Below are 57,671 nucleotides of genomic sequence, written 5' to 3'. Positions count from 1 at the left end.
TAGTGGATCGTTTGAGAAATTTCCTGTCCTCTTCCGATTAGACTCTCAACTTCTTTTTGAATTTTATCTGAACCAAGGCCAAGTGCAGTAAGAGCTTTGGCAGCAATCCCTTCGCCTTCACGTACAAGACCGAGAAGAATATGCTCAGTGCCGATATTATTATGGCCCAGTCGAACCGCTTCCTCTTGTGCTAATGCAAGAACTTTTTGAGCGCGCTCAGTAAATCTTCCAAACATCATACTTCATCATCCTCCATCCTTCTGACCATTTCTAGGTTTAATCTTTCTCTAATTAAGGAAGCTCTTCTTATATCCCGTTCATCCGGTCTTAATGCTCCGCCGGCATATTGCTGCAGAAAACCAGGCTGAGTTAAAATCATTAACTCGTTTAATATGTTTCTGGAAATGTCTTTAATAATATTTAAGTCTATTCCCAGCCTGACATCTGATAAACATTTGGCGGCTTCTTTTGACTCGATAATACGGCTGTATGTCAGAGTGCCGAGAGATCTGAACACACGGTCTTCAAGCGGTATCTGCGACGTTTTATATAAAGCTTCGCGTGCAGAACGCTCCTTGTCAATCAGCTGATGGACAACGCTCAGCAAATCCTCTACTATATCGTCTTCAGACTTCCCCAGTGTAATCTGATTTGAAATCTGAAAGATGTTACCTAATGCTTCGCTGCCTTCCCCGTAAATTCCTCTAACAACCAGACCTAATTGATTAATTGCCGGAATAATCCGGTTCATCTGCTGTGTCAGGACAAGTGCAGGCAAGTGCATCATAACTGATGCTCTAAGGCCAGTTCCGACATTTGTCGGACAGCTTGTTAAGTATCCTCTCTGCTCATCAAAGGCATAATCTACAGCATGTTCCATCCAATCATCCAAATCGCTTGCTGATTTTAAAGCTTCTTTCAGCTGAAGTCCCGGATATAAACATTGAATTCGAATATGATCCTCTTCATTCAGCATGATGCTGACCTCTTCATTCTCAGATAACAAACATCCTCCAAAAGAAGAATCTTCCGCTAAATTCGGACTGATCAAATGTTTTTCAACTAAAACCCTTTTTTGAATGGGCTGCAGATCATCCATCCTGAGCATTTCAAGCTTGCCGATCTCATTTACGCTTTTATCCGTAAATGTTTCTTCAAAAAGGTCTAAAATCTCCAGTGATTCTTCATTGGAGGCAATCGTTGGAAACTTGTATTTCTCAATATTTCTTGCAAGCCTGACCCTGCTGCTGAGAACAATGTCAGAATCAGGTCCTTCCTTGCTCATCCAGGCGCTCATTGCCTGATTGATAAATTGCTGAAGTGACATATCAGGATTCTCCTCCTCTGGAACTTTTTAATTTCAGTTCAAGCGAACGGATTTCATCTCGAGTCTCAGCAGCTTTTTCAAATTCTTCTTGCTGTATCAAATCTTTAAGATTCTGTTTTAATAAATCTATTCGTTTGCGGATGTGAATGCTACCGCCAATTCGTTCCGGAATTTTTCCCGCATGAACAGTGTTGCCGCTATGGACCCTTCTTAAAATAGGATTAATCTGATCATGAAAAGTCAGGTAGCACTCAGAACAGCCAAAACGGCCGACTTTTGTAAACTGCTGATAGGTCATCTGACATCTGCTGCACTGCAAAACTTCATTTTTCTTAAAAACATCCTGCTTTGTTTTTGAAATGGAAGGTTCCATATTTAACAATCCGGCCAATAAGTTATTAATTGAAAAACCAGTACTGTTATCTATAAACATCGAACTGTTATCCTGAGCACATTGTTCACAAATATGAATCTCTGTCTTTTCGCCGTTTACTACTTTTGTAAAATGAAAAGTTGCCGGCCTTTCATTGCATTCCTGGCAAATCAAGTCTGTTCACCTGCTTTCATCGGTATTTCAAGGAAGTCAGCATAGCTTTTATCATCCTTGCCCTTAACTCGTCTCTATGCGGCAAATCAATATATAAGACGGAACGGTCAATTACACTCATCATAATCTTCGCCTCGCGTCTAGAAATCACTTCTTCATTAACCAGCCTTAAAATAAGATCTTCAGCAGAGGTTTGCGAAATCCGTCTATCAATAATTCCCAATATCTGATCAATTAGATGGGCAGCGTCATTCGATTTCACCTTAATGATTCGAATATAGCCTCCTCCGCCTCTCTTACTTTCTACTATATACCCTCTTTCAATAGTAAAACGCGTATTAATCACATAATTTATTTGTGAGGGCACACATTGAAACTTATCTGCAATCTCGCTTCTTTTGATCTCAACGATTTCTTTGCCGCTCGTTGTGAGCACCTGCTTCAAATACTGTTCAATGACATCCGAGATATTCCGCACTCCGCCTCCCCCTAACTTGACTTTGACTATATTTGACTTTAACACTAATATAAAACGAACTTCACTTTTTTTCAACTTATAACCACTCATTTATCTATTTCCATTATTAACGGCACTGAAACGTTTTTAAACAGGAATAACCATTTTATTTACGCGATGCTAAAAGGTTTTTAGAATAAGAAGTTAAAAATTAGGAGGTTTAGTTATATATACGTTTTAAAAACATGATTCATGAAAGAGAATATCTTTTTAGCTATAAAAGCTGAAGTTGCCAAGGACAGGCAGAGAATGGCTATTTTCGATGTTATTCAGGTTGGGGATGTGAATAGGATTTGTCTTCCTCACATTGGTTTGATGCTCGTATAGTCGAAGGTGATTCTTGTGTGCAGCTCCCTAAAATAAGCGCTCCATACAAAAAAGAACAGCATCTCTGCTGTTCTCCTTTATGCGTGCCTGGCAACGTCCTACTCTCACAGGGGGAAACCCCCAACTACCATCGGCGCTAAAGAGCTTAACTTCCGTGTTCGGCATGGGAACGGGTGTGACCTCTTTGCCATCATCACCAGACAATATGCAATTGATTAGAAAGAATGTTATTCTTTCAAAACTAAATAACGTATGATAACAAGATTCACTTAAATGTTACACTTTATTAGACTGTGGTTAAGTCCTCGAACGATTAGTATCTGTCAGCTCCACACGTCACCGCGCTTCCACCTCAGACCTATCAACCTGATCATCTTTCAGGGTTCTTACTCACTTACGTGATGGGAAATCTCATCTTGAGGGGGGCTTCATGCTTAGATGCTTTCAGCACTTATCCCTTCCGCACATAGCTACCCAGCGATGCCTTTGGCAAGACAACTGGTACACCAGCGGTGCGTCCATCCCGGTCCTCTCGTACTAAGGACAGCTCCTCTCAAATTTCCTGCGCCCACGACGGATAGGGACCGAACTGTCTCACGACGTTCTGAACCCAGCTCGCGTACCGCTTTAATGGGCGAACAGCCCAACCCTTGGGACCGACTACAGCCCCAGGATGCGATGAGCCGACATCGAGGTGCCAAACCTCCCCGTCGATGTGGACTCTTGGGGGAGATAAGCCTGTTATCCCCGGGGTAGCTTTTATCCGTTGAGCGATGGCCCTTCCATGCGGAACCACCGGATCACTAAGCCCGACTTTCGTCCCTGCTCGACTTGTAGGTCTCGCAGTCAAGCTCCCTTGTGCCTTTACACTCTGCGAATGATTTCCAACCATTCTGAGGGAACCTTTGGGCGCCTCCGTTACATTTTAGGAGGCGACCGCCCCAGTCAAACTGCCCACCTGACACTGTCTCCCAGCCCGATCAGGGCTGTGGGTTAGAATTTCAATACAGCAAGGGTAGTATCCCACCAATGCCTCCACCGAAGCTGGCGCTCCGGTTTCCAAGGCTCCTACCTATCCTGTACAAGCTGTACCAAAATTCAATATCAGGCTACAGTAAAGCTCCACGGGGTCTTTCCGTCCTGTCGCGGGTAACCTGCATCTTCACAGGTACTATAATTTCACCGAGTCTCTCGTTGAGACAGTGCCCAGATCGTTACGCCTTTCGTGCGGGTCGGAACTTACCCGACAAGGAATTTCGCTACCTTAGGACCGTTATAGTTACGGCCGCCGTTTACTGGGGCTTCGGTTCAAAGCTTCGCTTGCGCTAACCTCTCCCCTTAACCTTCCAGCACCGGGCAGGCGTCAGCCCCTATACTTCGCCTTGCGGCTTCGCAGAGACCTGTGTTTTTGCTAAACAGTCGCCTGGGCCTATTCACTGCGGCTTTTCAGGGCTATGAACCCTAAAAAGCACCCCTTCTCCCGAAGTTACGGGGTCATTTTGCCGAGTTCCTTAACGAGAGTTCTCTCGCTCACCTTAGGATTCTCTCCTCGCCTACCTGTGTCGGTTTGCGGTACGGGCACCTCTCACCTCGCTAGAGGCTTTTCTTGGCAGTGTGGAATCAGGAACTTCGGTACTAAATTTCCCTCGCCATCACAGCTCAGCCTTCACGAGAAGCGGATTTGCCTACTTCTCAGCCTAACTGCTTGGACGCGCATATCCAACAGCGCGCTTGCCCTATCCTCCTGCGTCCCCCCATTGCTCAAATGGTGAGGAGGTGGTACAGGAATATCAACCTGTTGTCCATCGCCTACGCCTTTCGGCCTCGGCTTAGGTCCCGACTAACCCTGAGCGGACGAGCCTTCCTCAGGAAACCTTAGGCATTCGGTGGAGGGGATTCTCACCCCTCTTTCGCTACTCATACCGGCATTCTCACTTCTAAGCGCTCCACCAGTCCTTACGGTCTAGCTTCAACGCCCTTAGAACGCTCTCCTACCACTGTTCGTAAGAACAGTCCACAGCTTCGGTGATACGTTTAGCCCCGGTACATTTTCGGCGCAGAGTCACTCGACCAGTGAGCTATTACGCACTCTTTAAATGGTGGCTGCTTCTAAGCCAACATCCTGGTTGTCTAAGCAACTCCACATCCTTTTCCACTTAACGTATACTTTGGGACCTTAGCTGGTGGTCTGGGCTGTTTCCCTCTTGACTACGGATCTTATCACTCGCAGTCTGACTCCCAAGGAGCAAGTCTTTGGCATTCGGAGTTTGACTGAATTCGGTAACCCGATGAGGGCCCCTAGTCCAATCAGTGCTCTACCTCCAAGACTCTCATACTTGAGGCTAGCCCTAAAGCTATTTCGGAGAGAACCAGCTATCTCCAGGTTCGATTGGAATTTCTCCGCTACCCACACCTCATCCCCGCACTTTTCAACGTGCGTGGGTTCGGGCCTCCATTCAGTGTTACCTGAACTTCACCCTGGACATGGGTAGATCACCTGGTTTCGGGTCTACGACCACGTACTAAAACGCCCTATTCAGACTCGCTTTCGCTGCGGCTCCGTCTCATCAACTTAACCTTGCACGGGATCGTAACTCGCCGGTTCATTCTACAAAAGGCACGCCATCACCCATTAACGGGCTCTGACTACTTGTAAGCACACGGTTTCAGGATCTTTTCACTCCCCTTCCGGGGTGCTTTTCACCTTTCCCTCACGGTACTGGTTCACTATCGGTCACTAGGGAGTATTTAGCCTTGGGAGATGGTCCTCCCTGCTTCCGACGGGATTTCTCGTGTCCCGCCGTACTCAGGATCCACTCTGGAGGGAACGAAGTTTCGACTACAGGGTTTTTACCTTCTCTGACGGACCTTTCCAGGTCGCTTCATCTACCCCGTTCCTTTGTAACTCCGTATAGAGTGTCCTACAACCCCAAGAGGCAAGCCTCTTGGTTTGGGCTAATTCCGTTTCGCTCGCCGCTACTTGGGAAATCGCGTTTGCTTTCTCTTCCTCCGGGTACTTAGATGTTTCAGTTCCCCGGGTCTGCCTTCAATATCCTATGTATTCAGATAAAGATACTGTTCCATTACGAACAGTGGGTTTCCCCATTCGGAAATCTCTGGATCAAAGCTTACTTACAGCTCCCCAAAGCATATCGGTGTTAGTCCCGTCCTTCATCGGCTCCTAGTGCCAAGGCATCCACCGTGCGCCCTTCATAACTTAACCTAAATGGTCAGCCGCATCATTAGATGCGTTTCGCATTTCGTTGTTTGTTTAGACATAAATGTCTAGAAAATCACTAATTATGGTAAGCGTAAATCTCAGTGAATTACTTGTTATCAATTACGTTATCTAGTTTTCAAAGAACAACCGACAAATCAGAAGATTTGTCTTCTATCATATAGAGAGAATGATCTCTCAAAACTAAACAAAAACCAAAAGCGTCCTCATATATTCCTTAGAAAGGAGGTGATCCAGCCGCACCTTCCGATACGGCTACCTTGTTACGACTTCACCCCAATCATCTACCCCACCTTAGGCGGCTGGCTCCTTGCGGTTACCCCACCGACTTCGGGTGTTGCAAACTCTCGTGGTGTGACGGGCGGTGTGTACAAGGCCCGGGAACGTATTCACCGCGGCATGCTGATCCGCGATTACTAGCGATTCCAGCTTCATGCAGGCGAGTTGCAGCCTGCAATCCGAACTGAGAATGGTTTTATGGGATTGGCTAAACCTCGCGGTCTCGCAGCCCTTTGTACCATCCATTGTAGCACGTGTGTAGCCCAGGTCATAAGGGGCATGATGATTTGACGTCATCCCCACCTTCCTCCGGTTTGTCACCGGCAGTCACCTTAGAGTGCCCAACTGAATGCTGGCAACTAAGATCAAGGGTTGCGCTCGTTGCGGGACTTAACCCAACATCTCACGACACGAGCTGACGACAACCATGCACCACCTGTCACTTTGTCCCCCGAAGGGGAACCTTCTATCTCTAGAAGTGGCAAAGGATGTCAAGACCTGGTAAGGTTCTTCGCGTTGCTTCGAATTAAACCACATGCTCCACCGCTTGTGCGGGCCCCCGTCAATTCCTTTGAGTTTCAGTCTTGCGACCGTACTCCCCAGGCGGAGTGCTTAATGCGTTAGCTGCAGCACTAAAGGGCGGAAACCCTCTAACACTTAGCACTCATCGTTTACGGCGTGGACTACCAGGGTATCTAATCCTGTTCGCTCCCCACGCTTTCGCGCCTCAGCGTCAGTTACAGACCAGAGAGTCGCCTTCGCCACTGGTGTTCCTCCACATCTCTACGCATTTCACCGCTACACGTGGAATTCCACTCTCCTCTTCTGCACTCAAGTTTCCCAGTTTCCAATGACCCTCCCCGGTTGAGCCGGGGGCTTTCACATCAGACTTAAGAAACCGCCTGCGCGCGCTTTACGCCCAATAATTCCGGACAACGCTTGCCACCTACGTATTACCGCGGCTGCTGGCACGTAGTTAGCCGTGGCTTTCTGGTTAGGTACCGTCAAGGTGCGAGCAGTTACTCTCGCACTTGTTCTTCCCTAACAACAGAGTTTTACGATCCGAAAACCTTCATCACTCACGCGGCGTTGCTCCGTCAGACTTTCGTCCATTGCGGAAGATTCCCTACTGCTGCCTCCCGTAGGAGTCTGGGCCGTGTCTCAGTCCCAGTGTGGCCGATCACCCTCTCAGGTCGGCTACGCATCGTTGCCTTGGTGAGCCATTACCTCACCAACTAGCTAATGCGCCGCGGGCCCATCTGTAAGTGACAGCCGAAACCGTCTTTCCAACTTGAACCATGCGGTTCAAGATACTATCCGGTATTAGCTCCGGTTTCCCGGAGTTATCCCAGTCTTACAGGCAGGTTGCCCACGTGTTACTCACCCGTCCGCCGCTAACCTGCTGGAGCAAGCTCCAGCAAGTCCGCTCGACTTGCATGTATTAGGCACGCCGCCAGCGTTCGTCCTGAGCCAGGATCAAACTCTCCGAAGAAAATTTGTGACTCATTTTGTTGCTGACTTAAAAATTTAAAACGTTTGGTACGCTTTTGGTTTTGTTTAGTTTTCAAAGATCATTTGCTTCAAGAGCAACTTTTAAATCATATCATTGTTGAAATACTAAGTCAACAACTTTTTTAAAAGTAATTGGTGGAGCCTAGCGGGATCGAACCGCTGACCTCCTGCGTGCAAGGCAGGCGCTCTCCCAGCTGAGCTAAGGCCCCAATTAAAAACGGAAATGGTCGGGAAGACAGGATTCGAACCTGCGACCCCTTGGTCCCAAACCAAGTGCTCTACCAAGCTGAGCTACTTCCCGTATATGGCGCGCCCGATAGGAGTCGAACCCATAACCTTTTGATCCGTAGTCAAACGCTCTATCCAATTGAGCTACGGGCGCATATATAATATGAAATAAGTGGTGCCGAGGACCGGAATCGAACCGGTACGGTAGTCACCTACCGCAGGATTTTAAGTCCTGTGCGTCTGCCAGTTCCGCCACCCCGGCGCAAGTAAGAGCGGAAGACGGGATTCGAACCCGCGACCCCCACCTTGGCAAGGTGGTGTTCTACCACTGAACTACTTCCGCAAAATATGATGCGGGTGAAGGGACTCGAACCCCCACGTCAAAGACACTAGATCCTAAGTCTAGCGCGTCTGCCAATTCCGCCACACCCGCATATTAAGGAAAATGGTGTGCCATGAAGGACTCGAACCTTCGACCCTCTGATTAAAAGTCAGATGCTCTACCGACTGAGCTAATGGCACTTAGTTAAGAAAACACTCTTTAGTTTTGCAAGACACCCAAATCTCAGAAAGATTATTCAAGTAGTGGCTCGATTTGTGTGCTGAAGCATAAGCTTCGAAGATTACTCGATCGTGCTCTACCGACTGAGCTAATGGCACTTAGTTATTCAATGAAGCATACTTCGGTAAAACTGGTGCCGGCAAGAGGACTTGAACCCCCAACCTACTGATTACAAGTCAGTTGCTCTACCAATTGAGCTACACCGGCATTTTAATAGTATGAAGTACAACTTTGTTTATTCACTTGATAAAGTCGTCCTGATCTCAGGAAACCTAGTCAAGCAGCAGTAAGAAATAAATGGTGGAGGATGACGGGCTCGAACCGCCGACCCTCTGCTTGTAAGGCAGATGCTCTCCCAGCTGAGCTAATCCTCCACTACAGCACTTTCGTGCTTAAGTATAATGTATACTGCCTGGCAACGTCCTACTCTCACAGGGGGAAACCCCCAACTACCATCGGCGCTAAAGAGCTTAACTTCCGTGTTCGGCATGGGAACGGGTGTGACCTCTTTGCCATCATCACCAGACAATATGCAATTGATTAGAAAGAATGTTATTCTTTCAAAACTAAATAACGTATGATAACAAGATTCACTTAAATGTTACACTTTATTAGACTGTGGTTAAGTCCTCGAACGATTAGTATCTGTCAGCTCCACACGTCACCGCGCTTCCACCTCAGACCTATCAACCTGATCATCTTTCAGGGTTCTTACTCACTTACGTGATGGGAAATCTCATCTTGAGGGGGGCTTCATGCTTAGATGCTTTCAGCACTTATCCCTTCCGCACATAGCTACCCAGCGATGCCTTTGGCAAGACAACTGGTACACCAGCGGTGCGTCCATCCCGGTCCTCTCGTACTAAGGACAGCTCCTCTCAAATTTCCTGCGCCCACGACGGATAGGGACCGAACTGTCTCACGACGTTCTGAACCCAGCTCGCGTACCGCTTTAATGGGCGAACAGCCCAACCCTTGGGACCGACTACAGCCCCAGGATGCGATGAGCCGACATCGAGGTGCCAAACCTCCCCGTCGATGTGGACTCTTGGGGGAGATAAGCCTGTTATCCCCGGGGTAGCTTTTATCCGTTGAGCGATGGCCCTTCCATGCGGAACCACCGGATCACTAAGCCCGACTTTCGTCCCTGCTCGACTTGTAGGTCTCGCAGTCAAGCTCCCTTGTGCCTTTACACTCTGCGAATGATTTCCAACCATTCTGAGGGAACCTTTGGGCGCCTCCGTTACATTTTAGGAGGCGACCGCCCCAGTCAAACTGCCCACCTGACACTGTCTCCCAGCCCGATCAGGGCTGTGGGTTAGAATTTCAATACAGCAAGGGTAGTATCCCACCAATGCCTCCACCGAAGCTGGCGCTCCGGTTTCCAAGGCTCCTACCTATCCTGTACAAGCTGTACCAAAATTCAATATCAGGCTACAGTAAAGCTCCACGGGGTCTTTCCGTCCTGTCGCGGGTAACCTGCATCTTCACAGGTACTATAATTTCACCGAGTCTCTCGTTGAGACAGTGCCCAGATCGTTACGCCTTTCGTGCGGGTCGGAACTTACCCGACAAGGAATTTCGCTACCTTAGGACCGTTATAGTTACGGCCGCCGTTTACTGGGGCTTCGGTTCAAAGCTTCGCTTGCGCTAACCTCTCCCCTTAACCTTCCAGCACCGGGCAGGCGTCAGCCCCTATACTTCGCCTTGCGGCTTCGCAGAGACCTGTGTTTTTGCTAAACAGTCGCCTGGGCCTATTCACTGCGGCTTTTCAGGGCTATGAACCCTAAAAAGCACCCCTTCTCCCGAAGTTACGGGGTCATTTTGCCGAGTTCCTTAACGAGAGTTCTCTCGCTCACCTTAGGATTCTCTCCTCGCCTACCTGTGTCGGTTTGCGGTACGGGCACCTCTCACCTCGCTAGAGGCTTTTCTTGGCAGTGTGGAATCAGGAACTTCGGTACTAAATTTCCCTCGCCATCACAGCTCAGCCTTCACGAGAAGCGGATTTGCCTACTTCTCAGCCTAACTGCTTGGACGCGCATATCCAACAGCGCGCTTGCCCTATCCTCCTGCGTCCCCCCATTGCTCAAATGGTGAGGAGGTGGTACAGGAATATCAACCTGTTGTCCATCGCCTACGCCTTTCGGCCTCGGCTTAGGTCCCGACTAACCCTGAGCGGACGAGCCTTCCTCAGGAAACCTTAGGCATTCGGTGGAGGGGATTCTCACCCCTCTTTCGCTACTCATACCGGCATTCTCACTTCTAAGCGCTCCACCAGTCCTTACGGTCTAGCTTCAACGCCCTTAGAACGCTCTCCTACCACTGTTCGTAAGAACAGTCCACAGCTTCGGTGATACGTTTAGCCCCGGTACATTTTCGGCGCAGAGTCACTCGACCAGTGAGCTATTACGCACTCTTTAAATGGTGGCTGCTTCTAAGCCAACATCCTGGTTGTCTAAGCAACTCCACATCCTTTTCCACTTAACGTATACTTTGGGACCTTAGCTGGTGGTCTGGGCTGTTTCCCTCTTGACTACGGATCTCATCACTCGCAGTCTGACTCCCAAGGAGCAAGTCTTTGGCATTCGGAGTTTGACTGAATTCGGTAACCCGATGAGGGCCCCTAGTCCAATCAGTGCTCTACCTCCAAGACTCTCATACTTGAGGCTAGCCCTAAAGCTATTTCGGAGAGAACCAGCTATCTCCAGGTTCGATTGGAATTTCTCCGCTACCCACACCTCATCCCCGCACTTTTCAACGTGCGTGGGTTCGGGCCTCCATTCAGTGTTACCTGAACTTCACCCTGGACATGGGTAGATCACCTGGTTTCGGGTCTACGACCACGTACTAAAACGCCCTATTCAGACTCGCTTTCGCTGCGGCTCCGTCTCATCAACTTAACCTTGCACGGGATCGTAACTCGCCGGTTCATTCTACAAAAGGCACGCCATCACCCATTAACGGGCTCTGACTACTTGTAAGCACACGGTTTCAGGATCTTTTCACTCCCCTTCCGGGGTGCTTTTCACCTTTCCCTCACGGTACTGGTTCACTATCGGTCACTAGGGAGTATTTAGCCTTGGGAGATGGTCCTCCCTGCTTCCGACGGGATTTCTCGTGTCCCGCCGTACTCAGGATCCACTCTGGAGGGAACGAAGTTTCGACTACAGGGTTTTTACCTTCTCTGACGGACCTTTCCAGGTCGCTTCATCTACCCCGTTCCTTTGTAACTCCGTATAGAGTGTCCTACAACCCCAAGAGGCAAGCCTCTTGGTTTGGGCTAATTCCGTTTCGCTCGCCGCTACTTGGGAAATCGCGTTTGCTTTCTCTTCCTCCGGGTACTTAGATGTTTCAGTTCCCCGGGTCTGCCTTCAATATCCTATGTATTCAGATAAAGATACTGTTCCATTACGAACAGTGGGTTTCCCCATTCGGAAATCTCTGGATCAAAGCTTACTTACAGCTCCCCAAAGCATATCGGTGTTAGTCCCGTCCTTCATCGGCTCCTAGTGCCAAGGCATCCACCGTGCGCCCTTCATAACTTAACCTAAATGGTCAGCCGCATCATTAGATGCGTTTCGCATTTCGTTGTTTGTTTAGACATAAATGTCTAGAAAATCACTAATTATGGTAAGCGTAAATCTCAGTGAATTACTTGTTATCAATTACGTTATCTAGTTTTCAAAGAACAACCGACAAATCAGAAGATTTGTCTTCTATCATATAGAGAGAATGATCTCTCAAAACTAAACAAAAACCAAAAGCGTCCTCATATATTCCTTAGAAAGGAGGTGATCCAGCCGCACCTTCCGATACGGCTACCTTGTTACGACTTCACCCCAATCATCTACCCCACCTTAGGCGGCTGGCTCCTTGCGGTTACCCCACCGACTTCGGGTGTTGCAAACTCTCGTGGTGTGACGGGCGGTGTGTACAAGGCCCGGGAACGTATTCACCGCGGCATGCTGATCCGCGATTACTAGCGATTCCAGCTTCATGCAGGCGAGTTGCAGCCTGCAATCCGAACTGAGAATGGTTTTATGGGATTGGCTAAACCTCGCGGTCTCGCAGCCCTTTGTACCATCCATTGTAGCACGTGTGTAGCCCAGGTCATAAGGGGCATGATGATTTGACGTCATCCCCACCTTCCTCCGGTTTGTCACCGGCAGTCACCTTAGAGTGCCCAACTGAATGCTGGCAACTAAGATCAAGGGTTGCGCTCGTTGCGGGACTTAACCCAACATCTCACGACACGAGCTGACGACAACCATGCACCACCTGTCACTTTGTCCCCCGAAGGGGAACCTTCTATCTCTAGAAGTGGCAAAGGATGTCAAGACCTGGTAAGGTTCTTCGCGTTGCTTCGAATTAAACCACATGCTCCACCGCTTGTGCGGGCCCCCGTCAATTCCTTTGAGTTTCAGTCTTGCGACCGTACTCCCCAGGCGGAGTGCTTAATGCGTTAGCTGCAGCACTAAAGGGCGGAAACCCTCTAACACTTAGCACTCATCGTTTACGGCGTGGACTACCAGGGTATCTAATCCTGTTCGCTCCCCACGCTTTCGCGCCTCAGCGTCAGTTACAGACCAGAGAGTCGCCTTCGCCACTGGTGTTCCTCCACATCTCTACGCATTTCACCGCTACACGTGGAATTCCACTCTCCTCTTCTGCACTCAAGTTTCCCAGTTTCCAATGACCCTCCCCGGTTGAGCCGGGGGCTTTCACATCAGACTTAAGAAACCGCCTGCGCGCGCTTTACGCCCAATAATTCCGGACAACGCTTGCCACCTACGTATTACCGCGGCTGCTGGCACGTAGTTAGCCGTGGCTTTCTGGTTAGGTACCGTCAAGGTGCGAGCAGTTACTCTCGCACTTGTTCTTCCCTAACAACAGAGTTTTACGATCCGAAAACCTTCATCACTCACGCGGCGTTGCTCCGTCAGACTTTCGTCCATTGCGGAAGATTCCCTACTGCTGCCTCCCGTAGGAGTCTGGGCCGTGTCTCAGTCCCAGTGTGGCCGATCACCCTCTCAGGTCGGCTACGCATCGTTGCCTTGGTGAGCCATTACCTCACCAACTAGCTAATGCGCCGCGGGCCCATCTGTAAGTGACAGCCGAAACCGTCTTTCCAACTTGAACCATGCGGTTCAAGATACTATCCGGTATTAGCTCCGGTTTCCCGGAGTTATCCCAGTCTTACAGGCAGGTTGCCCACGTGTTACTCACCCGTCCGCCGCTAACCTGCTGGAGCAAGCTCCAGCAAGTCCGCTCGACTTGCATGTATTAGGCACGCCGCCAGCGTTCGTCCTGAGCCAGGATCAAACTCTCCGAAGAAAATTTGTGACTCATTTTGTTGCTGACTTAAAAATTTAAAACGTTTGGTACGCTTTTGGTTTTGTTTAGTTTTCAAAGATCATTTGCTTCAAGAGCAGCTTTATTATAATAACAAATTCGTTTTAATAAGTCAAGCACTCTTTTCAACTTTTTATTTTTCTGTTTGTCCGCTTTTTTGCGGCAACGTTTAATAATATATCACCGCTAACACTATTAAGCAAGCCTTTTTTACAAAAAAATAAAATAAAAAAACCCCCGTCTTTAAACGGAGGTTTTTAAGCTATATTAACGATGTCTCATATGCGGGAATAACAATACATCTCTAATAGAAGATGAGTTTGTCAGAAGCATAACAACACGGTCGATTCCGATACCAAGACCGCCTGTTGGAGGCATTCCGTATTCCAAAGCTTCAATGAAGTCTTCGTCCATCATATGCGCTTCGTCATTTCCTTGTTCTCTTTCTTGAAGCTGTGCTTCAAAACGCTCTTTTTGATCGATCGGATCATTTAGTTCTGTAAATGCGTTCGCATGTTCGCGAGCTACAATGAATAGCTCAAAACGATCAGTGAAACGAGGATCTTCATCATTCTTTTTCGCAAGAGGTGAGATTTCAACCGGGTGACCAAAGATAAATGTAGGTTCAATTAAATGCTCTTCTACTTTTTGCTCAAAGAATTCATTGATGATATGGCCAACTGTCATATTTTTGTTGATTTCAACATTATGCTCAGCTGCATGCGCACGAGCTTCTTCAACGGTCATTTCCTGCCAGAAGTCTACACCTGTACGCTCTTTAATTGCATCAACCATGTGCAATCTAGTCCACTCAGGCTGAAGATCAATCTCATATTCGCCATAAGTCACTTTTGTAGATCCTGTTACCTCTTTCGCAATATGAGCAATCAGGTTTTCAGTTAGTGACATGATGTCTCTATAGTCAGCATAAGCCTCATAAAGCTCAATCATAGTGAACTCCGGGTTATGGCGTGTTGAAATACCTTCGTTTCTGTACACACGGCCAATTTCATATACTTTTTCCATGCCGCCCACAATAAGTCTCTTCAAATGAAGCTCAATCGCGATGCGCATGTACAATTGCATATCAAGTGCGTTGTGGTGTGTTACAAACGGACGTGCTGATGCTCCACCTGCAATTGTATGCATAGTTGGAGTTTCAACCTCTAAGTATCCGTTTTGGTCCAAATAACGGCGCATAGACTGAATGATCTTGCTGCGTGCGATAAATGTGCTTTTGCTCTCATCGTTCATGATTAAATCCAAGTATCTTTGACGGTAGCGCTGCTCGATGTCTTTTAAGCCGTGAAATTTGTCTGGAAGAGGACGCAATGATTTTGTCAGCAATTCAAAGCTTGTGACTTTAATAGAAAGCTCGCCCACTTTTGTTTTGAACATAACACCAGTAACCCCGACAATATCCCCTAAGTCAGCGGTGTTGAAAAGTTCATATTGCTCATCGCCTACAGCATCTTTGCGAACATAGATCTGAATTTGCCCTTCGATGTCTTTAATGTGAGCGAATCCCGCTTTGCCCTTGCCGCGCTTTGTCATGATTCTTCCGGCAAGCGTAACAGAGATTTCTCTTTCTTCAAGATCTTCTTTTGAAATTTCACCGTACTCGCGCACCAATTGTGCTGTATAACCCGTACGCTCGAAGCGTTTGCCGAATGGATCCAAACCTTTTTCGCGCAATGTATGTAGTTTTTCCCGTCTCACTTTCAGCTGGTCATTCAGTTCTTCGTGGGTTAATTCTTCGTGACTCAAAAAAATCAGCTCCTATTCTATTAGTTATGAACGAAAGCAGAAAAACTGCCAGTCCAAACTGGCAGTATGCAATCGCTGCGTTGTAAGACAGTTTAGCCTGCCTGAATGCTGTTTTGTTGTTTTGCTTCTACTTCTAATGTGAACTCATCCAGCAAGTCCACAAGCTCATCTCTAGTATCCATTGTATTAACAGCATTCCTTACGATGGCGTTGCCGCGGATGCCTTTAAGATACCATGCAGCATGCTTTCTCATTTCTCTGACGGCCACACTTTCACCTTTTAAAGCGATTAAGCGGTCTAAATGAAGCTTGCATACGTCCATTTTTTCACGCAGAGACGGCTCGCCGATCAATTCACCTGTATCAAGATACTGAACTGTACGGTAGATCATCCAAGGGTTTCCAAGAGCCGCACGGCCGATCATGACGCCATCCACACCTGTTTCATCAAGCATTCTTTTTGCGTCTTGGGGAGTTTGAACATCGCCATTTCCGATAACAGGAATATTGACGGATTGTTTAACTTCTTTAATGATATCCCAATTTGCTGTTCCTTCATACATTTGAACTCTTGTACGGCCATGAAGCGCTACGGCTTTCCCGCCAGCTCTTTCAACTGCCTGAGCATTTCTGACAGCATAAATATGCTTGTCATCCCAGCCCATGCGCATTTTAACAGTAACTGGTTTTTCAACAGCATCGACAACAGCCGAAACCATGTCGTATATTTTGTCTGGATCAAGGAGCCATCTTGCGCCCGCATCACATTTTGTAATTTTAGGTACAGGGCAACCCATATTAATATCGATAATATCTGCAGTCGTATTCTTATCTACGAATTTAGCCGCTTCTACCAATGTGTCCTTTACTCCTCCGAAAATTTGAAGGCTTAATGGTTTTTCGCGCTCATCGATATAAAGCATGCCCATTGTTCTGGCATTGTTATAGAGAATTGCTTTATCGCTGACCATTTCAGCACAGACGAGACCCGCTCCAAATTCTTTTACTGTCAGACGGAATGCAGAATTGCAGACCCCCGCCATCGGCGCAAGAACAACGCGGTTTTTCATTTGAATATCGCCTATTTTAAACATTGTTTGACCTCCTTTCTTAATCTCTTGGTGATAACTCTTCTATGGTGACGTTCAGTGCGGCCGCTACTTCTTGAATCAACTGATCATTCGGCAGTCTGTTTCCCCGTTCAACTTCACCTAAAACAGACACAGAAATACCCAGATCTTTTGCAAATCCTTCTTGAGTATATCCTTTTAGCTTTCGAAAAGCGCGAATACGTCTTCCCCATTTTTCTGCTTCCATATTCGTACTCCTTTTTTATCTGTTAATTGATCTATAATCATCGAAAGCGGCTGCTCCCTGTTTGGAATCCTTATATCTGGCTGTATCTCATAAAGCGGCATTAATACAAACGCACGTTCTGACATCCTAGGGTGAGGAATAATCAGGTGCTCTGTTTCAATATTTTCATGATTAAACAATAAAATGTCAAGGTCTAAAGTTCGCGGCCCCCATTTTACTTCTCTTTTTCTCCCAAGCTCTTTTTCAATCTTCTGCATAACATCGAGCAGCTGAAACGCTGATAAATCCGTGCGGACGGAGAGCACCATGTTCAAAAATGCATCCTGATCTTCGTAGCCTACTGGATCTGTTTCATAAATAGAGGAAATGTTTTCTACCTCTATGTCCGAATGCTCATTCAGGCTTAGGATAGCATCTTTTACATAACGCTCTCTGTCTCCAATATTAGATCCAAGTGCAAGATAAGCTTTGTTCATGCGCGGCCTCTTCCAATTTCAACCGCAACGTGCTGATAATGTCCTGCGATTGGGGGGTCCGGCTTGTACAGTTTTACCGTGCAATGATTTACCTGCTGAAATTCCTTCAGCACTTTTTCAGCTATCTTTTCCGCTACAGATTCTACAAGCTTATAAGGCTTGCCTTCTGCGATGTCTTTACAGATGTTATAGAGAGAAGCATAGTTCACTGTATGCTGAAGATCATCCGTGCGTCCCGCTTCGCGCAAATCAATCTCAACTGTGAGGTCTGCGCGGAAGCGCTGGCCGAGTTTTGTTTCTTCTGAGAATACCCCGTGATACCCGTAGAATTCCATGCCGCTTACAAAAATTTTATCCATGAACAGCCGCCCCTTTTCCAAGCATCGCATCCATCATTTTAGCCATTCTTGCAATGCTCTGAACATCATGCACACGCACAATGCTGCATCCCTTTTCAATCCCGAGGCACACTGTAGCGCCCGTTCCTTCCATTCTATCGGAAGGTGGCAGATCAAGAATGCGGCCAATGAAGGTTTTTCTTGATGTTCCCAGAAGAACCGGATAGCCAAGCTGCGAAAATGTTTCAAGGTTTCTCATGACAACAAGATTATCCTCCATTGTCTTTGCAAAACCTATACCCGGATCTAAGATAATCTTATCATCCTGAACACCAGCCCGCTTAACAATTTCTACACTTTCATTAAGATCGGCAATCATATCAGAAATCAGGCTGCCGTAATTTCGCTCTTGCCGATTGTGCATTAAAACAATTGGGACATTGTACTTGGCCGCTACAGCAGCCATATTTGGATCTGCTTTTGCTCCCCACACATCGTTGATGATAGTTGCTCCTGCCAGGATGGCCTGTTCAGCGACATCTGCTTTATACGTATCGATAGATATTGGCACATTGATGGCCTTAGAAAGTTTTTCAATGATCGGAACCACTCTTTTAATCTCTTCAGCAGCATCAACATACTCCGCCCCTGGACGTGTGGATTCACCGCCAACATCAATGATATCCGCCCCATCAGCAATCATCTCTTCTGCATGCGCTAGTGCAGCATCTATATGATTAAATTTTCCTCCATCAGAGAAAGAGTCCGGAGTAAGATTTAAGATCCCCATGATAAAGGTTTTCTCGCTCATGTTTAATCTATAAGGGCCGCATGATAATTCTTTCTTATTGTCCAGTAATGTCGTGTCCATCATTTCATCAATCCTTTACAGCTCATATCTGCTTTTCAGCAGCATTGTATTTTGCTTATACTTCTTCTGTAGCATTTGCGTTATTTCACCTTTTTTTCCTAAAAAAGATTGGGAACCAATTTCTTTTAAAGGAATGATCTCCTGAACAGAATTGACCGCAAATACCTCATCAGCCTTCAGCAGATCTTCTGCCAAATAGAAACCTTCTGCCACCTGAACACCGCTTTTTTCTAAACAGCGAATAACAAACTGGCGGGTAATCCCATTTAAAATCCCAGTATCAATTGCAGGGGTATAGACGATTTGGTCTTTTGCCCAAAAAAGATTTGATACAATCCCTTCTGCCACAAAACCTTCTTTCGTTAAAAAAATACCTTCAATTGATGGTTCGTTGCCGATTTCATGCTTGGCCAAAACATTATTTAGATAATGATGCGACTTCAGGCGCTGCTCTCCCTCAGGGGTGTTGCGGGGAAGTGATAAGATGAGGCCGCTCTTTTCATAGTCCTCAGGCATTTCAGGCAGCTTCCTCATAAAGAGCATCACAGTCGGCTCCATATATTCCATTGCACCAAAGGCAAGCCCGCCTGCGCCAGCTGAAACATTTAAACGAACTGAAACGTCCTCGTTCTCCAGCTGATTCAGGACAAGCAGTTTCTGAATTACTTCCTCAATTTGCAGACCGGATAGATCTAAGTGGATATGAAGCTCTTCCAGGGCACCCCGGAGACGGCGCAAATGATCGTCCAGCAAAAATGGGTGCCCCTTATACAGTCTGAATGTTTCAAATGCCCCTAATCCATACAGATAACCATGATCAAAAGGAGAGATTTTCGCATCCTCAGCTTTTACATAACCTGAATTAAGGTAAATATACATATCGTTAAACCAGTTTTTTGGACGGCTGGTAAGTTTTGATGAAATTGCCGAGTAAATGTTTCCCGAAAGAAGTCATAATCGATTCAGGATGAAATTGCACACCTTCCATCGGAAGAGTTTTATGACGAATCGCCATAATTTCATCTTCATCTGTCCAGGCTGTAATCTCAAAGCACTCAGGCAATGTTTCTTTTTTCACAATTAAGGAATGATAGCGCGTTGCGGTAAATGGATTTTCGATATCCTGAAAAACCGTTTTTCCATCGTGATGCATCTCTGATGTTTTTCCGTGCATTAGCCGTTCCGCACGGACGACATCACCGCCAAATACCTGTGCAATGGATTGATGCCCAAGGCAAACCCCAAAGATAGGAATTTTCCCTGCAAAGCGTTCGATGGCCGCAAGACTGATTCCCGCTTCGTTAGGGCTGCATGGCCCTGGCGAAATCATCAGGAAATCGGGAGCAAGCTCTTCAATTTCATCCAAAGTGATTTCATCGTTCCTGCGGACAAGCAGTTCTTCGCCAAGCTCACCTAAATACTGCACTAAATTAAACGTAAATGAATCATAATTATCAATCATTAAAATCATCTTTCTCTCACCTCTGCTGTCATATTCTCTTCTTCACTCAGCTCTTTTGCTCTCAGTAAGGCCTGCGCCTTTTTCAATGACTCTTTGTATTCATGCTTAGGATTTGAATCAATGACGATCCCCGCTCCTGACTGGATGTAGGCATGTCCATCCTTTGCAAGCAGTGTGCGGATGACAATGTTCAGCTCCATATCACCATTATATCCAATCCAGCCGATTGATCCCGTATATATGCCTCTGCGTGATGGTTCCAGCTCTTCAATGATTTCCATCGTTCTAATTTTCGGCGCCCCTGTTATCGTGCCTCCAGGAAAAACTCCTTTAAAAACGTCGATATAGTCTTTGCCCTCAGCTAATGTTCCCTGGACATTTGAAACAATATGCATGACGTGCGAATACTTTTCAATGACCATGAACTCATTTACTTCAACCGTTCCGTATTTGCACACCCGGCCTAAATCATTTCTCTCGAGATCGACGAGCATAACGTGCTCTGCCCGTTCCTTCTCATTTTCAATCAGTTCATTTGCAAGCTTGGTATCTTCTTCTTCATTTTCCCCTCTGGATCTGGTTCCTGCAATGGGGCGCGTGCTTGCCTTTTCTCCATCAATTTTCACTAAAAGCTCTGGAGATCCGCTGACAATCTGGAAATCCTTTAATTCCAGATAGGCCATATAAGGAGAAGGGTTTAATTCTCTTAGGGTTTCATATACTTTAAGCGGATGAACTCCGAGCGGCTGCGTTTGCCTTACGGATAAATTCACTTGAAAAACATCGCCGCTCTCAATATATTCTTTGATTTTCTCTACTGCTTCCATAAATGATTCTTTAGTAAAAGCACCCTTTAAAGCATCCGCTCCGGGCTCAGCGGCCGGTTTATGAATAAACGGCTCAGTGCGCTCCTCAGTCCACTTCTGTTCCATTTCAGCAAGCCGTTTCTTAGCCTCTTCGACTTCATTATCCGCAGGGTAATGGGTAATGAACCAAATTTCACGCTTTTGGTGATCATATACAGCAAGGTCATCAAACAGCAAGAAAAACAGATCAGGTGTTTCAAGATCATCTTCTGAATGCCGATCCAGCTTTTCGAAATATCTTACACAATCATAGCTGAAAAAGCCAATGGCTCCTCCCTGAAAATCCGGAAGCTCTTCATCTTTTACAGATTGATAAGCAGAAAACCAATCTCTGAATACATCGAGCAGATTCCCTTTCCGTTCTTCTGCAGAATCTTTCACTTGTATGTTTAAAACAGAATCTTTCCCCCGAACTATCGCTGCAGGCTTAAGTCCTGCAATGCTGTACCGTCCGCCTCTGCCGCTTTCTAAAAAAGCATGATACTCCTCATGTTTTGAAAGATGCTGATATTGTTTAAAGAAATCAAGATTGTATGCCGTTTTTTTTGCGAGCGGCTTTCTCTCAAGATGCATCTGGACCCTCTCCTTTAAAACTCATACTTTCATTTTACCTAAAACACAAGAAGATTACATGATGAAAATATTGAAAGGAGAGGAAACTGAGCGGCAATATAGAAAAAAACAGCCCGGGGGCTGTTTTTATTTTTAATCAAATTGATAAAGCGGAGTGCTTAAGTATCTTTCGCCGTTGCTTGGAATAATGGCCAGCACTTTTTTGCCTTTGCCTAATTCTTTCGCAACCTGCAATGCCGCTTTAATGGCTGCACCTGAAGAAATTCCACCAAGCAAGCCTTCTTCTTTAGCAGCTTGGCGGGCCACCTCAAATGCTTCTTCATTTTTAACGGTAATGACTCCGTCGTAAATGTCTGTTTTCAAGATATCAGGGACAAATCCTGCACCGATGCCCTGAATTTTATGAGGGCCTGGTTTACCGCCAGACAATACTGGGGAGTCTGAAGGCTCAACTGCATAGATCTTAATGCCCGGATAAGCTTCTTTCAGCACTTCACCTGCACCAGTGATTGTACCTCCAGTTCCGATACCTGCAATAAATGCATCAAGCTGATCGCCCATTTGGCTCACAATTTCAGGACCTGTTGTTCTGCGGTGAACGTCTGGATTTGCTTCATTTTTAAATTGCTGAGGCATGAAGTAGCCATGTTCTTTAGAAAGCTCTTCAGCTTTTCGAATGGCTCCGCCCATTCCTTCAGGACCTGGTGTGAGCACAAGCTCAGCTCCGTACGCTCTTAAAAGATTACGGCGCTCCATACTCATTGTCTCAGGCATTACCAAGATTGCCTTAATGCCTTTGGCAGCAGCAACCATTGCCAAGCCAATTCCCGTATTGCCGCTTGTCGGCTCAATAATCGTATCCCCTGCTTTAAGCAGACCCTTTTCTTCAGCTGCCTCAATCATCGCCAGTGCAATCCGGTCTTTTACACTGCTGCCCGGATTCATGAACTCAAGCTTCAAATAAACATCAGCACTATTCTCTTCTACGATTCGATTTAACTTCACTATCGGTGTTTCCCCAATCAGTTCGTGTATTGAATTTGCTACACGCGTCAATCTGACCACCTCTATTTCCGAGTATTTTTATTGGCTTTAAAAAGAATGTACCAAAACCCAGTCTGAATTGTCAATCTTTTCTTACTTCTCGAATAGGACCAACTGCTTATTCTTTAGAGGCATTGTCTCCATAAAACCACGTAACTCCCGCCTCTTCCCACAACGGTTTAACGGATACCGCAGATTCCATTTGTTCTAGTGCAATCTGCCTTCTCATTTGGTTTTTCACATCTTCGTATGAATACTGGACTCCATCAAGCTTTTCTTTTAATAAGAGGACAGAATAGCCAAGATCACTTTTAATCGGCTTACTCCACTCATCAACCTTCAGCTTCTCAGCCTCTACAACATATTGCGAGGGAAGATAATCATTATTCTCTGACACAAACCCAAGATCTCCGCCCTCATTTGCAGTGAATTCATCTATTGATTTTTCAGAGGCCAGCGCTTCAAAGCTTGAGCCGCCTTTTAGTTCTTCTATCACTTTTAAAGCATCTTTCTCTGTCTTCGTTACAATATGGAATAAGTGATACGAATCCTCAATGGAATACAGGTCTTTGTTGGAGTCATAATAGGCTTTTAATTCCTTATCAGATATTTCAACATCCTTTGTTAACAATTCTTCCAGCAGAATGCTGTACCTGATTTGCTCGCGCAGTTCTTTAGTATCTGAAAGATGTTCATTGTCAAGCGAGTTGTACATGGATTTGTATATCGTAAGCTCGCGGTCAAGTTCTTCATCCGGGATCTTGATGCTGTGCTTTTCAGCAAGCTCCTCAACTACTGTAAAATTAATCATCTCTTCAAGGGTTTCTTTTCCGAAACGCTCTTCAAGCTCAGCCATCCAGTCTTCCCTGGTAATCTCTTTTGTTCCGACCACAGCAATTGACTCAGATTCCTGGTTTTCACCAGAAACAACAGCTGCCATACTGTCATCTTTAGATAAGAAATACGCCAAGGTAAAACAATTAATGATGACAAGACCGAAAATGATTGGCCATACTGTTTTTCCGCTCATTTCTCCATCTCCTGTTTCATTGTTCAGTTTGAGGCGCTTTCTTTCAGCTCTGTTAATTCTTCTTTATTAAAATGGTATCTTTCATTGCAAAAATGACATTCTGCTTCTGCTTTGCCATCTTCTTCAATCATGCTTTGAATTTCTTCTGCACCAAGGCTGATAATCGCATTGGCAATTCTATCGCGGGAGCAAGGACAATGGAACGCAACAGAATGTTTATCAAGAAGCTTCACATTTTCTTTTCCCAATACTTCAAAAAGAATTTCTTCAGGAGTTAATCCTTTTTGAATTAATTTCGAGATTGGCTCAACACTGCCAAGACGCTTTTCAATCTCTGTAATCGTTGATTCATCTGTACCCGGCATTAATTGAATGATGAATCCTCCCGCTGCAAGGATGGTATTATCCGGATTCACTAGTACGCCAACACCCACAGAAGAAGGAACCTGCTCTGAGGATACAAGGTAATAAGTAAAGTCCTCGCCTAATTCACCAGATACGATCGGGACAGAACCAGTAAAATGTTCTTTCATTCCAAGATCCTTCACAATCGAAAGCATTCCCGAAGTACCTACCGCTTTTGCGACATCAAGCTTGCCTTTTTCGTTAAGATCAAAATGAGTTTGAGGGTTTGTGACGTATCCTCGCACTTCGCCTTTTGCATTGCTGTCTACAACAATGACACCGATAGGCCCGCCTCCCTCAACTTTAATCGTCATTTTGTTCTCGCCTTTAAGCATAGACCCAAGCATAACCCCAGCTGTCATAGACCGGCCTAAAGCTGCTGAAGCAGTCGGCCACGTCTGGTGTCTTCTTTGTGCTTCTCCTACAGTGTCTGTTGTTTTAGCTGCATATGCACGCACTTGTCCGTCAAACGCAAGTGCCTTTACTAGATAATCCAATGTAATCTCACCTTCCAAATTATATGCTGTTTCTTTCATAAATAAGCTGCAGGCCTTTTAACGTCAGAAAAGGATCGACAATTTCAATCACACTTGATTCAGACGCTATCAATGATGCCAGTCCTCCTGTAGCAATAACCTTAGGCTCTGCTTTTGCCTGTTGTTTCATTCTATTAACAATACCTTCAACTTGTCCCACATAACCAAACAAAATACCGGCCTGCATCGCACTTACTGTATTTTTTCCGATAATATCATCCGGTCTTGCAATTTCAATTCTCGGCAGTTTGGCAGCACGTGAATATAACGCTTCTGTTGAAATATTAATCCCAGGGGCAATAGCTCCCCCCATATATTGTTTTTCCTCATTGATATAGCAATAGGTTGTGGCTGTACCAAAGTCAACAATAATCAATGGTCCTCCGTATAAGTGAATGCCCGCAACTGCATTTACAATACGGTCAGCCCCGACCTCGCGCGGATTCTCATATTTTATGTTCAGACCCGTTTTAATTCCCGGTCCCACAACTAAAGGCTTTTGCTTAAAGTACTTTGAGCACATTCTCTCAAGTGAGAACATAATTGGTGGAACGACGGACGAAATAATAATGCCTTTTATGTCTGAAAGATGTATGCCTTCATGCTCAAATAATGATTTGATCAGCATGCCAAATTCATCTTCCGTTTTGTTTCTTGTCGTTTCGATACGCCAGTGATGTTTTAATTCATCACTTTCAAAAACGCCTAAAACCGTATTTGTATTCCCTACATCCAATACTAAAAACATATGTATCACCACTTTGTCTAGTTTCTTTTACCAATCCAGGGTTCATTCTTTTCAATCATATCATATGAGTTAAGGATTCGAATCGGTTAAAAATAAGAACTGAATCCATTTTCATTCCCCGAAATAAACAACATCTCCATTTTATTCTTTTTAGAAGATGAAATGCAAAAAGAAAGAACCGCAAGCTCATAATGAACATGCGGTTCTCTCTCAGATCACTTAATCTTCTTTGCGATCTTCATGTATTTCAGATGTTTGTTCTTCATCCTTTTTCGGGAGGATGTTTACTTTCACATCTTCTTGTTTTTTATCAGGAGATGCAGCTGGACGTTCCGGCAATGTGCCATGATCCACAAGATGTTTAATTTGTTCTGCATCAAGTGTTTCAATTTCAAGCAGCGTTTGAGCAATCAGCTCTAATTTATCACGATTCTCAGTAAGAATCTTCTTAGCACGCTCATAGCTTTCTTTAATGAAGCGCTGCACTTCCATATCAATTTCATGTGCAATAGCATCACTATAGTTCTGCTCACTGTTAAAGTCGCGTCCTAAGAACACTTGTCCTTGAGATTGGCCAAATTGCAATGGGCCAAGCTTATCACTCATACCAAACTCCGTTACCATGCGGCGGGCAATACCTGTCGCACGCTGGAAGTCATTGGATGCTCCTGTGCTGACTTCGCCGAATACGATGTCCTCAGCTACACGGCCTCCAAGCAGTCCGGTAATTTTATCAAGAAGCTCAGGCTTCGTCATAAAGTAACGATCCTCTTTCGGAAGCATAACTGCGTACCCGCCGGCTTGACCGCGCGGAACGATTGTTACTTTGTGCACCATATCAGCCTCATCAAGAATCACTCCGATAATTGTATGCCCTGCTTCATGGTAGGCAACAATTTTGCGTTCTTTTTGAGAAATAACACGGCTCTTCTTCGCAGGACCAGCAATTACACGGTCTGTTGCTTCATCGATATCTGTCATATCGACCTTCTTCTTGTCGCGGCGTGCAGCAACGAGGGCAGCCTCATTCAGCAAGTTTTCAAGATCAGCTCCTGAAAAGCCCGGTGTACGAGCAGCGATTGATTTTAAGTTAACAGAATCATCTAAAGGCTTGTTGCGGGCATGTACTTCGAGCACTGCCTCACGGCCTTTTAGATCAGGACGGTCAACCGTAATCTGACGGTCAAAACGGCCTGGACGCAATAATGCAGGATCAAGGATGTCAGGGCGGTTTGTCGCAGCAATCATAATGATTCCTTCATTTCCGCCGAAACCGTCCATTTCAACAAGCAATTGGTTAAGTGTCTGCTCACGCTCATCATGGCCTCCGCCAAGACCAGCGCCGCGCTGACGGCCGACTGCATCAATTTCATCAATAAAGATAATACATGGTGCATTCTTCTTCGCATTCTCAAACAAGTCACGAACACGGGAAGCCCCTACACCGACAAACATTTCAACAAAATCAGATCCGCTTATAGAGAAGAATGGCACACCAGCTTCTCCGGCAGCAGCACGAGCAAGAAGCGTTTTACCCGTTCCAGGAGGTCCTACAAGAAGAACACCTTTAGGAATACGTGCGCCAAGCTCTGCGAATTTACGCGGATCCTTCAGGAATTCCACGACTTCAACAAGCTCCTGCTTCTCTTCATCTGCACCTGCAACATCTTTAAATCTGACCTTTTTCTTTTCTTCGCTGTAAAGCTTGGCTTTGCTTTTTCCAAAGTTCATGACACGGCTGCCGCCGCCCTGAGCCTGGTTGAGCAAGAAGAAGAAAAGAATGAAGATAATGACAAAAGGAATGATGGATGTAAAGAATGTTACCCATCCGCTGGTTTCTTCTGCAGGAACGAACTTAACGGTCGTTTTCCCCTGAGCAGCAGCATCCACACGGTCTAATGCTTTGTCGCTTAATACATGAGTGACAAATAACTCATCTTCTTTATAATCATTTAACTTACCTTTGACTTCATAAACCCCGCGCAGCGGCTGAATCGTTATTTCTTCAACATCCCCAGCCTCAAGTTCGGAAATGAATTTGCTGTAAGTTAACGGTTCAGTTTTTGTATTGTTTCCTTGGAAAAAACTGACGACTCCAATTACCACTAAAAAGATTAATAAGTAAAATATGGTATTACGGAAGATCCGATTCATTCCTTACCTCCTCCCACAGTAAACACAACTATTTTAAATAGTATCATAGAAAATCATGGCAATACAACTAATTAGCCATTTGTGTACTTGACAAAATCCAGTGTCAGTTATTTTGATAAATTTCAGGCTTCAGTACGCCGATGTACGGAAGATTGCGGTAGCGTTCAATGTAATCCAAACCATAGCCGACTACAAATGCATCCGGCACTTCAAAGCCTACATAATCCGCCTGGATATCAGCTTTGCGTCCAGTCGGTTTATCAAGCAGCGTGACAATGCTGATTGTTTTTGCTTTGCGGTAACGGAAAAGCTCAACTAAGTAGCTTAAAGTCAGTCCGCTGTCGATGATATCTTCGATGATCAGAATGTCTCTGCCTTCAACTGAAGTATCCAAATCCTTAAGGATTTTAACTTCTCCGGAAGAGACTGTAGATGTACCATAACTCGAAACATCCATGAAGTCCATTTCCAAGTATGTATCAATGTTCTTCAGCAAGTCAGCCATAAAAGGCATAGCACCTTTTAAAACACCGATTGCAAGCGGAAAACGGTCTTTGTATTCTTCCGTCAGCACTTTGCCCAATTCTTTTACTTTGACACTGATCTCTTCTTCTGTGATTAATACTTTTTCGATATCCTGCTTCATTACAAGTTGCCCCCTACAAAATCATTGCTCTTTATATTCCAGTACAACACAATCGCCCTCGGTTAACCCGTATTCTTCAAATGAAGATTTCTTAAGACCGGGAAGCCAGAGGATATTACCGCTGCCATCTTCTAAAACAGGCCAGCTGTTTCTCTTATTGATCGGTACTTTAGCATCAATAAATATATCTTTTACTTTTTTCGTACCGTTCATGCCTTTCAGTTTGATTTTATCACCCTGCCTTCTTGTGCGGATAAGCAAGGGCTTGTTCAAAGAAGAATATGGCATGACGAACACATGGTTCCCTGACAGATCATCAGGACTCCTGTCCGAAATTTCACAAGTTATGATATACCCATTCGGGAGGGCTGTGCGTGAAGGTATCTGCACCTGCATCTCATATGACTGGTCTGTGTTTTGTTCAAAAGTAAACAAACACGTTTGATAGGATTTGATTACTTTTAGACCGTCTGGGTAATCAAGTGAACCGGAAGGATGTTTTTGCGAGAGTAAAGACTGAAGACTCTCTATATGTATAGAAGAAAGGGAAGATGGAATATCTTCGTAAAGATAGTTTAATATTAGTTGAATACCTCTTCTTTGTAAAGGCATAGGCAGGGTTTTAAACATTTCAATATTCAGTTCGATTTCGTTCTTTTCTTTCCTTTTCAATACTGTATTCAATTTTTCTTTCGTTAATTCCTGTAAGAACTGCTCATCTTCTCTAAATGTTCTGCTGAAAAACTGAAATCTCTCATGAACCTTAGGGTTTTCTTCCTTAAGAAACGGCAAAACATGTTTGCGGAAGCGATTTCTTGTATAGTCCTGCTTCTCGTTGCTTGGATCAAAACGCGGAGAGAGCCCGTGTTCATGACAGTACGCAAGAATTTGATCTTTTGTATAGGATAAGAACGGACGAATGATTTTCCCGCTGTTGAAATCACGGATTTCAGGAATTCCGGCAATTGAAGCACCAAGGCTTCCTCTTGTCATTCTCATTAAAATGGTTTCAACCTGATCATCGCCATGATGCCCTAAAGCCAAAAACGCTCCATCATGTTTCTCCATTACCTTGCTGTAGAAAGAGTAGCGGCACTCTCTTGCTGCATTCTGGGCACTCATTTCCGGGTGCTTGCGGGCGAAATCAGGAACGTTGAGCTGGACAGCTTCACATGGAATTCCATTTGAACGGCAATAGTGCTTAACAAATTCCATTTCTTCTTCTGATTCTGAACCTCTAAACATATGATCCACATGAGCAGCAATGATTGAAAGACGTAAAGATTGCTGAAACCTCATAAATAGATGAAGAAGGGCGAGCGAATCAGGACCGCCTGAAACCCCGATTACAACAGTGGCATCTTTTATATCGTTTACATTAAGAAAAGTCCGGAAACGTTCTAGCATGGCATTCCTCTTTTATAGCTGAATTTAATAAGTTCTTCCTAAAACCCACCCTGTCTGAGAACGGTACATTCTAACATTCATACTATCACGCATACTTTGGCGTCTGCAAAAAAGAAGTCCCCCGTTCACACATTTATCAAATTTACATGAGATAGTGATATACATAGAACGAATAGATAATACATAAGGCGGCAATAATCAGCATCGTTTCTGCCCATCCGCTTACTCTGCTCTTCTTTTTAACCTGCACGCGCGTAGTTTTCTGTTGCTGATTCTGAGCGGGCTGTTTGACTGAAGCAGGAGGCTTTCTGCTCGGTTTTGGATAAAGAGACTGAAGAAAATCCTGTTTCATTTCAGAAGCATATTTGTATTTTCCCAAGATGGCGTTTTTTAAAACGGCAGAATGCTGGCGCAGATATGGATTTGACTGAATAACAGCATCCAGCTGACCATATCCGTCTCCCTGCTTTTTAAACCGTTTAGGGTATACAGAATTAATGACGATCATAGCAGCTGCAAACAGATCATACTCAGGATCCGCCTTACGGGTCCCAAGTCCCCAGTACCCTCTGTCAAAAAAATCGGTGAACTCCTTTATCGATCTTCCCTGAATTGTGGTTCCTCCAACATCTATAAACCTTAGCCGAACAGGCCTGTCAGCAACAATCAGATTCTCCGGCTTCAAGTCTCCGAAAACCCAGCCTGCCTGATGAAGCTCCTGCAGATTTGAGAGAAGCTGAATCGTTAAAACACCAATCCACTCATGTCCGTTGTTCCCGATAAAATCAAGATATTGCTTTCCTTTAATATACTCCATAACATAAAAAGGAACTTGTGTTCGAGTCCGGGGATTCATCCAATCATCTACATCAATTAAAGCAGGTCCAAGGGAATTCCCCTGGACCTTTGAAAAGTGTTTAAGGACATTCACTTCAGAAGTAATGGACATACTGTTCTCACTGACTTTGAGAGCTGAAAGTCCATTTTTCCCCTCTGCTAAATAGACAATCCCTGTAGCACCCTGACCAAGAGCTTTCACGATCCGGTATTGCTGATGATGCCACTTTCCCTTGATAATGGTGCCTGGTGCCGCTTTACATGTTTGATTCATTGAAGTATTGTTCATCATCTGAGAGCAAACTCCTTAAAGAACGCTTTTTCTTAAATGAGTGAATGCCGTCACGAATAGCCGGTCCGGTCGGTGTAATGCCGCCTGTTGTAAGTTTTGGAAAAATAGAGGAAAGAGATTCAAGTTTCGGCGTCCATTCTAAAATGGTCTCAACCTCTTCCTTTTTCCCAGGAAATACTGACACGGAAAATTGATTTTCCCCTATTCTCGAATTTAGGCTGATGGATAGATCCAAAAGTGATTCTTTTACAGTTGGCAGCTTTGGCTTCATGCTTCCGCTCATATCTACTAAAATTAAAATCTCCATGCCGATCGTTTCGCCAAGCTCGTCGACTACTTCCATCACCTCTCCCCGTTTTTCAGGAGAAAGCTCCTCCATCGTCACTTTCTTCCCGAGGATTTGCTGAAGTTCAGAATTGACCACCCCTTGCAGAGTTTGAGTCATCGCTTGCCTTGTCACCATTTGCACCGTTTGAGAAAGCTGATGGGCATAGACAATCTGGCTTACGCCTCCGCCCGACATAGCAATTCCTTCAATCTCATCGATTGCTTCCTGATCAATTACATTTTCCTCTACAATACCGATCACGTTCACTGAAATTCCTTGTTCTTTCGCAAGAGCTGCCATCGCTATTGGATCTTCGCCATGATTTGAGCAGCCGTCTGTTATAAGCAGAATTTGTTTTAATTTGCCTTTATTCATTTTAGTTTAGCCCCTCCTAATATCCTCAACCTCTTATCACCAAGGAAATAATGTACTACCATCCTCGCCAGGAAATAAGAGTTTTATACTTTAGAAGGGGCTTGTTTAAAGGGTGCTTCTTCTACATCACATTCTGTTTTTTATAGTGCTTGGACGTCGGGATAGAAGCCCATTTAGGAGTATTATGATCGATTTTGGCTACAACCACTGTCATATCATCCTCAATCTTTCCTGCTCTTGTCCGGATAACCTCCTCCATAATTAAATCTGCAACCTCCTGCGGGTCCATCGTCTCTAACTCTTTAATCTTTCTCTTCATCCATAAATCATGGTTCTCCACATGCTTCGGCCCTTCAAAGATGCCGTCACTCATCATAATCAGAAGGTCTCCAGCCTTCAGCTGCTCCCCAACCACATCGACATCAAATTCATCGATGATTCCCATCGGCAGATTGCTCGCTTGAATTTTCATAATTTGATCGCCGCGTTTAATGAAGCTTGGAGTCGATCCAATCTTCAAAAACTTGCAGGTTGCATCCTGCAGATCCACAATAGCGAGATCAAGCGTTGAAAAGATTTCATCTGTGGTTCTTAAAGACAAAATGGAATTTATTGTCTTGATCGCCACTTTTTCCTCAATTCCGGACTGCAGAATCTTTTGAAGCAGCTTGATCGTCTCATTACTCTCGAAGTGGGCCCTCACTCCATTCCCCATTCCATCGCTAATCGCAATTGCATACTTTCCAAAGCCAAGTTCAATCGTTGAATAACTGTCTCCTGAAACAAGTCCTCCTCCTTTTGCGGCATGAGCTACACCGGAATCTACTCTATATGTTCTCGAAGAACCAAAGGACACGTGACAGTATCCGTTCGGATAGCTCGAGCATTCTTCATGTTTGACGATCACTGACTCTTCCAGAATATCAGAGAGCATTGGTGCGATAATCTTCTCGCACTCACCGTGTCCATTGCAAAATGGAATGCTCATCTCGATATCAACGTTCCCCTGTTCCAGGCTGTAAATATCCACATGGCCGATTTCAATCCCAAAGCTTTGGAGCGCTTCAAGAATTTGTTCCTCCTGAACAAAATGGTTTTCCCTCTCCCGTTTTATTTCCTTTGCAAAATCCTCCATGACCTGCGAAACGCCCATCAGCTGTTCCGCTACAAGCCTTCTGCTCTCCTGCACCTGCTCTTTTAACTTTTCATTCGCGTCATAATAGTTGATTTCCTGATCTATAGCCTCCTCTACTTTCTTTGGTTTTGAACAATATCTCTCAAATTCCTTTTTTAATTTCCGATTGCTATGATACGTATTCTGCTTGCTTTCATGCATAATTGTCTTCATAAAATCATAGGTTGTATCAAAGTTCTGCACCCAGCACCTTTCTTTTTTGAAACAGGTCTGGCAGGTTTTTTCTGTTATCGTGCTTAAAAACAAGTCGGTCCCCCTTTGATCTTCTGACTCTTCACTTTTTTCATAGAATGTGACAAAGCTCTCTGAAAGGGCATGGAATACTTGAGAGAACTGATCTACCCGATGTGCTGTTACATCCCTGATTTTTCTTACGTATTGCTGCTGTTCCTGTGTATGTTCGTTTGTTCCTGGAATATGCTTGGCTAATTTATTTGTAATTGCCTTTGGTGTTAATAGAAATAACCCAATGGCAATGAGTGATTCTGATAAGTTTTTCATCAGGTCGTTTGACCCTTCACCGTAAAGTGAAATCAGCAGAGAGCCGATTAACAGACCTATGGCTGCCCCAAACTTCTGCCCCTCTTTTAAGAGCCCTCCAAGCAGGCCCGAGAAGGCAAGGAGGCTCATTTGATAGAGATTCCCGACATTGGCAAGACTCAGGATTAATCCGGTTACAACACCAACTGTACACCCAATGCTGGATCCTCCGATAAAGGCAAACAGAAGGACAATATATCTCGATAAAATATGTTCTGCCTGCAGCTCCTGGTAGGTGACTCCGACAAAACCGGTCAGCACGGAAGCGAGCAGAATCATAATGCAGATGATTTCTTCTATTTTAAGAGACTGCTTGTACTTTCTGGCAGATATAAGAGGCAGACTCTGCATAAAGATAAGTGTCAGGATAAACGCAAGTCCTGACTCAACCCCTGCCATCATATAATCGTACAGTGTGAGCGAGCCCTGCAGATAGAAGTAACCGATTCTGGTCATCATCATCGAGAGGAAAACAACAAACGGCAATGCTTTCATTTTATCTTTATAGAATAGAGAGATGACTTTTTTCATGATCAGAAAGATAAGAATAGAGGCTGTGACAAATAGGGAGGTCTGCCACGATATAGTGACAGCTCCTGAGATCAGAGCAAGCGAGGAGAATAGCGCTTTATCTTTTTTCATTAAAAGGACAGCGCCAAAGAACGGAAGTGCAAATGGAAGGACTTCGGTTAAAATAAGCGCCCTTCCCAGCAGAAAGCCGATCAGCACATAAAGAAGACCTTTATGCAAAAAGAGCAGCTGCATTCTTGTTCCCAAACGATGAACAGAACGATTAAACCATTGATGTGTCCTCTCAAGATTCACTTCCGTCATGGGCTCGATAACCCTTCTTTCTACCTTTTCCATATTTTCATTCCCCCACTTTTTAATGTTGTGGTTATTATATCGAAGGCAAAAAAAAGATTTTGTCAAAAGAAGGAAGCTCATCCCAAGAAACGTTCGACTGTTTTTTTGAATAGCGACAAAATGCCCGAAAAAGCTTTTTATTATTATAAAAGCAGAACAAAAAAACCCTGATTTTCCATTAAGGAAAATCAGGGTTTCTAAAGTGATGACCCGTACGGGATTCGAACCCGTGTTACCGCCGTGAAAGGGCGGTGTCTTAACCGCTTGACCAACGGGCCAGAAAAAATGGTAGCGGCGGAGGGAGTCGAACCCACGACCTCACGGGTATGAACCGTACGCTCTAGCCAGCTGAGCTACACCGCCATTTTAACTGCCAAATGTTATAAGGCACAAGATATATAATACAAAGGATTTCGACTTTCGTCAACAAAAAATATAAAGTTGAAATATTCAGTAAACATTGTCGGAATAAATAAGGTATTTTTTGAAAATCAATCACTTATTTTGATCCGATATAGAAATGAGGCTTTGCCTGTGAGGACTCCCATTTCCCTCTATTTCCCGCAGAAGTCAAGTTTATCCGCTACAATCCACTTAAGGTTTTACCATCTAGTCTAAAAGCCACAATATTTATGATAAGAGCCATAAAAAAAGAAAGCACATTCCCATGTACTTTCTCTGCCGTTTCAGCATTTATATCAGATAGCAGCAAGTTAACCTCTTCTTGCTCCGCGACCGCCGCGCTTTGATTCTGTATTGCGTTTAAGTGATGATAAGCGATCCTCACTGTCTTTTAAGAACCTGCTCATCTTTTGCTCGAAATTCTCCTTAGGGCGGAATTCATTTGTGTTCGTTCTGCCTCTTGGACGATCTGAGCGGTTTGGACGGTCTGAGCGATTCGGGCGTTCTGAACGTTCTGGGCGCTCAGGACGATCAGGACGATCAATTGCCTTTTTAATTGACAAGCCAATTTTTCCGTCTTTCTCTACATTGATGACTTTAACGGTTACCTCGTCACCGACTTTTAAGTGATCGTTAATATCTTTCACATAATTATCAGCAACTTCACTGATGTGGACGAGTCCTGTAGTGCCACCCGAAAGCTCTACGAACGCTCCGAAATTTGTAATGCCCGTTACCTTACCTTGTAACTTGCTGCCAACTTCTATCGACATAAAAAAAATGCTCCTCCTTAATAAACATAAAAACTCATTTATTTAATTATACATAATCCAAAAATCAAGTGTCAACAACACTACTCTTTATCTTTATTTGGCAACGTGAAGATAATCTCGTTGTCTTCCGATAAAAAATAGTCCCGACGAGCAATTTTAGCAATATACTCATCATCATTCAACTTTACGATTTCTTCCTCTAATACCTTTTCATCTTTTTGAAGCTCCGTTAATTGAGTTTTAAGTTCTTTCTTTTGATGAACCTTCTCATTAATGGCACTTGATTGAGATATGAGAGTCGTTAATACGATAACAGAAGTTACCGCCGCAATCAATCCAAATAATGTAAGCCGCCTGATCAATCCTCGTTTGCGCCTTTTTAATATCTGATCTTTCCGCTCCTGCTGCTGCATATACTGTGATTGAAGCTGCGTAATTTTCCGATCTTTAGCGAGACTCATTTATTAGCCTCCTTTATTTCTTCTTTTTCCACGAAATCCATAAGTTACCACTCTTATTCTTGATTTTCTCATAAAATCCTGCTGTTTTCTTGAAAAACCTGTAAAAAAAGTTTCTGATAGACAAAGGAATCAATCTCCACAATCCTTTTAAAATCCAAAAAACGGGAGATAACAGCACCTTTGCAATAAGAAAAATCACTCTTGCCATCCATTTTAACAAGTTCCATAAAAAAATGACAAGTCCGCTTATAATCGCTGTCAATAAATTAAAAATGCCAATAATGGGCTTCACCAAAAAGAAGTTCCCCATCTTCAGCACCGTCTTATAAATACCGACTGCACACTTAATGATAAATTCGAGAAGCGCCAAGTAAATGCCCTTGATCAAGCTCTGATAAGCTGCATATCCGCACAGCAGGGCAAGCAGAATGTAGACGCGGAATTCTCCTTCATTCACGTTCAGGAGAACATAAAATAAAAGGAGGCCCTGAACGAGCCAAAATAAGATGTCATTTATGAAAACGACCCATTTGGCTCTTCTCGGCCGCATTAGAAAGCGGCCGTAAGTATCAAGAGAAGCGCCAATAAAACAGCCTGAACAAACCATGGAAAGCATCGTCAGGAATTGAGTGGAGAGCGTCATTTAAACAACTTGCTAAAGAGTCCTTTAGCTTTCTCCGTCTGATGCTCATCGAGATAGACGAGATCAAAAATTCTCCCTTTTATCGAGACGACCCCTTTATCAACGTCCAAATTTTTCATTTGGAGATTCTCACCGCGGATGGCAAGAGCCCCCATCACCGTTTCAAGCAGAAACTCTTCATTATCAAAGCTTTCCACATGTGTTACGCCAGTAATATCAAGCAGTTTACGGCCTCTCATAATAACATCATGCTCTTGGATTGTTCCCTTAGGCTGTGATTGATTATCATAATATTGATTCATTGCCAACCCCCGCATTCTTCTAAGAAATATTCTTACCTATTTCTATGAGCCGAGAATGCGAAATAGAACAAGCCCTCGTATGATATCAAATTCTATTCTTCGCTGATCTTTTCTTCTTTTACAAGAGAATACATGCCTGCAGCATCCTCTTTTTTGGATGAATCCTGCAGGTTTTCAATTTTTACCGTAATGCGCTTTTGCCCGAATCGAATCGCAAGCTCATCACCCAATTTAACAATAGAACTTGCTTTTGCAACTGTACCGTTTACCGTAATTCTTCCTTGATCAGACACTTCTTTTGCAAGTGTACGTCTTTTGATCAGTCTTGAAACCTTTAAAAATTTATCTAGTCTCATCTTTTCAGCACCCCTTTATAGCCCTTTGCTTTTTGCTTCATTCCAGTAAGAATCCATTTCTTCAAGAGACATCTCTTCCAGGTTTTGATTAAGCTCATCTGCTTTTTTCTCTATATATTCGAATCGTCTTTTAAATTTATGATTGGTTGCCGATAAGGCTTCCTCAGGCTCTACATCGTAAAATCTGCCAATGTTGACCAGTGCAAAGAGAATGTCCCCAAACTCTGCGAGGATTTTCGTTTGATCAGCGTGTTTTTCCGCTGTTTCAGCCTTGAACTCCTGCATCTCTTCCTGAACCTTTTCCCATGCTGACTCAGCATGATCCCAGTCAAAGCCGACTTTAGCTGACTTCTTTTGAATATGGTAGGCCTTAGACAATGCAGGGAGCGAGCCGGCAATCGACTTCAAAAGGGACTCTTTTTCATCTGATCCCTTTTCTGCACGCTTTATCTCCTGCCAATTTGACAGTACTTCATCCGAACCGCTAACAACAGCCGTTGAAAAAACATGCGGATGTCTGCGGATCATTTTTTCTGTTAATGTTCTGATGACATCATCAATTGAAAACATACCATCGTCTGAACCAATTTGAGAATGGAGCATGACCTGAAGGAGAACATCTCCAAGCTCTTCAACCACATGTTCATCATCTGCTTCGTCAATGGCTTCAATTAACTCATAGCATTCTTCAATCAAATACTTTTTCAGAGATTGATGGGTCTGCTTCAAATCCCACGGGCACCCGTTTGGTCCTCGAAGCTCCGCAATCACCGAGCGAAGTGATGAAAATTGGTGATTCAGAATGCTCTCATCCTTTGCGGGAGGCACATACACACTTGTTAAGTTGTTAACCGACGTAACCCGGTCAAGCTCAAAAAGAGGCACCTTTATGATCTTTTGCTGACTGCTTCCGGCCGCTGTAACAATCTGAACCTCATAGTCATCAGGCAAATCTTCCATCAGCGTCAGTTTCACTTCGGAAGCAACCATTTGATCATACACTTGGCAAATAATCAGATGCTGCCTGTAGTTTAACTGCTCTCTCTTCATCGTCAGACCGTCTACCATTTGGAATCCGTCAATCGGGTCGATTTGAAGCGCAGTAAACGTAGCATCTAAAAAGCTTTGACCTCCTGCTATACGGATCTCATAGCCTCTCTGTCCTCCATTTTGAAGCAGCAATTGAACCGTCTGCTCTGCAACAAGGGGATGTCCAGGAACAGCGTAGATAATCTCTTTATCATCCGCTTCCTTGTATAGCTCCAGTTCAATTTTAGCGTAAACATCGCCGAATTGATCATTCTCTTCGTAGAGGTGATCAAATGTTCTGTAATCCGGCAGTTCTGCCCGCAGTTCATCAATAACCGGATGTTCTTTTGTTCTTAAAAACAAGTGGGAGGCTGATGTAAGTGTTCGATAAACTCCAAGCGGCAAATGACTGGCATCCGAGCCCCCAAGTCCTACTACTGTAATCTTTTTCACCATCATTCCATACCCCGTTTCATTTATTTTAAAAACTTCTCAAGCTTCTTTCCGCCCGGAAATGCAGCGAGTTCGTTTTTCGTAAAAATAGAAAGTTTTAAAATGGCCAATAGATAGATAACCGCTCCTGCTAATGCACCTGATAATGATCCGATTGTAGCCGCCATTCGGTTAAGATCATCCCAATATTGATCAAAGACAGACATATATAGAGAAAGGAGCGCAAGCATCAAACCTGCAGCGGCCGCTGTCTTCTGTATATCCTTCCAGCTGATGAGCATGTACCCTTTCGTTTTTAAATACCAGGCATTCAAAAAACCGATCACTGCATATGCTGCAACGGTTGCAATAGCTGCTCCCTCCGTATTCATCGACGGAACCAAAAGAATGTTTAAACCTAGTTTAACCGCGCATCCAATTACGACTGCTGCTGCAGGGAAAAAGGTAAAGCTTAGACCCTGTAAGATAGCAGACAGGGTCAGGGCATAGGATGTAAACAAAACGGATATGCCTAAAATACCAAGCACATTCGTACCTGATGCATCCCGGAACAGCATGATGTTTGTCGGCTCCATAATCACGATCAGTCCTGCTGCCGCTCCTGTTCCAATCACCGTGCAGATTTTCATGGAACTCGTTATTTTATCTGCAATCACGCCATCTTCATGATTCTTTTTCGCATATGATATAAGCGGAACTAACGATAAGGAAAAGGATGTTGCAACCACTGTTCCTATCTGAATCAGAGGCTGCCCCCTGTCATATATCCCTTTTATTGCCTTGGCTGCTGACATTTCGATTCCGTTAGAGAGAAGCGTCGAATAGAGCTGCATGGCATCAATCATTTGGATAAAAATCAGCATTAAGCTTGTCATGCAAATGGTCATTGAATTGATTAATAAATACTTAATGATTGTTTTTGTATGAATCGATGATTTCCCTGTTTGGAAAAAAAGAGCTCTTCTTTTATCCTTGGCCAAAAACACGGATAATACTGCTGCTGCAGCAATTCCACCAGTCAAAGAGCCGAATAAAGCTCCTTCTCCCGCCTCATACAGAGAGTAGCCATTCTGAATCAGAATATATGAAAAGAGAAGAATCGTCACAACTCTGATTCCTTGTTCTGTTACTTGGGAGAGAGCGGTAGGAAGCATAGTATCAAACCCTTGAAAATAACCCCTTGCAATAGATATAAAGGGAAGCAAAAGAAAAGAGAATGAAATAATTTTAAGCAGCGGGGCAAGCTCCGCATCGCCCATGATTTCTGAAATGTGCACTGCGCCTAAATAGAGGCATAAAAAGAACAAAGCACAAACGGAAATTAAGAACAAAAAGGAAATCCTCAGGATAGAAAAAAGAGAGGAATTGTTTTTTTCTTTATCTCCAAATTCAATGATTAATTTTGAAATAATGACCGGAAATCCGGTTGTAGCAAGCATAATAGCAATCCCGTAAAAAGGATAAACCTGCTGATATATGTAAAATCCGATGTCTCCGACAATATTTTGATAAGGCACCCTGTAGGCAGCGCTCATGATCTTTATTATAAGTCCCGCAAGTGTCAATACAAAGGCACCTTGCAGGAAGAGATTTGCTGATGTATCAGAACGGACGTTCATCGCCCAATTCCCCTTCCAATTTTAAGCTGAACGTGCCTATTATATCATAATATGTAACCCGCTATAAAAGCGGAAGCGCCCGTTTAACGCAGGCAGACAGATAAGGATCCGCCAGAAAAGGCGCTTTTTGCCTTTAATGGCGGATCCGTTCTGGCCGAGGAGTTGGGCGATGGAGCTAGACATCATTGTTCAAGACGATATAAATACTGTCAAACAAGAAAAGGCAGCAAAAAATCGCTGCCTGATAATACGATATGAATAATGACTACTGTTCCATTTGCCGAGCCAAAAATCCAGCTGCTGTTTCTACTGCTTTATGCTCGACTTCACCGACAGCCTGATCCTTTGAAAAGATCACAACAGCACCGATAGGATCTCCATTAGCAACAATCGGCCCAACTGTGAAGGATTTAAGCTCTTCGCTTGTTCCATCTATCAATTGGATATTCCCGCCTTCTGTGTTCAGCACAGAGCTGCGTTCTTCCATTGCTTTTTCAACCTGATCGCTAATATTTTTATTCATGTATTCCTTTTTTGAGCCGCCTGAAACTGCTATGTATGTGTCACGGTCACATATCAGCACGGGATGTCCAAGACTGTCATATAGAGCATCGGCATATTCTTTTGCAAAATCGCCTAGCTCGCTGATTGGTGAATACTTTTTCAATATGACTTCTCCGTCCCGGTCGACGAAGATTTCAAGCGGATCTCCTTCTCGAATGCGCAGGGTCCTGCGTATTTCCTTCGGTATCACCACACGGCCTAAATCATCAATACGACGTACTATACCAGTTGCTTTCATCTAATGCTGCCTCACTTTCACTTGATGATTGTGTACTCGATGATTGTTGGCGCAAGCTAAAAGTGAGCTTCTTTATGCCACAACCATCATTGCTTAGAAATAGTATTCTTCACTAAAACACGCAATATACACAATCACAGAGGAATTTTCTTGAATAGGCAGTATTTTCTTTTCAGCTTAGACAAAAAAAACAGGTATTAAACTCAGTTTGCTGAAATCTCTTCTTTTTTTACAGATCCTAATCCATTTAGGAGCTCTGAAGCAATATTCAGCCATTTTTCCGTATTAACGCCTTTAATTTGAATGGTGATTTTCAGTCTTTTTCCATCCATTCCCAGACCGACAGCTCTGCCGTACTTATTGCTCAGTTCAAACAGCTTCTGACCGTCAACCAGTCTGCTCGCATCTTCACTGACGTAAAGAGCAACCGTATCTTTATCCTGTTTGATCATATCAACCTTCTCTTGGACAGCAAAAACTTTAAGCTTTGCAATCTGCAGAAGATATCCTACCTCTGCCGGATAATCCCCGAATCTGTCGACGATTTCTTCCTGCAGCTCTTCTAAATCAGCTAAGGAAGCAACAGCTCTGAATCGTTTATAGATATCGATTTTCTGTCTGCCGTCTGATATGTACTCTTCAGGCAGGTATGCATCCACTTCAAGATCAATTTCCACTTGGAATGGCTTTTCTTTCGGTCCGTCTTCTCTCCGCTCCTCGATTGCTTCCTTCAGCATTTGAGAATAAAGATCGAAACCAACAGAATCGATGAATCCATGCTGCTGGGCACCAAGCAGATTTCCTGCTCCGCGGATAGAAAGATCGCGCATCGCAATTTTAAATCCAGAACCAAGCTCAGTAAATTCTTTTATTGCCTGCAGACGTTTTTCTGCCACTTCAGTCAATACTTTGTCTTTTCGGTACGTAAAGTAAGCATATGCAATTCGGCTGGAACGCCCGACACGGCCTCTTAGCTGATAAAGCTGAGAGAGACCCATCTTATCTGCATCATGGACGATAAGGGTATTCACATTTGGAATATCGACACCTGTTTCAATGATGGTCGTGCTGACAAGGACATCAAATTGCCCATCAAGGAAATTAAGCATCGTTGATTCAAGTTCATTCTCGGACATTTTGCCATGGGCGTATGTCACACGTGCATCAGGTACAAGCATAGAAATTTCATCCGCTTTGCGGTCAATATCGTCAACGCGGTTGTATAAAAAGTAGACTTGGCCGCCCCTTGCAAGTTCTCTTTCAATGGCTTCACGGACGAAGCCCCCATTATATTCAACGACATAAGTCTGAACAGGGAACCGGTTCTCAGGCGGCGTTTCGATAACAGACAAATCCCGGACTCCAAGCATCGACATATGCAGCGTACGCGGAATAGGGGTAGCTGTTAAAGTCAGGACATCAATATTTGCCTTCATTTGTTTAATTTTCTCTTTATGCGTAACACCAAAGCGCTGCTCTTCATCGATAATCAAGAGGCCAAGCTCTTTGTACGTAACATCTTTGGATAAGAGACGGTGTGTGCCGATAACCATATCAACTGTGCCATTTTTCAGGCCTTTTACTGTTTCGTTCATTTCTTTTCTTGATCTAAAACGACTTAACAAGCCTATATTAATCGGATAATCTTGAAACCTCTCTCTGACTGTTTCAAAATGCTGTTGTGCAAGGATGGTCGTCGGAACCAAGAGTGCAACCTGTTTTCCATCGGCAACCGCTTTAAATGCAGCACGGATCGCAACCTCCGTTTTACCATAGCCCACATCACCGCAAAGAAGCCGGTCCATAGGGCGTTCCCGTTCCATATCAAGCTTGATTTCATGAATGGAGCGCAGCTGATCCTCTGTTTCCTGATAAGGAAAGACGGATTCAAACTCGCGCTGCATTTCGCCATCAGGCGAAAACCCGTAGCCTACACTCGCTTCCCGCTCAGCATACAGCTTGATTAAATCATCCGCTATATCCTGAACAGATGATTCAACCTTCTTCTTCACCCGCTTCCAGTCACTGCCGCCAAGCTTGTAGATCTTCGGTTCTTTCCCTTCTGAACCGACATACTTCTGGATGAGGTCAATTTGTTCAACCGGAACATACAGCTTGTCGCTGCCGTGATAGCGGATGTGCAGATAGTCTTTGTGGACGCCATTAATCACAAGGGTTTCAATCCCTAAGTATTTACCGATCCCGTGATTTACATGAACAACATGATCTCCGACTTGCAGTTCTGAATAGCTCTTAATTCTCTCTGCATTTGATATTTTTTGGCTTTTCGGCTGCTTTTTCACTCTCTTTTTAAAGAGTTCTTCCTCTGTAATAACGGCAAGCTTCTGCATAGGAAGTTCAAATCCCGTTTGCAGATCGCCTTCCATAAGATATAGATTGCCAAGCTTGGGCGCTTCATTTTTCTTCAAAAAAGCAGCTGTGATGTCATAATCAGCAAGCACGCCTTCAAGCTTTTTGACTCTCTCTTCTGTTGCACCAAGGAAAACAACCGAGAATTTCGCTTTTTTCCATCTATCAATTTCACTTTTCAATACGTGCATTTGCCCATGAAAGTTTTGCATCTGCTTACATGATACATTCAGGATATTCTGAGGACTTGTGTGCGGAACATGACGTAAAAATAAGGATAAATAGACAAGCGGATGTTTTGTTTTAGTTAGAACATCTGCATATTTATGTGACAAATGAACATCATTTACAATTTTTCCGTGCTCAAGCAGGCTAGTGTACCAGTCAGCCTCTTCCTTTTCGAGATTTTCGTACATTTCCTGAATTCTGCTGACTTCATCCATGACAACGATTGTCTGTTCATGAAAATAATCTAGTAAACTAGCAGGCTTCTCATAGAAGTATGAAAGATATTTAAACATTTCCTGATTAAACTGGCCGTTCCTTAATTGTTCAAGCTCATACCCGATGTTTTCTGCCAGAATCTCTTTTTGCTTTTCATCCTTAAGACGCTTCAAGCTGTAGGCTAAACCGTTCTCCAGCTTTTGTATGCACTTGGTGATTCTGCTTTGATCCACAACGAGTTCTTCAGCTGGACCGATATGAACTTCTTTAAGCTTAGCAATCGAACGCTGGTCCTCACTGTTAAAGGAGCGGATTGAATCAATCTCGGTATCAAACAGTTCAATCCGGATCGGGTATTCTTCTGTAAGAGGATAGATATCCATAATCCCGCCTCTTAAACTGAACTCTCCTGGAGCTGAAACCATTCCCGCTCTTTCATACCCCATCGTAATTAAAGATGCCATTGTTTTTTCAAGATCCAAATCTTGTCCAAGCTTTAAGTGAAACTGATTTTCAAGCCAAGCTTCCTTAGGCGGCAAGAACCTTCTGAGTGCTGCGACCGGGGCAACGATAATTCTTTTTTTATCTTGTGATAATTGATTCAGCACTTCCATTCTCTGTGCTTTTAACTCAGGACTTGCTACAGCAAGTTCAGATGCAATTAATTCGTTCACCGGATACAGAAGAACCTGATCACCGACAAGGTTGACCAGATCTTCATAGATCTTTTGGGCCTGAAACAAATTATGAGTAATCATTAAAATTGGTTTATTTGAATGCTGATAGAGTGAAGACGTGAAAACAGACCTTGCAGAGCCGGATAAGCCTGCTACAAGCTGTTCTTTCAAGCCTCCTTGAACTCCTTCAATGATTGTCTGAAAATCGTCATTATCATAAAAGTAATGCTGCAAACTTTGCAAAGGCTAAAACCTCCCCTTTTGTTAGTGTTAGAAAGGCAGATGTCAATCTCTCTATTAATGGCTCGACAGGAGCAAAAACTAGCACCTGCACCATAAGCCCAGTTACTGGATTTAACGGAAAAATGCCTTGGTTCCTTTCGTCACCAAAGCTTTCCCTATTGAATAAAACGCTGCAGCTGATGATAGTCAGGATTTCGTTCTAATGCTTCCTGACAATCCTCGCAAATGGTTTTTACAAGTATATCGCCATTCGACTCATATGATATCATTTCTTGTCTCTCTTCCTGCGACAGGTGATGGAATCCCAGTTGTTCGCTGTAAACTGAAACGCTGTCAATTGTCCCAACCTCTACGCCGCAATGACGGCATTTATAGTGTAGCGCCATTGAAAAGCCCCTCCTGAAAAGGTTTTTAAGTCTAGTATGAACCTTCAGGAGTCCGCTTATACTCTTCAGTTATATTTGTTCATCACCTGTAAAAAAGGCTCTTTAATAAAGCTTTCACATGCATCTGCAGATAATGAGATTGCATCTTTTATGCTCGGCTGTTCTTCTTTTCCAAAAGAGCCCAAAACATAATTTGAAACACTCGTGCCGCCAGACGGACGGTCGATTCCAATCCGCACACGGTTAAATTCCTGTGTGTTTAAATGCTGAATCATTGATTTGATTCCATTATGTCCGCCTGCACTGCCCTTTGTTCTCAGACGCACTTTTCCAGCCGGCAAATCAAGATCATCGTAAATGACAGCAATGTCTTTATCCTCAATTTCATAATAGTCCATCAAGGGTCTGATGCACTCACCTGAGAGGTTCATATATGTAAGTGGTTTTAATAATATGATTTTCTCGCCAGAAACATGACCGATTCCGAAGATTCCGTTAAACTTTGACCGATCAAGAGGAATGTTCAATCTCTTTGAAAGTTCGTCAATCGCCATAAATCCGACATTGTGACGCGTATCCTCATATTGCTTCCCTGGATTCCCAAGTCCAATGAAAAGTTTCATTCTCGTACCTGCCTTTATTCTAGAAGTGGTATGGCTGTGCTTAAGGGTGTCCGCCATGGCCATACTCCCTCGGGTTATGTTCAAAAAGGATGATGCGGATTGGAGCAGAGTTATCCCAATCGTAATCATCACCCTAAGTTTAGTATCTTTTTTCTCTATTTAAACAATACCATAAAAAACGCAGCCATTAAATGGCTACGTTCTGCAAATTATGATTGTTTTTCGTCTTCAGAGGAATCTTCTTCGTTCTCTCTGCCTTCAGCATTATCTGGCTCGCCAGATTCCTGTTGCTCACCGCTGTCAATTTCCTCTTCTTGCTGAGGAGGCAGGATGGATGCAACCACTTCATCATCTTCATGATTGAATGTGTACTTGCCAGAAACCTTTACATCTTTAATTGTCAGAGTATCATTGACGCCAAGTTCTGAAATATCCACCTCAATGGCTTGTGGGATATCACCTGGTTTAGCTGTAATTGATGCCTGATACATTGGCTGCTGAAGCACTCCGCCGTCTTTTACGCCCGCTGCATCGCCTGTCAGCGTAACCGGAACCTCAACCACTACGTCTTCTTTAAGATTGACTACATGGAAATCAGCATGCACAATTTCATTTTTAAGAGGGTCAGTCTGCATTTCATAAAGCATGACCGAATGAGACTTTCCATTTAAATCAAGTTTTATAATGGCGTTGCGTCCTTCTTCACGCAGCGTTTTAATTAATTCGATGCTATCTAAGGAGATTGATTTTGTATCAGTTGACTTACCATAAATGACAGCAGGAACTTGTCCCTGTTCACGAACCTTTCTTCTAGCCGAGTTTGTAAATACTGTTCGTTCTTGCACTTTTAATGTTGTCATAGTCCAAAACACCTTCCTAACGATAAGTTATGTCTTATTTAATTCCCATTATTGACAGGGTCTAAACATTTTTCTTAAGAAAAGGATGGTTTTGCCTCGGCTGCTGATTTTCAAATAAAGCTTCTATAACGATTGAGGACACGTATTTTAAAACAAGGCGTGTTCGCATAGATATTTGTTTTCGATTATTAATGTTGCCCGCTCCTTTCCGCTCCAGGAACTTATGGTTTTTACCATTTAGTCTAATAGCAACAATATTTACAAAAAGAGCCAAACAAAAACACCCTCTTAGCCCGAAGGCGATGAGGGTGTTTTGGAAAAGCATTAATCAAAAAGTGTGCTGACAGATTGCTCTTCATGAACGCGGATAATAGCTTCACCAATTAGTGGAGCAACTGACAGCTGTTTCAGCTTGCCAATTTTCTTTTCTTCGCCCAAAGCAATAGAATTTGTAACGACTAATTCTTTAATATTAGAGTTTTCAATACGCTCAATCGCAGGTCCTGATAAAACAGGGTGAGTACAGCAAGCATAAACTTCTGTTGCTCCGTTTTCTACTAATGCGTTAGCAGCAAGTGTAATCGTTCCAGCTGTATCAATAATGTCATCAATTAATATAGCTGTTTTGCCTTCAATGTTACCTACAATGTTCATAACTTCAGCAACATTTGGTCTTGGGCGGCGTTTGTCGATGATCGCAATCGGCGCTTTCAAACGGTCTGCAAGTTTGCGGGCGCGCGTCACGCCGCCGTGGTCAGGCGAAACAATGACGATGTCCTTCAAGTCTTTTTCAAGGAAGTACTCTGAAAGAATCGGCACACCCATTAGATGGTCAATTAAGATGTCAAAGAATCCCTGAATTTGAGGTGCATGCAGATCAAGAGTGATGACGCGGTCAGCGCCAGCCGTTTCAAGCAAGTTAGCAACAAGCTTAGCCGTAATCGGCTCACGAGCGCGTGCCTTGCGGTCTTGGCGTGCATAGCCATAGTATGGCATAACAATATTGATTGTCTTAGCAGATGCACGCTTAAGCGCATCAATCATGATCAATACTTCCATCAAGTGTTCATTAACCGGAGCACTCGTTGATTGAATAACGAATACATCACAGCCGCGGATACTTTCTTCAATGTTAATTTGAACTTCCCCATCACTGAAACGAGTTACCGAACATTTACCTAAATCAACACCAACTTCATCTGCAATCTCTTTAGCTAAAGCTGTGTTTGAATTTAATGTAAAAATCTTTAAATTAGAATCTGCATAACGATTAGACATATTAAAAGGAGACCTCCACTAGGTTTTATTAATATTGAGAAGCAATTAATCTTGCGTATTGATGTCCAGTCTGCAGCGCCCTGATTCCTCGGTCAGAACGGATCTGCCGCCATGCCTGCGCTGAACAAGGCGCCTTCGCTTTTCTTTATTTCATATACTCATCTTTATTGACTTGTCTTGCACGCGCAATAGAAAGCGCCTTGCCAGGTACATCATCCGTAATAGTTGAGCCTGCAGCAACATACGCGCCTTGACCAACTGTTACAGGTGCAATTAAGTTTGAATTGCAGCCTATGAAAGCTCCATCCTCAATTTTAGTAAGGAATTTATTCTTGCCGTCATAATTGACCGTAATAGATCCGCAGCCAAGGTTAACATCTGCGCCGACTTCAGCATCGCCGATATAGCTTAAATGTGAAGCTTTGCTCGCTTTGCCCATTGCTGATTTCTTGATTTCGACAAAGTTGCCGATCTTCACTTCATCTGCAATAGACGATGCAGGTCTGATGTGCGCAAATGGCCCGATATTTACATCATGGCCAATTTCACTGTCATGTGCAACAGACTGACGGATTGTTGTGCGATCTCCAACCTTGCAGTCTTTCACTTCAGTATGAGGTCCAATAACGGAATCCTCCCCAATAACGGTATTGCCTGAAATGACAGTGCCAGGGTAAATCACCGTGTCACGTCCAATTTTAGCATCACTTGAGATGTATGTGTTGTCAGGATCAATAATGGAAACACCGTTTTTCATATGAAAGGCGTTTACCCGCTTTTTCATATACTGCTCAGCTTGCGCAAGAGCTACTCTGTCATTTACTCCAAGCGTCTCTTCAAAAGATGCCGTCTGGAATGCAGAAACGATTTCATTGTTTGTTTTTAGGATTTCAATCACATCAGGAAGATAATATTCACCTTGAGAATTATCATTTGACACTTTCTTTAGTGCATCGAAAAGAGCACGGTTGTCAAAGCAATACGTTCCGGTATTGATCTCTTTGATCAAAAGCTCTTCCGCATTTGAATCTTTGTGCTCTACAATTTTTTCAACGTGGCCATCAGTATTTCTGACGACACGGCCATAGCCTGAAGGATCATCTGCTTTCGCTGTAAGAATTGTAGCTTTTGCATTCATTTCTGTATGATGAGAAAGTAAAGATGCCATTGTATCTGCTGTTATTAAAGGAGTGTCTCCGCAGATTACAATAGTCGTTCCTTCTTGATCCTCTAAATGAGCTGCTGCCTGCATAACAGCATGAGCCGTTCCGAGCTGTTCGCTTTGAACAGCATACTGGACGCTTTCGCCTAGCTGATCTTGTACTTTTTCCGCTCCGTGACCTACTATGGCAACGATTTTGCTTAAATCTAATTTAGAAACTTCATCAACAACATGCTGAACCATTGGCTTGCCGCCTACTGGATGCAGCACTTTATAAAGCTTTGATTTCATTCTAGTGCCTTGTCCGGCAGCTAAAATTACTGCGTATCGGTTATCCATATTCAGGCCTCCAATATACCTTTTTATCCATAGAAAAATATATCTCAAATAGACCCTTATTTCAAGAAAACATATGAAAGTACATAATTTTTCATAAAATTGTCATGATATGTAAGGATCTTTTCTCCTTTAAACCGCACTCTTAGTTTTGCCTGTAAAAAACAAAAAAGCCGAATAGGACTAAGTCCTACCCGACTTTTGAAGTGCTTCATATGATCAAGAAGCGCCTGCTTCTTCAAATTCAACTTCTAGTTCACCTAAACGATGATACTCGGCTAATACGGCCTCTTGAATTTTCCCGCGAGTTCCAGAATTAATAGGATGTGCGATATCTCGGAACTCTCCGTCTGGAGTGCGTTTGCTTGGCATTGCTACAAAAAGGCCATTGTTACCATCAATCACACGAATATCATGAACAACAAACTCATGATCCAACGTAATTGATGCAATCGCTCTCATGCGGCCTTCGGTGTTTACGCGGCGTAATCTTACGTCAGTTACTTCCATTCTGTTCACCACCTTTTCCTGTATGAAAAACTTTAGTTAAGTTATTCAACGGAATTTTTCTTTTTCCTGCAAGAATGGAAAAATATTTTGAAAAATCAGGTGATTTTGCTCATTTTTTATTGGTGCTTTTGTTTTTAACGTTCATTCATGAGATCAAGCTGGACGATTCACCCTGCAGATCCCTTAAAAACAATCTTCTTCTTGCAAAAAAATGATCAGTCAACAGAAGCAATAACTTCAATTTCCACCATTGCGTCTTTAGGCAATCTGGCTACTTCAACACATGAACGGGCAGGTTTATGTTCGCTGAAGTATTCGCCATACACTTCGTTAAATGCAGCGAAGGTATTCATATCTTTTAAAAATACGGTTGCTTTTACGACAGTCTGTAAAGAGGCACCCGCTTCTTCAAGTACAGCTTTTAAATTTGAAAAAACCTGATGTGTCTGCTCTTCTATTGAGCCATTTACCATTTCACCTTCGGGAGTGAGCGGAATTTGACCAGAACTGAAGAATAAACGGTCAATAATCATTCCCTGACAATATGGCCCAATAGCTGCCGGAGCTTTTTTTGTATCAACTTTTCTCATCATAATCTCTCCCTATAATGTTACTTGGTTTAAGAAGCGGAAGAAGTTTCCGTCCATGACATCAATTTGTTTATCTTTTACATTTACATCTGTTAATTTCACTACAGATATGTATTCATCAACAAGGCGTTCTTCTACACCTTCTGATTCAACCAGCACGCCGATTCCAGCGAGATTTGCATTAAACTCTTCAAGCATGCTGACCATTCCATTTATTGTTCCGCCGGCTTTCATAAAGTCGTCTATAATCAGGACGTTTGAACCTGTCTTCAGACTTCTTTTTGATAAAACCATCGTCTGAATTCTCTTGGATGACCCTGATACATAATTGATGCTGACAGTCGGCCCTTCTGTCACCTTACTGTCTTTTCTGACAATGACAACTGGAACGTCCAGTTGATTTGCAACTGCGTAAGCAACAGGAATTCCTTTTGTTGCCACAGTCATGACAATATCAATTTTCCGGTCTGCGAAAACAGATGCAAATAAACGGCCAATCTGATTGACGATTGTCGGGTTGCCAAGTATATCTGTTAAATATAAATATCCCCCAGGCAGCAGGCGTTCAGGTTTTGCCATAAGAGCGCAAAGCTCAGAAATAATTTCTTTTGCTTCGTTTATCCCGATTTTAGGAATAAATTTAACTCCTCCGGCAGCGCCCGGCACGGTTAAAAGGGAGCCGATGCCCCGCTGTTCAAAGGTTTGCTTTATAATCGTCAAATCTTCACTGATTGAAGACTTGGCTGATTGGTACTGATCAGAGAAAAAAGTTAAGGGAACAAGTGCATGTGGATGTTGTAGCAAGTAATAAGTCATATCAACAAGCCTTCCACTGCGACGAAATTTCATGGAATAACCTCCAAAATCCGAATATTTTAAAGATAATATAACTTAATATACGTATTTAATCAAGGCTATTCCGTTCCCCAAGCAATCTGACAGCAAATACCTGATCGCAAAAACCCCTTAATCCATTGTACACACGATGAAGCCTTGATTCATAGCGGACAAGGCCAAATACAGTAGGCCCGCTTCCGCTCATAAGGACAGCATCTGCACCAAACCGCTTCATTTGATCTTTAATATTTGCTACCTCTGGATACATCTTTAAAGTAACACCCTCGAGTACATTTCCTAAGAGGCTGCAAATTTGATCAAAATCCTGTGCCTTGATTCCTTCAATCATTCCATCTACATCAGGATGGGCAACATCATTCAAATTCAAATTGCGGTACACATCAGCAGTGGATACTCCAATTGTCGGCTTTGCAAGCACGACCCAGCAATGAGGAGGTGTATCAATATGCTGAATTTTTTCACCCCGGCCGGTAGCAAGTGCGGTTCCGCCATACACACAGAATGAAACATCTGAACCAATCTCGGCTCCAAGCTCTGCAAGCTCATCTAAGCTGAGTCCAAGCTTCCATAATCGGTTCAGCCCTCTGAGAGTAGCAGCCGCATCACTGCTGCCTCCAGCCAGCCCGGCAGCTACAGGAATCACCTTTGTGATGGCTATAGAAACGCCTTTTTTTACACCGTACCGCTTTTTTAACAATGAAGCAGCCTGATAGGCTAAATTCCGCTGATCATCCGGAACAAACCGATTATGAGAAATGATTTTAATCTCATCAGACGCAAGCTCGACAAGTTCAACGCGATCGGCAAGATCGATGGTTGTCATAATCATTTTCACTTCATGAAATCCATCTGTTCTCTTATGAAGGACATCGAGCGAAAGATTAATTTTAGCCGGCGCTTTCTCCAATATACGCAACATTTTCACCTACTTTTAACGAACTGAAATTATCCACATTGTACCACAAATAGAATGAATATAACGCAGTTTTCGACATTTCCGCTTAATGATGGAATATTTGAAATAACAGAGCCGAAAATGAGATATTTTTATTGTGATAAAAAGCCGGAGCTTGTCGCCCCGGCCTTTGCCGTCTGTTTTTACGCTTTATGATTTATTCTGATTTGCCAAGTGCTGCTCTGCAAGCTCGATCGCCCTCTTCACCATGTTACCGGCATCACGCGATCTAATGGCACCCCATCCATCATTTTTGACCGTATCATAAAATCCCAAGTCTTTAGCCAGTTCGTATTTGAATTCATCGGACATGATTCCCTGACGTCTTCCCATCACAGAACACCCCTTTAATTTACGTCTGATCCTCAAGGACTTAACCGCATAAAAAAAAGCGGCACTATTAGTATGTGCGGCTTTGTGTAAGTGTTATCCAAAATAAATACTGGCTCCGGAAAAAGATATCCTGTATTTTAACCATAAAAAAAAGCAGCAAACTAGTGTCTACTGCCCAGCAACTGCCACTGAACCTGAAGTATCTTCAAAAAATGTTAATTGCACTGTTTCAGTTAATACATCTGCATAACTGTATGATACACGTTCAAATGCATTTTCATCTTGATCTAGTTGTACAACGAAGACAGCTGGGTACGTTTCTGTAAGAACACCTGAACGCTCAATCGTTTTTCTGCGGCCGCCGTTTGCTTTAAGCGTAAGCCGCTTTCCAAGATTAGAATCCAGGGAATTTTTAATATCGACTAAAGTTTTTGCCATTGCATCCACCTCACTAATTTCAGTATACACGATAGCCTATTTTAAGTCAAATAAAATTTAAATTATAACAGTGATAAAAGTTCGTTGTCAACAAAATATTTTCAACAAAATTCACGTTCTATCTACAAATTAGGATTTACCTAAATCTTATTTTTTATGTAAAGAAAGGAAAGGAATTCTTTTACACATTGACTGCGTTTGCAATTCAATGAAATCACATAGCTTACAGCCAGAAGAAAAGAACCGCTGTCTCAAAGTGGAAAGCGGCCCTAAGAATTTGTTTCATCATGTCTGTGGTATGGCATGCCCGTTCGGAGGACACCTTTTGTTTCAATGCCGCCGAGGCCCTTCTCTCTTGTTAGAGTATTGCGCAGGACATCCCAGACATTAATTCTCTCCATAAAAGGAGTAAAGCTTATTTTAGCAACTATATACACTGGATCCAGCGCATGTATGTTTACTCGTGAGGGCGAACTCGCAAAATTCGCTCCAGCCCTGATTAAAGATTCAAAGTGAGACTGACAGGCCCCTGCAAAGATAACAAGCTGATCTAGATGAGGCACGGCTTTTCTTGCGTTGCGCACAGTCTGGACAAAGTGCTTTGAGTGACGGTAGGCATTTAGATCATTAATCGCACCTTTGTGCTTTGAGTAAGCATCATGACCCGTTATGACAAGGATATTAGGACGGTACTCTTCAATAAGGTCCGCTACGACATCCTGCATTTCTGTTTCTTTCACATGTACACCAAATACCGGGACACCGACACGTTCATAGAGAGTCAGACACTTTTGAAGATACAGCGGATCGCCGTCTAAGTGCAGCACTTTTCCAGGTAAATGAAAAAACTCCTCATTATGGCTGTAGCTTGCGGTTGCACCATACTCCCGCTTCTCCTGCAGCAGACGGTAATCCTGCTTTAATAAGTAAAGAGACTGCTCAAGCATTTCCTTTTCATGCACTTTTCTCTCATTGCGTTCCCGGTCACCAATAACGGCTAAATCATCACATAATGCATCAGCGATCAGACGTACTTCTTCTCCGTATAAAATGGCAGCCCATTTTCCATCCTCTGTTTGTTTCAAGTCAATCACCCGAAACAAGACATCACATTGATATGACTTTCGGGCTACGATATCTCCAATTTTCACTTGCATGTTCTTCACTCCAAATGACCGATTCCCCGGAACTGATCTTTAAAGAGCACCGCAGACTGGTTAGGTCCCTAAGGTGATGCCCATTCTATGTCTATTTCTTATAGACCATTAAGCTAAGAACAATCCTTTTCTAGCCTATGACAATGAATAAAAAGTGTGACCCATTCGAAAAGCGGAGCCGACTGTTTAGCCCCGACAGGCAGATAAGAATCCGGCAGTGAAGGCGCTTTTTGCCTTTGCTGACGGATTTGTTCTGACCGAGGGGTTAGGAGGCGGAGCTAGACAATACAGAAATGCGGAATCGCCCGTTTAGCTCCGACAGACAGATAAGGATCCGGCTGAAAAGGCGCTTTTTGCCTTTACAGACGGAGCCGTTCTGGCCGAGGAGTTGGGCGATGGAGCTGGACAATGAGAAAAGCAGAACCGCCCGTTTAGCCCAGGCATGGCAGATAAGAATCCGGCAGTGAAGGCGCTTTTTGCCTTTGCTGACGGATTTGTTCTGACCGAGGGGTTAGGAGGCGGAGCTAGACAATACAGAAATGCGGAATCGCCCGTTTAGCTCCGACAGACAGATAAGGATCCGGCTGAAAAGGCGCTTTTTGCCTTTACAGACGGAGCCGTTCTGGCCGAGGAGTTGGGCGATGGAGCTGGACAATCAGAAAAGCGGAATCGCCCGTTTAGCGCAGGCAGCAGATAAGGATCCGGCTGAAAAGGCGCTTTTTGCCTTTACAGACGGAGCCGTTCTGGCCGAGGAGTTGGGCGATGGAGCTGGACAATGAGAAAAGCAGAACCGCCTGGGGCAGCTCTGACAGGCAGAAAAGGAGCCGACAGAAAAGTTTTGACCGCTCACGCCCGCTATGCCCGTCAGGCAAATGAATGCCATTTTATACTGACATCCCCTTCTCTTAAAAAATTCCAACAACAAAAAGCCCCGCGGCTGTCTCCAGCTGCAGGGCCATCTTTCAGAAATAATCGTTATCCATTAAATTCTTCAACTAACAAGTCACTGAGCACAGCAAATTCTTCGATCGAAAGGGTTTCTCCCCTTCTTCTTCCGTCGATGCCAGCTGTTTCTAATGCTTGTTCAATAACTGATTTCTTTTCTTTTCCGTCAGGAAGAGAATGAGTTAGATTGTTAAGGAGTGTTTTTCTTCGCTGCGCAAAGCTTGCACGAACAATTCTAAAGAAAAAGCCTTCATCTTTTATAACAACTCTTGCTTCCTCACGCAGAAGCAGACGGATAATGGCTGAATCTACATTAGGCTGCGGCATAAAGACGGTTCTAGGTACTGTCATGACCGTCTTAGCGTCGGTATAGTACTGAACAGCTATAGACAATGAACCGTAGTCTTTAGAAGAAGGAGAAGCCGCTATGCGGTCTGCTACTTCTTTTTGAAGCATGACGACAATTCCTTTTAAAGGCAAATGATCTTCAAGCAGCTTCATAATGATTGGTGTTGTTACATAGTATGGAAGGTTTGCAACGACCATCACTTCGCGGCAGTCCTTAAATTGTTCTTCCATAACCTCTTTTACATTAGCCAAAAGGATATCCTGATGAATGACTGTTACATTGTCATAGGGTGATAATGTATCTTTTAAGATTGGGATGAGGCGCTGATCAATTTCGAATGCAACAACCTTTTTAGCCCGTTTGGCAAGCTGTTCTGTCAAAGCTCCAATCCCCGGACCAATTTCAATAACTCCTGTTTCATCTGTTACGTCTGCATGGTCTACAATACGGTTCAGCACGTTAGGATCAATTAAGAAGTTTTGTCCAAGACTTTTCTTGAAAGAAAAACCGTACTTTTCTAATATAGCTTTCGTGCGAACCGGTGTTGCGATATCTTTAATCATTTTGCTGCTCCTCCCGAACAATCTCCTCTATAGCTTGTGCAAAAGTTTGTTTTGTAATTTGAAACATATGAAGTCTTTTTTCAAGCTGCTTCCCATTTGTATAGCCTATTTTCAAAAGAACCCCGAGTTTTTCGCGCCGAGCCTTCGCTTTAGGCCCGCCTATTAAACCCGCAGTTATTAAATCGTCTTTATCAATAATCGGATCTGTATCCGCCATCTCTTCTTTAATCTCTTTAAGAGCGTTTCGGATCGCTTCTATAGAAGCATGCTCGACTCCAATGCCTTTGCCGTTTTTAGGTCTTGCTTCAGGCTTTGTAATGAAAGCATGCTTACAGCCTGGAACCTGCTCTGCAACCGTTTTGCGTATTTTTTCGCCGGGAAAATCAGGATCTGTAAAAATAATGACTCCCCGCGTTTTCTGTGCAAGGCGGACCTGTTCAATGACCGAATCTCCTATTGCAGATCCATTCGTTTCGATTGTATCTGCATCAACTGCGCGCTTTATGGCAGTTGTATCATCTCTTCCTTCAACAACAATAATTTCTTTAATTTTCATGTTTTCCTCCAAAAAGATGAAACTTTCCTGAGCGGTCAAACGTCTATATTATTGAAACGTAATTGTAACCCATTATAACGCAAAAAAACAGAGGGATCTAAACCCCCTGTCAGAGAATCAATTCAATACTTTAATTTTAACCTGCTTTCTTCCCCATCGATAGGCTGCTCCCTTATCAGAGAAGAAAACATCAATCTTTTTCCCTTTTATTGCGCCGCCTGTATCAGAGGCAATGGCATATCCGTAACCTTCTACATATACTTTAGACCCTAATGGAATAACACTTGGATCTACAGCGATTACTTTGGCATTCGGATTGGCTCTTAAATCGACACCTGTGGCAGTCGTGCCTGAACAGCCATTGCAATGAGCCGTATAAGCAGTTGATGTAACAGTAAATTCTTTTGCGACAGAATCGTTTGAACGTGATACTGTCTCAGGCTTGCTTGAAGTACTTGCCGTGCTCACAGGCTTAGGCGCAGCTTTTGTGCCTATTACAACAACACGGTCCTGACTTTCACTTTTCGTCTCTTCTTTGATCAGCTTTCTTGACACTTCTTTTCCATTTTCGAGCATAACCTCAAAATGTTTCGCAACAGTGCCTTCTGTACCAGGTTTAATAACCTCCTGTTTACCTTTTGGAATGCTGCTGTCATTCTTAGTTACAACTGAAAATGCAACTGGTTCTTCCACTACATCGGTGACTTTTTCTACACGTGTGACTATTACGGCGTCATTTGCACTCAATGTTTCATGAATTTGGGGTTCAACCTTATCAAGTTCATTTACCTGTACCTTTTGGTCTTTCAAAAAGTCAGCGACAGTAGTCGAAGTTGACCATACTTGTTGTTTTTTATCTCCAACTGTTAGTGTGATCTGTATGGCTTTCTCAATGTTGAGCTTAAGATTACCTGAAATTTTCGTATGTAACGAAGCATTCATCTTATCGTGCTCAGAAACTGCTATTTTTTGTTCTTTCAAAAATTCTTCTACGGTTTTTGCTGTTGTCCTTATTGTCCTTTTCTCATCGTCCACCGTAAGCTGTACAGGTTTCGAAGCCTCATAAACAACTTTTAGATTGTTTGTGATCTTTGTATCTCCTGATGGGGATACATCGTCTTCTTGTTTTCTATCTATGTCTAAATCTTGAAGTAATTCATCTACTGTACGTGCGTGTGTCCTGAGCTTCTCGTCTTTGCCGTTCAGCGAAACTGTAACCGTGTTCTTCGACGCTT

48 protein-coding genes, 11 tRNA genes and 6 rRNA genes (2 of these 65 cut by a window edge) are annotated in these 57,671 nt (G+C 43.7%); 1 reads left to right on the top strand and 64 read right to left on the bottom strand.

Going from position 1 to position 57,671, the window contains the following annotated elements; all coding sequences use genetic code 11:
* From clpC to yabG, 61 genes are all read right to left on the bottom strand, one after another.
* A protein-coding gene (clpC, locus tag AC3ISE_RS00610; RefSeq protein ID WP_309194755.1) for an ATP-dependent protease ATP-binding subunit ClpC crosses the window boundary here: on the bottom strand, positions 1 to 239 show its 5' end (the start). Its footprint begins 2,209 nt before the window's first position; only the first 239 of its 2,448 coding nucleotides appear in the window; the start codon lies at positions 237 to 239; its stop codon lies off the left edge, out of view.
* A complete protein-coding gene (gene mcsB, locus AC3ISE_RS00605) occupies positions 236 to 1,327 on the bottom strand; it encodes a protein-arginine kinase McsB (protein ID WP_489222690.1) in 1,092 nt (363 codons plus the stop codon). Before mcsB ends, clpC begins: the two co-directional genes overlap by 4 nt.
* Before the next feature lies 1 nt (position 1,328).
* Positions 1,329 to 1,874, bottom strand: a complete 546-nt coding sequence (gene mcsA, locus AC3ISE_RS00600; protein ID WP_489222689.1) for a protein-arginine kinase activator protein McsA — start codon at positions 1,872 to 1,874, stop codon at positions 1,329 to 1,331.
* A gap of 16 nt (positions 1,875 to 1,890) precedes the next feature.
* Positions 1,891 to 2,352: a CtsR family transcriptional regulator gene (locus AC3ISE_RS00595; protein WP_070875261.1), complete on the bottom strand. Its 462-nt coding sequence runs from the start codon at positions 2,350 to 2,352 to the stop codon at positions 1,891 to 1,893.
* A 451-nt stretch (positions 2,353 to 2,803) separates the two neighbouring features.
* Positions 2,804 to 2,919: ribosomal RNA gene (gene rrf / locus AC3ISE_RS00590) — 5S ribosomal RNA — on the bottom strand.
* A gap of 92 nt (positions 2,920 to 3,011) precedes the next feature.
* A 23S ribosomal RNA gene (locus tag AC3ISE_RS00585) occupies positions 3,012 to 5,941 on the bottom strand.
* Positions 5,942 to 6,177: 236 nt separating this feature from the next.
* Positions 6,178 to 7,727: ribosomal RNA gene (locus AC3ISE_RS00580) — 16S ribosomal RNA — on the bottom strand.
* Positions 7,728 to 7,880: 153 nt separating this feature from the next.
* A tRNA-Ala gene (locus AC3ISE_RS00575) sits at positions 7,881 to 7,956 on the bottom strand.
* 15 nt (positions 7,957 to 7,971) lie between these two features.
* Positions 7,972 to 8,048, bottom strand: a tRNA-Pro gene (locus tag AC3ISE_RS00570).
* A gap of 4 nt (positions 8,049 to 8,052) precedes the next feature.
* A tRNA-Arg gene (locus AC3ISE_RS00565) sits at positions 8,053 to 8,129 on the bottom strand.
* Positions 8,130 to 8,148: 19 nt separating this feature from the next.
* Positions 8,149 to 8,237, bottom strand: a tRNA-Leu gene (locus AC3ISE_RS00560).
* A gap of 9 nt (positions 8,238 to 8,246) precedes the next feature.
* Positions 8,247 to 8,318: transfer RNA gene (locus tag AC3ISE_RS00555), tRNA-Gly, on the bottom strand.
* Between the two features lie 9 nt (positions 8,319 to 8,327).
* A tRNA-Leu gene (locus AC3ISE_RS00550) sits at positions 8,328 to 8,408 on the bottom strand.
* Between the two features lie 13 nt (positions 8,409 to 8,421).
* Positions 8,422 to 8,497: transfer RNA gene (locus AC3ISE_RS00545), tRNA-Lys, on the bottom strand.
* Between the two features lie 171 nt (positions 8,498 to 8,668).
* Positions 8,669 to 8,744: transfer RNA gene (locus AC3ISE_RS00540), tRNA-Thr, on the bottom strand.
* 91 nt (positions 8,745 to 8,835) lie between these two features.
* Positions 8,836 to 8,911: transfer RNA gene (locus tag AC3ISE_RS00535), tRNA-Val, on the bottom strand.
* Between the two features lie 36 nt (positions 8,912 to 8,947).
* A 5S ribosomal RNA gene (gene rrf, locus AC3ISE_RS00530) occupies positions 8,948 to 9,063 on the bottom strand.
* Positions 9,064 to 9,155: 92 nt separating this feature from the next.
* Positions 9,156 to 12,085, bottom strand: a 23S ribosomal RNA gene (locus AC3ISE_RS00525).
* A gap of 236 nt (positions 12,086 to 12,321) precedes the next feature.
* A 16S ribosomal RNA gene (locus AC3ISE_RS00520) occupies positions 12,322 to 13,871 on the bottom strand.
* The 16S, 23S and 5S rRNA genes sit together here with 9 tRNA genes alongside, the layout of an rRNA operon.
* 285 nt (positions 13,872 to 14,156) lie before the next feature.
* Complete coding sequence (gene lysS, locus AC3ISE_RS00515) at positions 14,157 to 15,656, bottom strand: lysine--tRNA ligase (protein WP_070877679.1); 1,500 nt, start codon at positions 15,654 to 15,656, stop codon at positions 14,157 to 14,159.
* A 92-nt stretch (positions 15,657 to 15,748) separates the two neighbouring features.
* On the bottom strand, positions 15,749 to 16,750 hold the full coding sequence (gene dusB, locus AC3ISE_RS00510; RefSeq protein WP_489222688.1) for a tRNA dihydrouridine synthase DusB: 1,002 nt from the start codon (positions 16,748 to 16,750) through the stop codon (positions 15,749 to 15,751).
* 16 nt (positions 16,751 to 16,766) lie between these two features.
* Complete coding sequence (locus AC3ISE_RS00505; protein WP_070877677.1) at positions 16,767 to 16,973, bottom strand: helix-turn-helix domain-containing protein; 207 nt, start codon at positions 16,971 to 16,973, stop codon at positions 16,767 to 16,769.
* Positions 16,925 to 17,449 (bottom strand): 2-amino-4-hydroxy-6-hydroxymethyldihydropteridine diphosphokinase, encoded by a 525-nt coding sequence (folK, locus tag AC3ISE_RS00500; RefSeq protein ID WP_489222687.1) that lies wholly within the window; start codon positions 17,447 to 17,449, stop codon positions 16,925 to 16,927. The genes AC3ISE_RS00505 and folK overlap by 49 nt, the downstream gene beginning before the upstream one ends.
* Positions 17,446 to 17,808 carry a dihydroneopterin aldolase gene (gene folB, locus AC3ISE_RS00495; protein WP_489222686.1) on the bottom strand — a complete coding sequence of 121 codons (363 nt, stop codon included), beginning with the start codon at positions 17,806 to 17,808 and terminating at the stop codon, positions 17,446 to 17,448. The genes folK and folB overlap by 4 nt, the downstream gene beginning before the upstream one ends.
* Positions 17,801 to 18,658: a dihydropteroate synthase gene (gene folP / locus AC3ISE_RS00490; RefSeq protein WP_489224229.1), complete on the bottom strand. Its 858-nt coding sequence runs from the start codon at positions 18,656 to 18,658 to the stop codon at positions 17,801 to 17,803. The genes folB and folP overlap by 8 nt, the downstream gene beginning before the upstream one ends.
* A 15-nt stretch (positions 18,659 to 18,673) precedes the next feature.
* Entirely contained in the window at positions 18,674 to 19,537 is an 864-nt protein-coding gene (gene pabC, locus AC3ISE_RS00485; RefSeq protein ID WP_489222685.1) for an aminodeoxychorismate lyase, read from the bottom strand.
* A gap of 4 nt (positions 19,538 to 19,541) precedes the next feature.
* Positions 19,542 to 20,129, bottom strand: a complete 588-nt coding sequence (gene pabA, locus AC3ISE_RS00480) for an aminodeoxychorismate/anthranilate synthase component II (RefSeq protein ID WP_489222684.1) — start codon at positions 20,127 to 20,129, stop codon at positions 19,542 to 19,544.
* Positions 20,126 to 21,559, bottom strand: a complete 1,434-nt coding sequence (gene trpE / locus AC3ISE_RS00475) for an anthranilate synthase component I (RefSeq protein ID WP_489222683.1) — start codon at positions 21,557 to 21,559, stop codon at positions 20,126 to 20,128. Before trpE ends, pabA begins: the two co-directional genes overlap by 4 nt.
* 132 nt (positions 21,560 to 21,691) lie before the next feature.
* The gene (gene cysK / locus AC3ISE_RS00470; RefSeq protein WP_489222682.1) at positions 21,692 to 22,615 is read right to left on the bottom strand and encodes a cysteine synthase A; all 924 of its coding nucleotides are present in this window, start codon (positions 22,613 to 22,615) and stop codon (positions 21,692 to 21,694) included.
* A gap of 106 nt (positions 22,616 to 22,721) precedes the next feature.
* Complete coding sequence (locus AC3ISE_RS00465; RefSeq protein WP_489222681.1) at positions 22,722 to 23,633, bottom strand: peptidyl-prolyl cis-trans isomerase; 912 nt, start codon at positions 23,631 to 23,633, stop codon at positions 22,722 to 22,724.
* Positions 23,634 to 23,656: 23 nt separating this feature from the next.
* A complete protein-coding gene (gene hslO / locus AC3ISE_RS00460; RefSeq protein ID WP_206197421.1) occupies positions 23,657 to 24,535 on the bottom strand; it encodes an Hsp33 family molecular chaperone HslO in 879 nt (292 codons plus the stop codon).
* Between the two features lie 19 nt (positions 24,536 to 24,554).
* Positions 24,555 to 25,322: a type III pantothenate kinase gene (locus AC3ISE_RS00455; protein ID WP_070877667.1), complete on the bottom strand. Its 768-nt coding sequence runs from the start codon at positions 25,320 to 25,322 to the stop codon at positions 24,555 to 24,557.
* 219 nt (positions 25,323 to 25,541) lie between these two features.
* Positions 25,542 to 27,476 (bottom strand): ATP-dependent zinc metalloprotease FtsH, encoded by a 1,935-nt coding sequence (gene ftsH / locus AC3ISE_RS00450; protein ID WP_489222680.1) that lies wholly within the window; start codon positions 27,474 to 27,476, stop codon positions 25,542 to 25,544.
* A gap of 103 nt (positions 27,477 to 27,579) precedes the next feature.
* Complete coding sequence (gene hpt, locus AC3ISE_RS00445) at positions 27,580 to 28,122, bottom strand: hypoxanthine phosphoribosyltransferase (protein WP_489222679.1); 543 nt, start codon at positions 28,120 to 28,122, stop codon at positions 27,580 to 27,582.
* Positions 28,123 to 28,143: 21 nt separating this feature from the next.
* Positions 28,144 to 29,529 carry a tRNA lysidine(34) synthetase TilS gene (tilS, locus tag AC3ISE_RS00440; protein WP_489222678.1) on the bottom strand — a complete coding sequence of 462 codons (1,386 nt, stop codon included), beginning with the start codon at positions 29,527 to 29,529 and terminating at the stop codon, positions 28,144 to 28,146.
* Between the two features lie 142 nt (positions 29,530 to 29,671).
* Entirely contained in the window at positions 29,672 to 30,658 is a 987-nt protein-coding gene (locus tag AC3ISE_RS00435; RefSeq protein ID WP_489222677.1) for a protein kinase domain-containing protein, read from the bottom strand.
* Positions 30,624 to 31,361 (bottom strand): vWA domain-containing protein, encoded by a 738-nt coding sequence (locus AC3ISE_RS00430; RefSeq protein WP_133313834.1) that lies wholly within the window; start codon positions 31,359 to 31,361, stop codon positions 30,624 to 30,626. Before AC3ISE_RS00430 ends, AC3ISE_RS00435 begins: the two co-directional genes overlap by 35 nt.
* A 121-nt stretch (positions 31,362 to 31,482) precedes the next feature.
* Positions 31,483 to 33,963 (bottom strand): stage II sporulation protein E, encoded by a 2,481-nt coding sequence (gene spoIIE / locus AC3ISE_RS00425; protein WP_489222676.1) that lies wholly within the window; start codon positions 33,961 to 33,963, stop codon positions 31,483 to 31,485.
* Positions 33,964 to 34,169: 206 nt separating this feature from the next.
* Positions 34,170 to 34,241: transfer RNA gene (locus AC3ISE_RS00420), tRNA-Glu, on the bottom strand.
* 8 nt (positions 34,242 to 34,249) lie between these two features.
* Positions 34,250 to 34,326, bottom strand: a tRNA-Met gene (locus AC3ISE_RS00415).
* 350 nt (positions 34,327 to 34,676) lie between these two features.
* A complete protein-coding gene (locus AC3ISE_RS00410; protein ID WP_489222675.1) occupies positions 34,677 to 35,138 on the bottom strand; it encodes a S1 domain-containing RNA-binding protein in 462 nt (153 codons plus the stop codon).
* Between the two features lie 80 nt (positions 35,139 to 35,218).
* A complete protein-coding gene (locus AC3ISE_RS00405) occupies positions 35,219 to 35,599 on the bottom strand; it encodes an FtsB family cell division protein (RefSeq protein ID WP_133313836.1) in 381 nt (126 codons plus the stop codon).
* A gap of 13 nt (positions 35,600 to 35,612) precedes the next feature.
* Positions 35,613 to 36,242 carry a spore cortex biosynthesis protein YabQ gene (gene yabQ, locus AC3ISE_RS00400; RefSeq protein WP_489222674.1) on the bottom strand — a complete coding sequence of 210 codons (630 nt, stop codon included), beginning with the start codon at positions 36,240 to 36,242 and terminating at the stop codon, positions 35,613 to 35,615.
* Positions 36,239 to 36,544 (bottom strand): sporulation protein YabP, encoded by a 306-nt coding sequence (gene yabP, locus AC3ISE_RS00395; protein ID WP_489222673.1) that lies wholly within the window; start codon positions 36,542 to 36,544, stop codon positions 36,239 to 36,241. Before yabP ends, yabQ begins: the two co-directional genes overlap by 4 nt.
* Positions 36,545 to 36,636: 92 nt before the next feature.
* Entirely contained in the window at positions 36,637 to 36,900 is a 264-nt protein-coding gene (locus tag AC3ISE_RS00390; RefSeq protein ID WP_070877657.1) for an RNA-binding S4 domain-containing protein, read from the bottom strand.
* A gap of 15 nt (positions 36,901 to 36,915) precedes the next feature.
* Positions 36,916 to 38,385 (bottom strand): bifunctional methyltransferase/pyrophosphohydrolase YabN, encoded by a 1,470-nt coding sequence (gene yabN / locus AC3ISE_RS00385; protein ID WP_489224228.1) that lies wholly within the window; start codon positions 38,383 to 38,385, stop codon positions 36,916 to 36,918.
* 20 nt (positions 38,386 to 38,405) lie between these two features.
* Positions 38,406 to 40,001, bottom strand: coding sequence for a putative polysaccharide biosynthesis protein (locus AC3ISE_RS00380; RefSeq protein ID WP_489222672.1), 1,596 nt, complete (start codon positions 39,999 to 40,001; stop codon positions 38,406 to 38,408).
* 265 nt (positions 40,002 to 40,266) lie between these two features.
* Entirely contained in the window at positions 40,267 to 40,803 is a 537-nt protein-coding gene (gene spoVT / locus AC3ISE_RS00375; protein WP_133313839.1) for a stage V sporulation protein T, read from the bottom strand.
* Between the two features lie 203 nt (positions 40,804 to 41,006).
* Entirely contained in the window at positions 41,007 to 44,537 is a 3,531-nt protein-coding gene (gene mfd, locus AC3ISE_RS00370; RefSeq protein WP_489222671.1) for a transcription-repair coupling factor, read from the bottom strand.
* Between the two features lie 155 nt (positions 44,538 to 44,692).
* The gene (gene fin / locus AC3ISE_RS00365) at positions 44,693 to 44,923 is read right to left on the bottom strand and encodes an anti-sigma-F factor Fin (protein ID WP_070877652.1); all 231 of its coding nucleotides are present in this window, start codon (positions 44,921 to 44,923) and stop codon (positions 44,693 to 44,695) included.
* A gap of 65 nt (positions 44,924 to 44,988) precedes the next feature.
* On the bottom strand, positions 44,989 to 45,546 hold the full coding sequence (gene pth, locus AC3ISE_RS00360; RefSeq protein WP_489222670.1) for an aminoacyl-tRNA hydrolase: 558 nt from the start codon (positions 45,544 to 45,546) through the stop codon (positions 44,989 to 44,991).
* A 209-nt stretch (positions 45,547 to 45,755) separates the two neighbouring features.
* The gene (locus tag AC3ISE_RS00355) at positions 45,756 to 46,406 is read right to left on the bottom strand and encodes a 50S ribosomal protein L25/general stress protein Ctc (RefSeq protein ID WP_489222669.1); all 651 of its coding nucleotides are present in this window, start codon (positions 46,404 to 46,406) and stop codon (positions 45,756 to 45,758) included.
* Between the two features lie 324 nt (positions 46,407 to 46,730).
* The gene (locus AC3ISE_RS00350; protein ID WP_070877649.1) at positions 46,731 to 47,684 is read right to left on the bottom strand and encodes a ribose-phosphate diphosphokinase; all 954 of its coding nucleotides are present in this window, start codon (positions 47,682 to 47,684) and stop codon (positions 46,731 to 46,733) included.
* A 145-nt stretch (positions 47,685 to 47,829) separates the two neighbouring features.
* Entirely contained in the window at positions 47,830 to 49,185 is a 1,356-nt protein-coding gene (gene glmU / locus AC3ISE_RS00345) for a bifunctional UDP-N-acetylglucosamine diphosphorylase/glucosamine-1-phosphate N-acetyltransferase GlmU (RefSeq protein ID WP_489222668.1), read from the bottom strand.
* Positions 49,186 to 49,401: 216 nt separating this feature from the next.
* Positions 49,402 to 49,692, bottom strand: coding sequence for a septation regulator SpoVG (spoVG, locus tag AC3ISE_RS00340; protein WP_070877647.1), 291 nt, complete (start codon positions 49,690 to 49,692; stop codon positions 49,402 to 49,404).
* Positions 49,693 to 49,907: 215 nt separating this feature from the next.
* The gene (locus tag AC3ISE_RS00335; protein ID WP_489222667.1) at positions 49,908 to 50,285 is read right to left on the bottom strand and encodes a RidA family protein; all 378 of its coding nucleotides are present in this window, start codon (positions 50,283 to 50,285) and stop codon (positions 49,908 to 49,910) included.
* Positions 50,286 to 50,294: 9 nt separating this feature from the next.
* Positions 50,295 to 51,131, bottom strand: coding sequence for a pur operon repressor (gene purR, locus AC3ISE_RS00330; RefSeq protein ID WP_489222666.1), 837 nt, complete (start codon positions 51,129 to 51,131; stop codon positions 50,295 to 50,297).
* Positions 51,132 to 51,186: 55 nt separating this feature from the next.
* Complete coding sequence (gene ispE / locus AC3ISE_RS00325; protein WP_489224227.1) at positions 51,187 to 52,056, bottom strand: 4-(cytidine 5'-diphospho)-2-C-methyl-D-erythritol kinase; 870 nt, start codon at positions 52,054 to 52,056, stop codon at positions 51,187 to 51,189.
* Between the two features lie 189 nt (positions 52,057 to 52,245).
* Positions 52,246 to 52,428: a small, acid-soluble spore protein, alpha/beta type gene (locus AC3ISE_RS00320; protein WP_489222665.1), complete on the bottom strand. Its 183-nt coding sequence runs from the start codon at positions 52,426 to 52,428 to the stop codon at positions 52,246 to 52,248.
* 168 nt (positions 52,429 to 52,596) lie between these two features.
* Positions 52,597 to 52,866: a biofilm formation stimulator Veg gene (veg, locus tag AC3ISE_RS00315; protein ID WP_070877642.1), complete on the bottom strand. Its 270-nt coding sequence runs from the start codon at positions 52,864 to 52,866 to the stop codon at positions 52,597 to 52,599.
* A 269-nt stretch (positions 52,867 to 53,135) separates the two neighbouring features.
* A complete protein-coding gene (gene yabG, locus AC3ISE_RS00310; RefSeq protein ID WP_489222664.1) occupies positions 53,136 to 54,023 on the bottom strand; it encodes a sporulation peptidase YabG in 888 nt (295 codons plus the stop codon).
* A 641-nt stretch (positions 54,024 to 54,664) separates the two neighbouring features.
* Between yabG and AC3ISE_RS00305 the strand changes: the two genes are divergently transcribed.
* Complete coding sequence (locus AC3ISE_RS00305) at positions 54,665 to 54,802, top strand: hypothetical protein (RefSeq protein ID WP_489222663.1); 138 nt, start codon at positions 54,665 to 54,667, stop codon at positions 54,800 to 54,802.
* Between the two features lie 196 nt (positions 54,803 to 54,998).
* On the opposite strand, the gene rsmA is transcribed toward AC3ISE_RS00305, so the two are convergent.
* The 3 genes from rsmA to AC3ISE_RS00290 form a co-directional block, all read right to left on the bottom strand.
* Entirely contained in the window at positions 54,999 to 55,880 is an 882-nt protein-coding gene (gene rsmA / locus AC3ISE_RS00300) for a 16S rRNA (adenine(1518)-N(6)/adenine(1519)-N(6))-dimethyltransferase RsmA (protein ID WP_489222662.1), read from the bottom strand.
* Positions 55,873 to 56,436, bottom strand: a complete 564-nt coding sequence (gene rnmV, locus AC3ISE_RS00295; protein ID WP_489222661.1) for a ribonuclease M5 — start codon at positions 56,434 to 56,436, stop codon at positions 55,873 to 55,875. The genes rsmA and rnmV overlap by 8 nt, the downstream gene beginning before the upstream one ends.
* A gap of 117 nt (positions 56,437 to 56,553) precedes the next feature.
* Positions 56,554 to 57,671, bottom strand: partial view of a ubiquitin-like domain-containing protein gene (locus tag AC3ISE_RS00290; protein ID WP_489222660.1) — the 3' portion only. The gene runs 112 nt beyond the window's last position; 1,118 of the gene's 1,230 nt are visible here — the last part of the coding sequence; its start codon lies beyond the right edge, outside the window; its stop codon occupies positions 56,554 to 56,556.

It is taken from the genome of Metabacillus sp. KH_069 (assembly GCF_057838075.1).
Note: the sequence above shows the minus strand (reverse complement) of the source record. Positions and strands in the feature narration are given on the sequence as shown.

Excerpts from the sequence above, each read along its gene's own strand:
- mcsB (WP_489222690.1), bottom strand. The coding sequence starts at position 1,327 with ATGTCACTTCAGCAATTTATCAATCAGGCAATGAGCGCCTGGATGAGC.
- dusB (WP_489222688.1), bottom strand. The coding sequence starts at position 16,750 with ATGTTTAAAATAGGCGATATTCAAATGAAAAACCGCGTTGTTCTTGCG.
- AC3ISE_RS00505 (WP_070877677.1), bottom strand. The coding sequence starts at position 16,973 with ATGGAAGCAGAAAAATGGGGAAGACGTATTCGCGCTTTTCGAAAGCTA.
- folK (WP_489222687.1), bottom strand. The coding sequence starts at position 17,449 with ATGAACAAAGCTTATCTTGCACTTGGATCTAATATTGGAGACAGAGAG.
- folB (WP_489222686.1), bottom strand. The coding sequence starts at position 17,808 with ATGGATAAAATTTTTGTAAGCGGCATGGAATTCTACGGGTATCACGGG.
- folP (WP_489224229.1), bottom strand. The coding sequence starts at position 18,658 with ATGGACACGACATTACTGGACAATAAGAAAGAATTATCATGCGGCCCT.
- pabC (WP_489222685.1), bottom strand. The coding sequence starts at position 19,537 with ATGTATATTTACCTTAATTCAGGTTATGTAAAAGCTGAGGATGCGAAA.
- pabA (WP_489222684.1), bottom strand. The coding sequence starts at position 20,129 with ATGATTTTAATGATTGATAATTATGATTCATTTACGTTTAATTTAGTG.
- trpE (WP_489222683.1), bottom strand. The coding sequence starts at position 21,559 with ATGCATCTTGAGAGAAAGCCGCTCGCAAAAAAAACGGCATACAATCTT.
- AC3ISE_RS00465 (WP_489222681.1), bottom strand. The coding sequence starts at position 23,633 with ATGAGCGGAAAAACAGTATGGCCAATCATTTTCGGTCTTGTCATCATT.
- AC3ISE_RS00455 (WP_070877667.1), bottom strand. The coding sequence starts at position 25,322 with ATGTTTTTAGTATTGGATGTAGGGAATACAAATACGGTTTTAGGCGTT.
- ftsH (WP_489222680.1), bottom strand. The coding sequence starts at position 27,476 with ATGAATCGGATCTTCCGTAATACCATATTTTACTTATTAATCTTTTTA.
- hpt (WP_489222679.1), bottom strand. The coding sequence starts at position 28,122 with ATGAAGCAGGATATCGAAAAAGTATTAATCACAGAAGAAGAGATCAGT.
- tilS (WP_489222678.1), bottom strand. The coding sequence starts at position 29,529 with ATGCTAGAACGTTTCCGGACTTTTCTTAATGTAAACGATATAAAAGAT.
- AC3ISE_RS00435 (WP_489222677.1), bottom strand. The coding sequence starts at position 30,658 with ATGATGAACAATACTTCAATGAATCAAACATGTAAAGCGGCACCAGGC.
- AC3ISE_RS00430 (WP_133313834.1), bottom strand. The coding sequence starts at position 31,361 with ATGAATAAAGGCAAATTAAAACAAATTCTGCTTATAACAGACGGCTGC.
- spoIIE (WP_489222676.1), bottom strand. The coding sequence starts at position 33,963 with ATGGAAAAGGTAGAAAGAAGGGTTATCGAGCCCATGACGGAAGTGAAT.
- AC3ISE_RS00410 (WP_489222675.1), bottom strand. The coding sequence starts at position 35,138 with ATGTCGATAGAAGTTGGCAGCAAGTTACAAGGTAAGGTAACGGGCATT.
- AC3ISE_RS00405 (WP_133313836.1), bottom strand. The coding sequence starts at position 35,599 with ATGAGTCTCGCTAAAGATCGGAAAATTACGCAGCTTCAATCACAGTAT.
- yabQ (WP_489222674.1), bottom strand. The coding sequence starts at position 36,242 with ATGACGCTCTCCACTCAATTCCTGACGATGCTTTCCATGGTTTGTTCA.
- yabP (WP_489222673.1), bottom strand. The coding sequence starts at position 36,544 with ATGAATCAATATTATGATAATCAATCACAGCCTAAGGGAACAATCCAA.
- AC3ISE_RS00390 (WP_070877657.1), bottom strand. The coding sequence starts at position 36,900 with ATGAGACTAGATAAATTTTTAAAGGTTTCAAGACTGATCAAAAGACGT.
- yabN (WP_489224228.1), bottom strand. The coding sequence starts at position 38,385 with ATGGTGAAAAAGATTACAGTAGTAGGACTTGGGGGCTCGGATGCCAGT.
- AC3ISE_RS00380 (WP_489222672.1), bottom strand. The coding sequence starts at position 40,001 with ATGAACGTCCGTTCTGATACATCAGCAAATCTCTTCCTGCAAGGTGCC.
- spoVT (WP_133313839.1), bottom strand. The coding sequence starts at position 40,803 with ATGAAAGCAACTGGTATAGTACGTCGTATTGATGATTTAGGCCGTGTG.
- fin (WP_070877652.1), bottom strand. The coding sequence starts at position 44,923 with ATGGCGCTACACTATAAATGCCGTCATTGCGGCGTAGAGGTTGGGACA.
- pth (WP_489222670.1), bottom strand. The coding sequence starts at position 45,546 with ATGAAACTTTTCATTGGACTTGGGAATCCAGGGAAGCAATATGAGGAT.
- AC3ISE_RS00355 (WP_489222669.1), bottom strand. The coding sequence starts at position 46,406 with ATGACAACATTAAAAGTGCAAGAACGAACAGTATTTACAAACTCGGCT.
- AC3ISE_RS00350 (WP_070877649.1), bottom strand. The coding sequence starts at position 47,684 with ATGTCTAATCGTTATGCAGATTCTAATTTAAAGATTTTTACATTAAAT.
- glmU (WP_489222668.1), bottom strand. The coding sequence starts at position 49,185 with ATGGATAACCGATACGCAGTAATTTTAGCTGCCGGACAAGGCACTAGA.
- spoVG (WP_070877647.1), bottom strand. The coding sequence starts at position 49,692 with ATGGAAGTAACTGACGTAAGATTACGCCGCGTAAACACCGAAGGCCGC.
- AC3ISE_RS00335 (WP_489222667.1), bottom strand. The coding sequence starts at position 50,285 with ATGATGAGAAAAGTTGATACAAAAAAAGCTCCGGCAGCTATTGGGCCA.
- purR (WP_489222666.1), bottom strand. The coding sequence starts at position 51,131 with ATGAAATTTCGTCGCAGTGGAAGGCTTGTTGATATGACTTATTACTTG.
- AC3ISE_RS00320 (WP_489222665.1), bottom strand. The coding sequence starts at position 52,428 with ATGGGAAGACGTCAGGGAATCATGTCCGATGAATTCAAATACGAACTG.
- veg (WP_070877642.1), bottom strand. The coding sequence starts at position 52,866 with ATGGCAAAAACTTTAGTCGATATTAAAAATTCCCTGGATTCTAATCTT.
- yabG (WP_489222664.1), bottom strand. The coding sequence starts at position 54,023 with ATGCAAGTGAAAATTGGAGATATCGTAGCCCGAAAGTCATATCAATGT.
- AC3ISE_RS00305 (WP_489222663.1), top strand. The coding sequence starts at position 54,665 with ATGGAGCTGGACAATCAGAAAAGCGGAATCGCCCGTTTAGCGCAGGCA.
- rsmA (WP_489222662.1), bottom strand. The coding sequence starts at position 55,880 with ATGATTAAAGATATCGCAACACCGGTTCGCACGAAAGCTATATTAGAA.
- rnmV (WP_489222661.1), bottom strand. The coding sequence starts at position 56,436 with ATGAAAATTAAAGAAATTATTGTTGTTGAAGGAAGAGATGATACAACT.